Origin of the sequence: Nocardiopsis flavescens, assembly GCF_900141985.1 — a bacterium.
In the GTDB taxonomy this organism is placed as follows: Bacteria; Actinomycetota; Actinomycetes; order Streptosporangiales; family Streptosporangiaceae; genus Nocardiopsis; species Nocardiopsis flavescens.
Genome location: NZ_FQZK01000014.1, coordinates 57340 through 115010, shown reverse-complemented (window position 1 = coordinate 115010; position 57671 = coordinate 57340). Strand labels below are relative to the sequence as shown.

General features: G+C 76.1%; 44 protein-coding genes and 1 pseudogene (2 of these 45 only partly in view). 26 read left to right on the top strand and 19 right to left on the bottom strand.

The features are described 5' to 3' along the window. Positions 1–417 carry the 3' portion of an imidazolonepropionase gene (gene hutI, locus BUE45_RS21425; RefSeq protein WP_073381172.1) on the top strand. The gene continues 789 nt to the left of window position 1, outside the view, so 417 of the gene's 1206 nt are visible here — the last part of the coding sequence; the start codon falls outside the window, past its left edge; it ends in the stop codon at positions 415–417. 342 nt (positions 418–759) lie between these two features. On the opposite strand, the gene BUE45_RS21420 is transcribed toward hutI, so the two are convergent. Then, complete coding sequence (locus tag BUE45_RS21420; RefSeq protein ID WP_073381171.1) at positions 760–1023, bottom strand: hypothetical protein; 264 nt, start codon at positions 1021–1023, stop codon at positions 760–762. Positions 1024–1518: 495 nt separating this feature from the next. On the opposite strand from BUE45_RS21420, the gene BUE45_RS21415 reads away from it, so the two are divergent. Beyond that, positions 1519–1965, top strand: coding sequence for a DUF485 domain-containing protein (locus tag BUE45_RS21415; RefSeq protein ID WP_073381170.1), 447 nt, complete (start codon positions 1519–1521; stop codon positions 1963–1965). Positions 1966–2015: 50 nt separating this feature from the next. Beyond that, the gene (locus BUE45_RS21410) at positions 2016–3716 is read left to right on the top strand and encodes a solute symporter family protein (protein ID WP_073381221.1); all 1701 of its coding nucleotides are present in this window, start codon (positions 2016–2018) and stop codon (positions 3714–3716) included. Positions 3717–3869: 153 nt separating this feature from the next. On the opposite strand, the gene BUE45_RS21405 is transcribed toward BUE45_RS21410, so the two are convergent. Then, positions 3870–4880, bottom strand: coding sequence for a hypothetical protein (locus tag BUE45_RS21405; RefSeq protein ID WP_073381169.1), 1011 nt, complete (start codon positions 4878–4880; stop codon positions 3870–3872). Between the two features lie 83 nt (positions 4881–4963). Here BUE45_RS21405 and BUE45_RS21400 point away from each other — a divergent pair, with 83 nt between their 5' ends. Beyond that, entirely contained in the window at positions 4964–5494 is a 531-nt protein-coding gene (locus BUE45_RS21400) for a DUF1697 domain-containing protein (RefSeq protein ID WP_073381168.1), read from the top strand. A 75-nt stretch (positions 5495–5569) separates the two neighbouring features. Continuing rightward, positions 5570–6520 (top strand): CRISPR system precrRNA processing endoribonuclease RAMP protein Cas6, encoded by a 951-nt coding sequence (cas6, locus tag BUE45_RS21395; RefSeq protein ID WP_245833395.1) that lies wholly within the window; start codon positions 5570–5572, stop codon positions 6518–6520. A 304-nt stretch (positions 6521–6824) separates the two neighbouring features. Here cas6 and BUE45_RS32645 read toward each other — a convergent pair whose 3' ends face one another. Further along, positions 6825–6989: a hypothetical protein gene (locus BUE45_RS32645; RefSeq protein ID WP_178378606.1), complete on the bottom strand. Its 165-nt coding sequence runs from the start codon at positions 6987–6989 to the stop codon at positions 6825–6827. Between the two features lie 261 nt (positions 6990–7250). On the opposite strand from BUE45_RS32645, the gene BUE45_RS21390 reads away from it, so the two are divergent. Genes BUE45_RS21390 through BUE45_RS21365 form a run of 6 tightly spaced genes read left to right on the top strand, consistent with a single transcriptional unit; the run spans position 7251 to position 16122 of the window. Beyond that, positions 7251–9065 (top strand): hypothetical protein, encoded by a 1815-nt coding sequence (locus BUE45_RS21390; RefSeq protein WP_073381167.1) that lies wholly within the window; start codon positions 7251–7253, stop codon positions 9063–9065. Continuing rightward, positions 9062–9727 carry a hypothetical protein gene (locus BUE45_RS21385; protein WP_073381166.1) on the top strand — a complete coding sequence of 222 codons (666 nt, stop codon included), beginning with the start codon at positions 9062–9064 and terminating at the stop codon, positions 9725–9727. The genes BUE45_RS21390 and BUE45_RS21385 overlap by 4 nt, the downstream gene beginning before the upstream one ends. Beyond that, positions 9724–11529 (top strand): hypothetical protein, encoded by a 1806-nt coding sequence (locus BUE45_RS21380; protein WP_073381165.1) that lies wholly within the window; start codon positions 9724–9726, stop codon positions 11527–11529. The genes BUE45_RS21385 and BUE45_RS21380 overlap by 4 nt, the downstream gene beginning before the upstream one ends. Continuing rightward, complete coding sequence (locus tag BUE45_RS21375) at positions 11526–13142, top strand: RAMP superfamily CRISPR-associated protein (protein WP_073381164.1); 1617 nt, start codon at positions 11526–11528, stop codon at positions 13140–13142. The genes BUE45_RS21380 and BUE45_RS21375 overlap by 4 nt, the downstream gene beginning before the upstream one ends. Further along, positions 13139–13891 (top strand): hypothetical protein, encoded by a 753-nt coding sequence (locus BUE45_RS21370; RefSeq protein ID WP_073381163.1) that lies wholly within the window; start codon positions 13139–13141, stop codon positions 13889–13891. The genes BUE45_RS21375 and BUE45_RS21370 overlap by 4 nt, the downstream gene beginning before the upstream one ends. Next, complete coding sequence (locus BUE45_RS21365; protein WP_143173435.1) at positions 13888–16122, top strand: TIGR03986 family type III CRISPR-associated RAMP protein; 2235 nt, start codon at positions 13888–13890, stop codon at positions 16120–16122. The genes BUE45_RS21370 and BUE45_RS21365 overlap by 4 nt, the downstream gene beginning before the upstream one ends. On the opposite strand, the gene BUE45_RS21360 is transcribed toward BUE45_RS21365, so the two are convergent. Continuing rightward, on the bottom strand, positions 16112–17260 hold the full coding sequence (locus tag BUE45_RS21360) for a hypothetical protein (RefSeq protein ID WP_073381161.1): 1149 nt from the start codon (positions 17258–17260) through the stop codon (positions 16112–16114). The genes BUE45_RS21365 and BUE45_RS21360 overlap by 11 nt on opposite strands. 369 nt (positions 17261–17629) lie before the next feature. Between BUE45_RS21360 and BUE45_RS21355 the strand changes: the two genes are divergently transcribed. The 3 genes from BUE45_RS21355 to BUE45_RS21345 all read left to right on the top strand — a co-directional run bounded on the left by BUE45_RS21355 (position 17630) and on the right by BUE45_RS21345 (position 21986). Further along, positions 17630–18037 carry a hypothetical protein gene (locus BUE45_RS21355; RefSeq protein ID WP_073381160.1) on the top strand — a complete coding sequence of 136 codons (408 nt, stop codon included), beginning with the start codon at positions 17630–17632 and terminating at the stop codon, positions 18035–18037. A gap of 80 nt (positions 18038–18117) precedes the next feature. Beyond that, a complete protein-coding gene (locus tag BUE45_RS21350; protein WP_073381219.1) occupies positions 18118–20268 on the top strand; it encodes a CRISPR-associated protein in 2151 nt (716 codons plus the stop codon). A gap of 179 nt (positions 20269–20447) precedes the next feature. Continuing rightward, positions 20448–21986: an alpha/beta hydrolase gene (locus BUE45_RS21345; protein ID WP_084737602.1), complete on the top strand. Its 1539-nt coding sequence runs from the start codon at positions 20448–20450 to the stop codon at positions 21984–21986. 88 nt (positions 21987–22074) lie between these two features. Here the strand turns inward: BUE45_RS21345 and BUE45_RS21340 are convergent, their stop codons facing one another. Beyond that, complete coding sequence (locus tag BUE45_RS21340) at positions 22075–23094, bottom strand: AraC family transcriptional regulator (protein WP_073381159.1); 1020 nt, start codon at positions 23092–23094, stop codon at positions 22075–22077. Positions 23095–23223: 129 nt separating this feature from the next. Between BUE45_RS21340 and BUE45_RS21335 the strand changes: the two genes are divergently transcribed. Beyond that, positions 23224–23643, top strand: a complete 420-nt coding sequence (locus BUE45_RS21335; RefSeq protein WP_073381158.1) for a DUF6069 family protein — start codon at positions 23224–23226, stop codon at positions 23641–23643. 585 nt (positions 23644–24228) lie between these two features. Continuing rightward, positions 24229–25707 (top strand): UDP-N-acetylmuramoyl-L-alanyl-D-glutamate--2,6-diaminopimelate ligase, encoded by a 1479-nt coding sequence (locus BUE45_RS21330; RefSeq protein WP_073381157.1) that lies wholly within the window; start codon positions 24229–24231, stop codon positions 25705–25707. A gap of 334 nt (positions 25708–26041) precedes the next feature. On the opposite strand, the gene BUE45_RS21325 is transcribed toward BUE45_RS21330, so the two are convergent. From BUE45_RS21325 to tkt, 6 genes are all read right to left on the bottom strand, one after another. After that, positions 26042–27319 carry an MFS transporter gene (locus BUE45_RS21325; protein ID WP_084737590.1) on the bottom strand — a complete coding sequence of 426 codons (1278 nt, stop codon included), beginning with the start codon at positions 27317–27319 and terminating at the stop codon, positions 26042–26044. Between the two features lie 152 nt (positions 27320–27471). Next, on the bottom strand, positions 27472–28218 hold the full coding sequence (gene pgl, locus BUE45_RS21320) for a 6-phosphogluconolactonase (RefSeq protein ID WP_073381156.1): 747 nt from the start codon (positions 28216–28218) through the stop codon (positions 27472–27474). Further along, positions 28215–29135 carry a glucose-6-phosphate dehydrogenase assembly protein OpcA gene (locus BUE45_RS21315; protein WP_073381155.1) on the bottom strand — a complete coding sequence of 307 codons (921 nt, stop codon included), beginning with the start codon at positions 29133–29135 and terminating at the stop codon, positions 28215–28217. Before BUE45_RS21315 ends, pgl begins: the two co-directional genes overlap by 4 nt. A gap of 28 nt (positions 29136–29163) precedes the next feature. After that, a complete protein-coding gene (zwf, locus tag BUE45_RS21310) occupies positions 29164–30711 on the bottom strand; it encodes a glucose-6-phosphate dehydrogenase (RefSeq protein WP_073381154.1) in 1548 nt (515 codons plus the stop codon). A gap of 115 nt (positions 30712–30826) precedes the next feature. After that, positions 30827–31933: a transaldolase gene (gene tal / locus BUE45_RS21305; RefSeq protein ID WP_073381153.1), complete on the bottom strand. Its 1107-nt coding sequence runs from the start codon at positions 31931–31933 to the stop codon at positions 30827–30829. Positions 31934–32002: 69 nt separating this feature from the next. Next, positions 32003–34096 carry a transketolase gene (gene tkt, locus BUE45_RS21300; protein WP_073381152.1) on the bottom strand — a complete coding sequence of 698 codons (2094 nt, stop codon included), beginning with the start codon at positions 34094–34096 and terminating at the stop codon, positions 32003–32005. A gap of 633 nt (positions 34097–34729) precedes the next feature. Between tkt and BUE45_RS21295 the strand changes: the two genes are divergently transcribed. Continuing rightward, positions 34730–35692, top strand: a complete 963-nt coding sequence (locus tag BUE45_RS21295) for a heme o synthase (protein ID WP_073381151.1) — start codon at positions 34730–34732, stop codon at positions 35690–35692. Positions 35693–35803: 111 nt separating this feature from the next. On the opposite strand, the gene BUE45_RS21290 is transcribed toward BUE45_RS21295, so the two are convergent. After that, positions 35804–36340, bottom strand: a complete 537-nt coding sequence (locus BUE45_RS21290; RefSeq protein WP_084737589.1) for a DUF1203 domain-containing protein — start codon at positions 36338–36340, stop codon at positions 35804–35806. A gap of 115 nt (positions 36341–36455) precedes the next feature. Here BUE45_RS21290 and BUE45_RS21285 point away from each other — a divergent pair, with 115 nt between their 5' ends. The 5 genes from BUE45_RS21285 to BUE45_RS21265 all read left to right on the top strand — a co-directional run bounded on the left by BUE45_RS21285 (position 36456) and on the right by BUE45_RS21265 (position 49534). After that, positions 36456–37337: a DUF4132 domain-containing protein gene (locus BUE45_RS21285; RefSeq protein WP_073381150.1), complete on the top strand. Its 882-nt coding sequence runs from the start codon at positions 36456–36458 to the stop codon at positions 37335–37337. Further along, entirely contained in the window at positions 37334–42271 is a 4938-nt protein-coding gene (locus BUE45_RS21280) for a hypothetical protein (protein ID WP_073381149.1), read from the top strand. Before BUE45_RS21285 ends, BUE45_RS21280 begins: the two co-directional genes overlap by 4 nt. Positions 42272–42355: 84 nt before the next feature. After that, a complete protein-coding gene (locus BUE45_RS21275) occupies positions 42356–43498 on the top strand; it encodes an ATP-binding protein (protein WP_073381148.1) in 1143 nt (380 codons plus the stop codon). A 1-nt stretch (position 43499) separates the two neighbouring features. After that, positions 43500–47744 (top strand): DUF5682 family protein, encoded by a 4245-nt coding sequence (locus BUE45_RS21270; protein WP_245833393.1) that lies wholly within the window; start codon positions 43500–43502, stop codon positions 47742–47744. A gap of 20 nt (positions 47745–47764) precedes the next feature. Next, the gene (locus BUE45_RS21265; RefSeq protein ID WP_073381147.1) at positions 47765–49534 is read left to right on the top strand and encodes an SWIM zinc finger family protein; all 1770 of its coding nucleotides are present in this window, start codon (positions 47765–47767) and stop codon (positions 49532–49534) included. A 251-nt stretch (positions 49535–49785) separates the two neighbouring features. Here BUE45_RS21265 and BUE45_RS21260 read toward each other — a convergent pair whose 3' ends face one another. Next, positions 49786–50184: a hypothetical protein gene (locus tag BUE45_RS21260; RefSeq protein ID WP_073381146.1), complete on the bottom strand. Its 399-nt coding sequence runs from the start codon at positions 50182–50184 to the stop codon at positions 49786–49788. Between the two features lie 156 nt (positions 50185–50340). Here BUE45_RS21260 and BUE45_RS21255 point away from each other — a divergent pair, with 156 nt between their 5' ends. Continuing rightward, positions 50341–51615: a PrsW family intramembrane metalloprotease gene (locus tag BUE45_RS21255; RefSeq protein WP_073381145.1), complete on the top strand. Its 1275-nt coding sequence runs from the start codon at positions 50341–50343 to the stop codon at positions 51613–51615. Here the strand turns inward: BUE45_RS21255 and BUE45_RS21250 are convergent. From BUE45_RS21250 to BUE45_RS21240, 3 genes are all read right to left on the bottom strand, one after another. Next, positions 51563–52669, bottom strand: a complete 1107-nt coding sequence (locus BUE45_RS21250) for a COX15/CtaA family protein (RefSeq protein ID WP_073381144.1) — start codon at positions 52667–52669, stop codon at positions 51563–51565. The genes BUE45_RS21255 and BUE45_RS21250 overlap by 53 nt on opposite strands. A gap of 237 nt (positions 52670–52906) precedes the next feature. Continuing rightward, positions 52907–53257 (bottom strand): hypothetical protein, encoded by a 351-nt coding sequence (locus BUE45_RS21245; protein WP_073381143.1) that lies wholly within the window; start codon positions 53255–53257, stop codon positions 52907–52909. Beyond that, positions 53254–53505, bottom strand: a complete 252-nt coding sequence (locus BUE45_RS21240; protein WP_073381142.1) for a hypothetical protein — start codon at positions 53503–53505, stop codon at positions 53254–53256. The genes BUE45_RS21245 and BUE45_RS21240 overlap by 4 nt, the downstream gene beginning before the upstream one ends. A gap of 329 nt (positions 53506–53834) precedes the next feature. Between BUE45_RS21240 and BUE45_RS21235 the strand changes: the two genes are divergently transcribed. Beyond that, positions 53835–54452, top strand: coding sequence for a DUF4352 domain-containing protein (locus BUE45_RS21235; protein WP_245833391.1), 618 nt, complete (start codon positions 53835–53837; stop codon positions 54450–54452). 55 nt (positions 54453–54507) lie between these two features. Here BUE45_RS21235 and BUE45_RS21230 read toward each other — a convergent pair whose 3' ends face one another. Both BUE45_RS21230 and BUE45_RS21225 read right to left on the bottom strand, forming a co-directional pair. After that, on the bottom strand, positions 54508–55410 hold the full coding sequence (locus BUE45_RS21230; RefSeq protein ID WP_073381141.1) for an EamA family transporter: 903 nt from the start codon (positions 55408–55410) through the stop codon (positions 54508–54510). A gap of 6 nt (positions 55411–55416) precedes the next feature. Further along, the gene (locus BUE45_RS21225) at positions 55417–55785 is read right to left on the bottom strand and encodes a hypothetical protein (RefSeq protein ID WP_073381140.1); all 369 of its coding nucleotides are present in this window, start codon (positions 55783–55785) and stop codon (positions 55417–55419) included. A 127-nt stretch (positions 55786–55912) separates the two neighbouring features. Between BUE45_RS21225 and BUE45_RS21220 the strand changes: the two genes are divergently transcribed. Beyond that, on the top strand, positions 55913–56611 hold the full coding sequence (locus BUE45_RS21220; protein ID WP_073381139.1) for an RICIN domain-containing protein: 699 nt from the start codon (positions 55913–55915) through the stop codon (positions 56609–56611). Between the two features lie 22 nt (positions 56612–56633). Here the strand turns inward: BUE45_RS21220 and BUE45_RS21215 are convergent, their stop codons facing one another. After that, complete coding sequence (locus BUE45_RS21215) at positions 56634–57437, bottom strand: inositol monophosphatase family protein (RefSeq protein WP_342746032.1); 804 nt, start codon at positions 57435–57437, stop codon at positions 56634–56636. 165 nt (positions 57438–57602) lie between these two features. Between BUE45_RS21215 and BUE45_RS34020 the strand changes: the two are divergent. Then, a pseudogene (locus tag BUE45_RS34020) lies at positions 57603–57671 on the top strand (MFS transporter) (its annotated part continues 999 nt past the right edge of the window); the annotation flags it as partial.

Below are 57671 nucleotides of genomic sequence, written 5' to 3'. Positions count from 1 at the left end.
GACGCCCTGGCGCAGGCCGCCGGGCGCCCCGAGCCGACGGTGGCGACGCTGCTGCCGGGGGTGGACTTCTCCACCCGGCAGAGCTACCCGGACGCGCGGGCGCTCATCGACGCGGGCGCCCTGGTGGCGCTGGCCAGCGACTGCAACCCGGGGTCGTGCTTCACGTCGAGCCTGGCGTTCTGCATCGCGGTCGCGGTGCGCGACATGGGGATGACCCCGGACGAGGCGGTGTGGGCGGCCACCGCCGGCGGGGCGCTGGCGCTGCGCCGCACCGACGTGGGGCGGCTGTCCCCGGGGGCCCGCGCCGACCTGGTGCTGCTGGACGCGCCCAACCACCTCTACCTCGCCTACCGGCCGGGGGTCCCGCAGGTCGCGGCGGTGTGGAAGGACGGCGTCCTGGCGCACGGCCGCCCCTGACCCGGGCGCCGCGGGCGGAGAACTCAACCGGCGCCTAACGTGCCGGAAACGTCGGGCCCCCACCCTGGAACCACGTCGGTGCGCGTCCCGCCGCCGCGGCGACAGCGTCGTCCCGCGGCGGCCGGGGCACCGGGCCCGGCACCGGCGACGGTGCCACGTTCCGGGCGCGGCCACCGCCCCTTACACGCCGAACGGGGGCCGGCCGACACCTCGGGTGTCGGCCGGCCCCCGTCGTGCTCGACGCGTCGAGGCCGTCTCCTGGGGCACGGGAGCCCTCGTCCCTCGGGGAGGGGAGTGCTCGGTGCGCGGTGGCCGCGGGCGGTGCCGGGCCGGGCGCGGGTGCTACTCGTCGCTCTCGTCGGCGCTCTCGGGGCCGGAGGCCTCGGCGGCCTTCTTGGTGGTGGTGGCGCGACGCTTCTTGACCGGGCGCGAGTAGTCGACGAGCGGCTCGTAGCGGGCCTCGTGCTCCTTGAAGCAGTCGGCGCAGGCGTCGACCTCGCGGACGGTGCCCTCCCAGGCGAACTGGACGACTTCAGTCGCCTCGACCTTCTCCTCGCGGACGGCGTGGGGATCGCAGTACTTGCGCGTGAAGACCTCGGTGACCACGGCGGGGATTTCCCTTCGGTAGCGCGTTGAACAGTGCAGGACCCCTTAATCATACACCTGTACGAACGAAACGACCGGATGTTCACCGGGTTCGCCGTGCAAGGGTTCGGGGTCGCCCCGAAGCCTAGCGAAGACCGGGGACCGGTGCGGCCCGACGGCTCCGGCGCGACCGGGGTGAACAGGTCCTTCGCCGCCGCGCGCCGCCCCTGTGATCCGGGTCGCGCGGTACGGCGATTTCACGCCCGAACCGGCCGTCCCTTCTTCTCCGACCGTTCCCGGAACGGGGGGCGGCGATTTCCACCAGCCGATTTGTGCATTTGGTGAACACGGCTCGGGGGCCGTGGCTAAGGTGTTGCCCGTACCGCTCGGAAAGCGGGGGGAGGGGCCGCGTTGCGGGCGGGGGTCTGCACACGCCCGCGGCGGCCCACGCGCCCGGCGGTGCCGGGAACCGCGGGGGAGCGGTTCCCGGGGAAAGGCGAATTCAGGGGGAGGGCCGTGGTCGATTACATGGAGGGCGCCAACAGAAGGCGGGTGCCGGAGCCGGGGGAGGAGCTCCGTGCGCCCCAGGGCAGGTCGGCGGCCGAGCGGCGGCGCGCGCAGGCCGATATCGCGCACGCCTGCGAACGCGTGTCCGTCGATCCCGGATTCGTGAAACTACGAAGGAGATTCGCGATTCAGGCGGGACTTCTGGTCGCCGCCTTCCTCGGGAGTTACCTGTCCTATCTGCTGTTGTCGGCCTACGCGCGCGATTTCATGAGCGTGCAGATCGTCGATTCCGTCAATGTCGCCCTGGTCATGGGAATAGGGCAGTTCCTGCTCACCTTCGTGCTCGCCTGGGCGTTCGGCCGTTTCTCCGCCCGCTCGATCGACCCCCTGGCCGAGCAGGTCCGCAACCGGGCCGCCGAGGGCTCGCGCGGGACCGGCACGGCGGTGCACCGGTGACCGCCGCCGCGGCGGCGGTCGGCGCCGTCACGGGGGGCGGCGCCGGTCACATCCTCGCCGCGCCCACCGCCCTGGACGGCCGGTTCGGCGTCGCGCACGCCTGGACCGTCGGACTGTGCGCCCTCTTCGTCCTGGTCACCCTGGCCGTCACCATCCGGGCCCGGCGCACCACCCGGGGCGCGGTCGACTTCTACGCGGGCGGGCGCGGCTTCTCCAGCACCCAGAACGGGCTGGCGCTCACCGGCGACTACCTGTCCGCCGCCTCGTTCCTGGGCATCGCCGGGATGATCGCCCTCCAGGGCTACGACGGGTTCCTGTACTCCATCGGCTTCCTGGTGGCCTGGCTGCTGGTGCTGCCCATGGCCCAGCTGATGCGCAACACCGGCCGGTTCACCATGGCCGACCTGCCCGCCTTCCGCATGCGCCGGATGCGGGTGCGGCTGGCCTGCACCGTCTCCACCGTCACCGTGTGCGTGTTCTACCTGGTGGCGCAGATGGTCGGCGCGGGCGCCCTGGTGTCGGTCCTGCTCGGGCTGCACGACGGCGGCACGTTCCTGGGGGTGGACGCCGGGCAGGCCCGCACCGCGGCGATCGTGCTGGTCGGCGTGCTCATGATCGTCTACGTCATGTACGGCGGGATGAAGGCCGCCACCTGGCTGCAGATCATCAAGGCGGTGGTGCTGCTGAGCGCCACCGGCCTGCTCACCGTGCTGGTCCTGGCGATGTTCTCGTTCGACCCGCGCGCCCTGCTGGGCGCCGCCGCCGACGCCAGCGGCCACGGACAGGCGTTCCTGGAGCCCGGGCTGCGCCTGGGGGTGGAGGTTCCGGGCGAGCCGGCGACCACCCTGTTCAACAAGCTCGACCTCATCAGCCTGGGCCTGGCCCTGGTGCTGGGCACGGTCGCCCTGCCGCACATCCTCATCCGCTTCTACACCGTCCCCGACGGGCGCTCCGCGCGCTCCTCGGTCAACCGCACCATCGTCATGGTCGGCGTGTTCTACCTGATGACCCTCGCCCTGGGCTTCGGGGCCGCCGCCCTGGTGGGCTCCGAGCGCATCCTGGCGCTGGACCCCTCGGGCAACAGCGCCGTGCCGATGCTCGCCGAGGAGCTGGGCCGCCTCACCGCCGGCCCGGTCGGCGCCGCGGTGCTGCTCGCGCTGATCTCGGCGGTGGCGCTGGCCACCATCCTCGCGGTCATCGCCAGCCTCACCCTGGCCTCGTCCTCCTCCATCGCCCACGACCTGTTCGGCCACATCCTCATGTGGGGGCGCCCCCGCGAGTCGCAGGAGGTGGGGGTGGCGCGGTTCTCGGCCTGCCTGATCGGGGCGGTCGCGATCGTGCTGGCCGTGCAGGCCCAGGAGCAGAACGTCGCGTTCCTGGTGGGCCTGGCCTTCGCCATCGCGGCCGCGGCCAACCTGCCGGTCATCGTGCTCACCCTGTTCTGGCGCCGGTTCAACACCAGGGGCGTGGAGTGGGGCATCTACGGCGGGCTGTCGGCGACGCTGCTGCTCATGCTCCTCTCCCCGGTGATGTCGGGCAAGACCGACCCGGCCACCGGTGAGAACCTGTCGGTGCTGCCGTCCTGGATCGACATCGCGGTCTTTCCCATGGAGAACCCCGCGCTGGTCGCCGTGCCCGTCGGGTTCGCCTGCGCGGTGGCGGGCAGCCTGCTCTCGCCCGAGCGCAACAGCGCCCGGTTCACCGAGCTGCGGGTGCGCTCGCTCACCGGCTGGGGGGCCGACCAGGACTGACGGCGTCCGGGGCCGGACGGCCCAAAGGTGTGCGGTCCGGGTGTTCGGCACCTCGGCGCGGGTGGCGTGCCCCGGACGGCACCCGGGGCAGGTCGGCGTGCGGTCCGGGGCCTTCGGGGATCTCCGGGGCGCGCGGTTCCGGTGTTCGCTGTCTCAGCGCGGGTGGCGTGCCTCGGCCAGCACCCGGGCCAGGTCGGCGAGCAGTTCGGGGATCTCCGGGGCCGAGCGCGCCGCGGCGTCCCAGGCCCGGCCCGCCTGCTCCAGGCCGTCCGCCACGGTCGGTTCCCCGGAGCCCTCCCGGCGCAGGCGGGCGTCCCGCCTGCGGAAGGAGACGCGGGTCGCCCACAGGGCGGCGGCCACGAACGGCTTGTACAGCCCCCGGCCGCGCACGTCCAGGACGGCCTCCACCGACCAGCGCCCCGACGGGGCGGGCACGGGGGTCACCCACCCCTCCACCCGGGCGATGGCGTGCGTGGCGCTCAGGTGCACGGGCGGGACCGGGCCGTTGCGCAGCGCCGCGTACCAGGCGTCCAGGTCCAGGTGCAGGGCGCCCGAGGCCGAGCGCAGCCGGGCGCCCCGCCCGGGCAGCCGGACCTCCAGGGTGCAGTCCAGGGTCCCGGCCGCCCCGTCGTGGGACGCCGAGCCCCAGGTCACCGGGGCCTCGCCGGTCCCGGCGGTGTCGGGCAGCGCGTACTCCACGGAGGCCCGCCCCCACGGGTCCCACGAGGTGACGGTGACACCGGTGCTGCTCCACCCCCCGGACCCGTCCCGGCCGGCGCCGGCGGGGACCCCCTCGGGGGAGAGCTCGGTGACCAGGTAATGGGCGTGCTCCCGCAGGTGCCCGCCGCTCCGGAGCCGCAGCCCCAGCCGCGACGCCAGGATCTCCAGCGACTCCCGCCGCTCCGGGCCGGGGGACCCCTCGCGCAGCTCCGCGGCGGCGGACTCGCGCTGGGCCAGCCGCTCCTCCCGCGCCTTCACGTCGACCAGCCCCAGCTCCCCGGCGCGCGCGACGAGCGGTGCGAGGGCCTCCTCGTCGGGTGTCAGCAGCCGGCCCTGGTCGTCGAACCGGCACGCCGCGGCCACCTCGTACAGCCCCGCGACGATCCGGTCGACGGTCTCGCGGTCGGCGGGGGAGAGGTCGAACGTGTGGCTCAGGCGGGTCACGGCGTCTCCGGGGACTCGGTGCAACAGCGCGGCGCCCACCAGCGTACGGCGTCCCCGTCGGAGGCGGTCGGCACAATGGGCCCATGAGCGTCTACGTGGTGTTGCTGCGGGGGATCAACGTCGGACGGCACAACCGGATCGCCATGGGCGACCTGCGCGCCCTGCTCGGCGACCTGGGGTACCGGGACGCCGCCACCCACCTCCAGAGCGGCAACGCGGTGGTCACCTCGGGCGAGGAGGGGCCGGAAGCGGTCGCCGCCGCGGTCTCGGCGGGGCTGCGCGAGCGGTTCGGCCTGGAGGTGCCGGTGGTGGTGCGCACCGCCGCGGGGTTCGCCGCCGCGGTGGAGGCCAACCCGCTGGAGGTCGCCGACCCGTCCCGGTTCCTCGTCCTGTTCTGCTCCGGGACCCTGGACACCGCGGCGCTGGTCGGCCTGGACCCCGCGGCGTACCCGCGGGAGCGGCTCGCGGTGACCGCGACCGAGGCCTACACCGTCCACGAGGAGGGGCTGCGCCTCGCCCGGCTGCCCGACGTGGTGGCCCGGCACGCCGACGGAGCGGTCACCGGCCGCAACTGGCGAACGGTGCTGCGGATCGCGGAGATGACACGCCGCTGAAGCCCTTGCCGAGATGTTTGTCCGAGAGAAAACATCTGTCCGAGAGAAGTCCACGGCGCGATCTTCGAAGGGACGGTGGTGCCGGTGCCCAGACGATGGACCGTGATCCTGCGCGACCAGGCCGACACGGCGCGCCCGATCCGCCCCGAGGACTGCCACGGGCTGCTCAACCGCTGGTGGCCCCATCCCCCCGAAGAGCACGCGATGGCCAAGCGGTGGGCGATGAACGGTTGGCCCGCCCCGCTGGGCGACCGGCTGTACCACTGGACGCTGACCTGGCTGGACGACGCCGTCCCCCCGCCCTCGGACCCCGAGGAGGCGGTGGGCCGGGTGCAGAGGATCGGCGACCACCTCCTCGAACCCCTCTCGGTGACCCGCACCTTCGACCGCGACTACGGCGAGCTGCTCTCCGGGCCGCAGGCGCCGGTGCGCTCCGCCGAGCTGCACAGCCGCACCCCCGTGGTGACCGCCACCCGGGACGCGTCCGGTGAGCGGATCCCGCACGTGTGGCCGGGGCCGCGCCGGATCTTCGGGGCCGTGCACCGCTCCGGCGGCGGGATCGTCGGCGGCAGCGGGGCGGTGGGCGCGGTCGCCCGGTTCGCCCCGCCGGCGCTGTCCGGTCCGTGGCTGGAGACGGCTTTCGAGGGGCTGGACCTGGTGCGCCGGCTCCCGGTCCCGGGCGGTGAGGTGCGCCTGGCCGAGCACCACCAGGCCGAGGGGCGCACGGTCCTGGGCTGGCAGGGCGCCCTGCGCCTGGAGCTGACCGGCGGCGACCGCAGGCACGCCGACGCCTTCACCGCCCTGCTGGAACTGGTGGAGCTGACCGGGGTCGGCAAGTACACCGCCCAGGGATTCGGCTCGGTCCTGGTGGACACCGTGACGCGGGACGCGGCGACCGCCGCGTCCGTGGCCCGCAGGATCCGCCGCACCCCGCACCGGCTGCCCGTGCGCACCGGTCCCGAACCCGCCGACGCACCGGCTCCGGCCGCCGAACTGGAGGATTTCGGGGGGCTGCTCTTCGACTGACCCAGGGACCGGCGGCCCTCCCGGCCGAGGACGGCGGACGGGAGGAGTCGCCAGGGGCGGCGCGCCCCCACCCCGTGGACGGGGGTGGGGGCCGTCGTCGTCCGTGCCCGTGCGCGCGCACGGAAAGCACCGGGTGCGGGGGAGGGGAGGCCGACCGGAACGGCGGACCGCGGGCGCGCGGGGTTCGGAGGCGCGGGGCGGTCGTCGCCGTGCGGGACCCGGCGGGGTGGGGCCGGGGTCCGGGCGGAACGGCTCCGGTCGGGGCGTTCCGCGAAGGGGCTCGGCGGACGGCGGCGCCGCCGGGTCAGCAGGAGCGGCGGTCCGCGGCCTGCGCGCGCAGGGAGGCGGACAGCCCGCGCAGGTGCGGGACCAGGTCCTGCGGGGTGATCGGTGCGGGCGCCGGCGGCACCGCGGGGGGGCTCGGCGCGGGTTCGTGCGGGGCTAGTGTCTCGGATGTACGAGGTGTCACCGGGGAACCTCCGTCCCGTGGGCGGTTGGTGCATGGAACTCTCTCGGACAGTCGCGGAGGGTGACCGCGCGGCCCCGCGGCGGCCGGTGGCCGGTTCGGGCCAACCCCGCACCCGGGGATGTCCCCGCCCGCTCCGACTGGTAAGGGTTGTTGCCCGTGGCCGTCGGTGTGGCCCCACCGTCCGAGAGTGATGGACGGGTCCCGCCCCGGCGGGTCCACGCCCTGCCCCCGCCCCGGCCCGCCACGAGGAGCCCCGACACGGTGACCCCCGACCCCGCACAGCACCGCTCCGCCGTCGGCGCGCCCGCCGAGCCCCCGGCGCGCGGCGTGCTGGTCGGCGTGGACCTGCGCGGCATCCAGGCCTACGTCTACAGCGGGCGGCGGATCCTGGACGCGGTGGGCCGGGCCGCGCTGGTGGCCGAGCTCACCGACACCTCCGACCCGGTGCGGGGGATCGCCGGCCTGGTCCCCGACGACTGCACGGTGCTGCGCGACGCGGGCGGCGCGCTCACCGTCGTCCTGCCCGACGCCGCGGCGGCCCGGCGCTTCACCGCCCGCTACACCCGGGTGCTGCGCGAGCGCGCGGGCGACCTCACCCCCGTGGTGGCGCACGTCCCCTACGGCGGCCCGGAACCCGGCGGGGACCCGGGGGGCGCGCAGGGTCTGGACGAGGCCCTGGCCCTGCTGCCGGACCGGCTGCGGCGCGCCCGCGGGCACATGTCCGCCCTGCACGACCCCGCCCACGGGTACGGGATCACCGCGGTGTGCGCGGTGGGCGGCGGCCCCGCCGAGGTGCTCGACCCCAGCCGCGCCCAGGACGACCGGCCCGGGGTGCCCGAGCGCGTCAGCGCCGACGTGGCGCGGGCCCGGGGGATCGGCCGCCGCTGGCACCGGGCGCACAGCGCCGCCTGGGCGGCCGGAGCGGCCACCGCTACCGGGGCGCCGCGCCTGGCGCTGCCGATGGAGGTGGACCGGCTCGGCCGGGAGCCGGGCGGGGTCAGCCGCATCGCGGTGGTGCACATGGACGTCAACGGGCTCGGCGCGGTCCTGGGCGAGTACCGCGAGCGCGCGGGCGACCCGGCGGTCCCCGGCTCCGGGGCGCTGGCCCAGCGGCGGCTGTCGCAGCGCATCCAGGACCTCACCGGGGCGCTGGCACGGGTGCTGGTGCGGTCGGTGGCGGCCACGGTGCGCGCGGACCCGGGCCGGGACCCGGTCATCCCGGGCGGCGCGCGCTCCATCTCCCTGGACCACGAGCGGTCCGGGCCGGTCCGCCTCCCGGTGCGGCCCATCGTGGTGGCCGGTGACGACCTGACCGTCCTGTGCGACGCCCGGCTCGCCCTGCCGCTGGTCCGGTACGCGCTGGAGTGGCTGGACGCGGACCCGGAGGGGGTCGGCGACCCCGCCGACCCGCGCACCGCACTGCACCGCGCGCTGGCCGACGCGCACGGCGACCGGCCGGGCGGCGGCCGGACCGCCGCGGGCGGCGACGGCCGGCCGCACACCACGTTCGTGCCCACGGTGGGGGTGGGTGTCGCCGTGCAGCCGGTGGGCGCGCCGCTGTCCCTGGGGCACGAGCTGTGCGAGGCGATGTGCCGCACGGCCAAGCGGCACCGGGTGGCGGCGATCGAGGGCGGCGCGCCCGACGGGCACGTGGTGGCGTGGACGACGCGTGTGGACGGGGTGGACCGGGTGCTCTCGCGGTGGGAGGCGGCCCGGCGCGGCCCGGTCCCGCGCACCGGCCTGCCGCTGACCGGCACCGGTTTCACCCGCTTCCTGGACCGGTACCTGGACCCCGGGGCGCCGGGGAGCCTGACCGCCGAGGGCGACTTCCGGCGGCGGGGCTGGCTGATCTCGTCCCTGGTGCCGCTGCTGGAGTCGGGCGCCGACCCCGCCCCCGAGATCGCCCGGCGCGCACGGGTCACCGGGGCCCCGGTGGACCTGCCGCGGGAGTGGACGCCCGCGGGCCTGCTCGACGCCGTGGAGATGATGGACCTGTACCTGGACCCGGGGCTGGCGCGCGCTCTGGACCCCCGCCTCTCCGCCGCCCGCGGCGGCCCCGGGGGCGGTCCCCGGTGAGCGCGCCGGACCGCGTCGTCGTGCGGCTGGCCTCGCCCGCGCTGTTCGTGGGGGCCAGCGCCGACGGGACCGGCGCCGACACCGACGTGGTCACCGACGACCACGGGCTGCCCTACCTGCCGCGCCACCGGCTGGCGGCGCGGCTGCGGGCCGGGGCGCAGCGCTCCCTGGCGGTCTCGCCCGGCCTGGAGGGCGCGGTGGGCGAGGTGTTCGGCCGCGGGCGCTCGCACGGCCGCGACCGCATGCTGCGGGTGGGGCACGCCGTCGCCGGGGACACGGTGCGCACGGCGGTCGCCCGGGCGCTGGCGGGCCGGTCGGAGCCCGCGCGGGCGGTGCTGAGGCGCGCGGTCACCGACGCCTACACCGTGCTGGAGACGGGGATCGAGGTGGGCGCGCACGGGGCCGCCGAGCCGGGGCGGCTGCGCACCCACCGGGTGCTGCTGCCCGGCCTGGTCCTGACGTCCGCGCTGACCTGGGCGCAGGAGCCCGCCCCCGAGCACTGGAGGCTGCTGGCCCGGGCCTGCCTGGCCACCACCGGCATCGGCCTCAAGGGCACGCGGGGCCGGGGCCGGGTCGACGTGCGCCTGGCCGCGGGGCCCGGGGAGGACCCGGACGCGCTCACCCTGCGGCTGGCCGCCCCGCCCGCGCGGGTGCGGACGTGAGCGGGGTGAGCGGCTACCTGCCGCTGCGCTACGTCCTGGCGGACACCCTGGTGGTGCGCACCTCCTTCGACCCCCTGCGGATCGACTCCGAGCACGTCATCGGCGGCCGGGCCCAGCGCGGGATGCTCGCCGCGGTGCTGCGCCGGGCCGGGCTGGAGCGGGAGGAGCGCGCGTGGGTCGCCGACGGCGGCCGGGTCCGGTTCGCCGCCGCCCACCCGCGGCTGGAGCCGGGTGCCGACCCCGACCTGCCGGGCCTGGACCGCGCCCGGACGGCCTACCCGCCGCCCGCCTACCTGTACACCCTCGGCAAGAACAGCGAGACGATGGCGGACGTGTTCGCCGACCCCGACCCGTCCGTGCCCTACCGGGCGGTCCGCGACCCCGTCACCCTCGACCGCTCCCTGCGGGCGCGCGTGCGTACCACGACCGAGCGCTACCTGGGGCGGGCGCGCACCGGCGACCCCGGCCGGGGGGTGCCGTTCTTCACCACGGCCCTGGACTCCGGGCAGGTCTTCGAGGCGCGCTGGCAGCTGCTGGCCGACGACGCCGCCGGACTGGAGGAGCTGGCCGGACGGATCGCGCAGGTGCTGGACTCCGCGCGGGGGGCGCTGACCCTGGGCTCGGGCGGCACCCGGGCTCACGGCGGGGTGCGCGTGGCGCCGGTCGCGCCCGACGCCCCGGTGGCGGCGGACCGGGCCGACCCGGCGGGACGGCGCTCCTGGGCGGCCGGGGAGCCCGTCGACGTGCTGCTGCTGTCCCCGGCCCTGGTGGTGGGCGAATACGGCGCCTACGCCCCCGCGGCCCTGGTCGGCGAGGTCCTGGCGCTGGTGGGACGGCACCTGCCGGGGGCCGGCGTCCGGGTGGCCGCCTCCCACGTGGAGTCGACCGTGGTCGGCTCCTACCACCGCGGCTACCACGGGCCGATGGCCCAGCGCCGGGCGGCAGCCCCGGGCGCGGTGGTGAGGCTGGTGCTGGACCGCGACCTGTCCGCGGCCACGGCCCGCGCGATGGAGGCCGAGCCGCTGGGCGACCGCGCCGTGGACGGCCACGGACAGTTCGTGCTGCTGGACCCGCCCCCGCCCGGCCCGCTGCCGCCCGCGCCCGAGACCGCGCCCCTGGTGGGACGGCCCCCCGGGGCCGTGGTCCTGCCCGACGGCGGCACCGTTCCCGAGTACGGCCCCCTGGATTGGGAGGACCCCGGTCTGGCCGCCCTGTACGACGAACTGCTGTGGAACGCCGCGGCCGGCCCGGTCCGCGACCACGCCCGGATGCTGGCCCGCCGGTCGGCCCGCCGCCTGGAGCCCCTCACCCCCAGCCTGGTGGGGCGGCTGCGGGAGGCGATCACCCACCCGCACCAGGACGCGGACGCCGCCCTGGACGCGCTGGCCGGAGTCGTCGCCGGGGAGCGCGCCGGCGGCGGGGCGCCCAAGACCCTGCACGACCGCGCCGTGCGGGCGCTGACCCGGGCCCGGGTCGTGCCGCACGGCAGCCCCCCGGTCCCGGTGCGCGACTGGCTGTCGGGAGTCGGCGGGGGAGGGGTCGCGGCCGCGTGGTGGGAGGCCAACCGGCCCCGGCCCGCGCACAGCCCCGCCTACTCCTCGGCGATCGCCGCCGTGGACCTGTCCCTGCCCCACGGGCTGGTGCCGCGCGGGGACCCGGCCGGGCTCTCGGAGCGGGCCCGCGCCTGGGAGCGCCGCACGGCAGCCCGGCTGTGCCTGGCACTGGTGTCCTCCTGGCTGACCGAGACGGCCCGGGTGCTGCGCGCCCGCGACACGGCCCACACCCGGGGAGGCCGCCGGTGAACGCCGCCGCACCCGGGGTGCTGTGGGAGGTGGCGGGCCGCTGGTGCCTGCTCTCCGACACCCATGTCGGCGCCGCCCTGGCGGTGCCCCGCCACGCCGCCCAGAGCGATGTCGACCTGCACCTGGACCGGGACCCGCGCACCGGGGAGCCCCGGCTGCGCGCCACCACCCTGGCGGGGCTGCTCCGCCACGCCCTGGCCGGGCGGACGGGCGACCCCGGCCGGGTCGGCGAGCTGTTCGGGGCGGCGGAGGAGGACGGGGCGGTGCCGCGGGCCAGCGCGCTGGAGGCCGACGACGCGTTCGCCCGCCTCCCGGAGGGCGCCGGGGTGGCGGTGCGCACCGGGACCCGCGTGGACCCCGCGGCGGGGACGGTGCGCCCCGGCCTGCTGTGGCAGTGGGAGGTGCTCCCGGCGGGCACGGTGTTCGTCGTCCACCTGCGGCTGCGGGTGCCCGCCCCCGCCGACGAGGCCCGGCTGCTGACCCTGCTGGCGCTGGCCGCGGAGGGGATCGGCGGTGCGGGCGTACGGCTGGGCGGGCGCACCGGCCGCGGGCACGGTGCGGTGCGCGCCACCCACTGGGCCGCGCGCCGCCTGGACCTGGGGGACGAGCACGACTGGTTCGCCCACCACGGGGTGTCCTGGTCGGAGCGGTGGAGCGCCGCGGAGGAGGCCCTGTCCGACGCCCCCGCCGACCTGGCGCGGGCCCTGGGCCGGGAGCTGCGCGCCGCGGGCCGGACCGGGACCGCCGCCCACGTGGCGGCGCGGACGGCCGCGCCCGACCGCCGCCGGCGCGCCGAACTGCGCCTGACCCTGGCGGTGGCCGAGCGCGAGGACCCCCTGTCGGGCCCGCCGGGCGGGCTGCGGCCCGGACTGCTGTCCGTCGGCGACACCCCCGCCGGCGACCGGCTCGGCGAGGTGGACCGCGCCCACCGGTCGCGCCCGGTGGTCGACGACCCCGACAAGGGCGTGGTGCGCATCGCGCCCGTGCTCGGCGACGCCGCACTGTTCGCCCTGGTCAAGCGGATCGCCGCCCGGACGCTGCGCGACGCCGCCCCGGACCCGGGCGCCCCCGGGCCGCGGCTGCGCGACTGGTTCGCCCACTGGTGGGGGGCCGACACCCCGGCGCGGTCCGCCGTGCCCCGCCCGTCCCGGGTGCGGCTGCGCGAGGTCCCGGTGATCGCCGGCGGGGCCATGGTCACCGCCACCCGGATGACCGTGGACGCCCTGTTCGGGGACGCGGTGGACGGCCGCCTGTTCACCGACGACCTCCAATGCGGCGGGACCGCCGAGGCGGTGTTCGACATCGAGGACCCCGACGACGCCGTCCGCGGCCTGTGCGCGCTCGTCGTCCGCGACCTGGCGACGGTGCCCTTCGACACGCTGGGGGCCGGGTCGGGGGTGGGGCACGGGCGGGTCAGCGCCGTCCGCGCGGAGCTGGTGTCCTACGGGGAGGGGCCGCCGCACCGGGTCGACCTGGTCGCCGCGGTGTTCTCCCCCGGCGGGCCGGACGCCGCCGCCGTCCGGGGGTGGCTGCGGTCCCTGCCGCCCCTGCTCTCCGGCGGTGCCGGGGAGCCGGGGGACGGTACGCGCCCAGGTGAAGGAGGAGGAGTGTGACCGAGGTGCCCGCGCCTGTCGGGGTGGCCGTGCGACGGCTGGACGCCGCGGAGGTCGACGCGGTCTTCGAGGACGTCTTCGTGCGCGGCGTCCGCTGCCGCCTGCTCGACACCGGACCGCCGGGCCCGCCCGGCGACCCGGCCGCCCCGCAGTGGCTGCTGGCCGAACTGGGCGACGGCCGCCTCACCGGCGCCTGCCCGCGGGAGCGCTGGTACCGCTCGGACGGGCCCGGCACCGCCGACCTGTCGGCACGGCCGCCGGTCGCCCCCGCCGACCGGGCACGTGTGCTGGAGGTCCTGGTGTTCGCCGCCCACGCCCAGGTCCGGATCGGCGAGGGCGCCCGGTCGGGGTGGATCAGCGCCGACGCCCCCGGTGAGGCGCCGCCCTGGCTGCGCCCCCGCGACCGCTCCTTCCTGCTCCAGGGCTGGACCGGCCCCGGGCACGGCCGCTCCCCGGGCGAGGGGGTGCCGCTGACCGTCACCGCCGAGCCCTCCGGGGCGCGGGCCGTCCTGCCGGTGGTCTGGGCCGACTTCTCCGCGCGGGTCCGCCGCACCCGCGGGGGAGGCGCCGTCGCCGAGGGCGCGGGCAGCTGGCTCACGGTGCGGGAGTACTGGGCGCAGGACCCCGGCACCGGGACCGTGGGGGTGGCCTTCCACCGCCTGACCGGCATCGCCACCGGGCCCAAGCCCACCGGTCCGGTGTTCGACCCGGGAACCGGCGACGAGCCGGCCGGGGGGACGACGTGGTGAACCCCCGCGACGTGGCCTCCCGGCTGGGCGGCACGGCCCGCCCCCGCCCCGCCGGGCGCGGTCCGTCCGGACACGCCACCGCGCCCTACGGCGCGGTGCGTATGGCGGCCGAACCCATGCCCGCCGCCGACCTCCACGGCGGACACGACACCGGGGACCTGCTGCGCAGCCACGACCGCACCGTGCGCGGCACCCACTCGGGGTGGATCGACCTGGCGCTGACGACCCTCACCCCCGCCTTCGTCGGCCGGACCCCCGACCGGGGCCGGGTCAACCGGTCCCTGCGGCTGCCGCACGGGGAGACCCCGCTGCCGGTCCTGCCGGGGTCCGGGCTGCGCGGCCTGGCCCGCAACACCCTGCGCATGCTCACCAGCGGGGAGACCGGGCCGGTCAACACCCCCATGCTCTTCTTCCGCGCCCCGGTGCGCATCGACCCCGCCTCCGCGGAGAGCGCCCTGTCCCCGCGGGCCCGGTCGGTGATGGCGCTGAGCCACTCCCAGTACCGCAGGCGGCGCGCGGGGGCGCGCACCCGGCAGGGCTTCCTGTTCCACGAGCGGTCCCGGAACCGCTGGTACATCACCGAGGTCCCGGCCGCCCGGCCCGGCGGCGAGCGCGGCCAGGCCCTGAAGGTGCCGTTCTCGGTGCTGCGGGACAGCCTGAAGCGGTGGGACTTCGGGGTCGACGACTTCCCCGACACACCCCGCGGCACCGTGTACGTGCCCACCTCCCACGAGCAGCACGGCCGGCTCCAGTACCGCTGGGTGTACGCCGTGCGCCTGCCGGGGGAGCGCCGGGTGTCCGCGGTGGCGCCGACCGGGGAGGAGGCCCGAGCCCACCTGGCCGACCACCGGTTCGACGCCCGCGACCTGGGCCGGGGCGGGGTCGTCCCGGCCCTGGTGGTGCTCACGGGCGCCGCTGCGGGGGAGCGCCGCAACGCCTACCTGTTCCCGCGCCCGACGGACCTGCGGACCGGGCGGCTGCGCGTCCCCGACGCCCTGGTGGAGATGTTCGAGTCGGCCGAGCAGATCACCGGGTACCAGCGCGCCGCGTTCCCGGACGGACTCGGCACCGGAGAGGGCGACCCCGAGCGCGAGCGGGTCGGCGGGTCCGGGGGCGGCGGGCTGCCCAGGCGGGGCCTGGAACCCGTCTGGTTCGACGTGGACTCCCAGGGCGGGGTGGTCTCCTTCGGCCGCTCGGGCGGATACCGGATCGCGGTCAGCGACGAGGACCCGGTGCGCCGGGCCGTGCCGGAGGCCCTGCTGAGCCCCCAGCACGGGGACGCCGACCGGAGGGAGCGGGCGGGGCGCCCGGTGGACGTGTGCCGGGCCCTGTTCGGCGACGTGGACACCTTCGCGGGCGAGGCGCCCGCCTCCAAGGGGCGGGTGTTCTTCGGCAACGCCGTGTGCACCGACCCCGACCCGGACTACCCCGACGGTGCGGCGCTGCGGGTGCGGCTGCTCTCCCCCCAGCGCGGCTGCTTCGCCAACTACCTGGTCCAGGGGCCGGACGCGGCCGGGGGCGGGCGCCCGGACATCATCACCTGGGCGCACGAGGGCCAGGTGCGGCTCAACGGCTACAAGGTCTACCTGCACCGCCACCGGGACGACCTGGGGACGCCGGTGCGCTACGACGCCCGGGCCCGGGAGGACCTGGACCTGGAGGTGCTGGAGGCGGGCGGGGGCCACGGGCCGCCCCGCGACACCCGCCGCGACATCGTCCCGCTCCGCGACGGACTGGTGTTCCGGTCGCGCATCACGTTCACCAACCTCACCGACGGGGAGCTCGGCGCCTTGATGCGGGCCCTGCTGCTGGACAACCCGGTGGACGGCGGCGGCGCGGGCGACCCGGAATACGCGCACAAGATCGGCATGGGCAAGTCCCTGGGCATGGGCAGCGTGCACCTGCGACCGGAGCTGTACTTGGTGGACCGGCGGGCCCGGGCGCTGTCGCCGGATCCGGCGGCCGGGGTGGAGCGCGCTGGCCCCGACCGGGTGCTGGGGTTCCTGGAGGCGTTCGACGGCGCGCTGACGGCGCGCCGGGTCTCCGGGAGCGGCGACCCGTCCCGGTGGCGGGAGGCGGACCAGGCGGTGGACGTGCTGCTGGCCGCGCGCTGGCGCGGCCGGCTGCCCTGGGAGGACACGGCGGTGATGCCGCTGCGCGCGTTCGCCGAGTACCCGATCCTGCCCCCGCTGGTCGAGCGCTACGCGGAGGCCGCCCGGGTCACCCGGTGATGACCTCGGTCAGCGCGTCGATGAGGTCGGCCCGGCGCTCCGGGTCGTCCTGGGCGTCCGCCCAGAGGGCGGGCACGCCGTGCCCCTCCTCCAGGATCGCGCACAGCAGGGCCTCCAGGGTGCCCTGGGGGTCGGCCTCCAGGGCGGTCCGCTGCTCCTGTGCGCGGGCGGACAGCTCCAGGGCGGTCCGCTCCAGCCACATCTTCTCCTCCTCGCTGAGCACCTCCCGGCGCTCGGTGTCGTCCGCGGCCGGTTCGGCGGGGGTGTCCGGGACGGGGGCGTAGGGGGCGCTGCGGGCCCGGCCCCGGGCCTGCTGCACCAGGGCGAAGTGGGAGGGCATGTCCACCGCCATGCGTCCCAGGACCCCGGTCAGCCTGCGGGCGACGTCCTCGCCGCTCAGGGCCGGCAGCAGGCGGCGCAGCACCAGGCGGCGCCGCTGGTCGGGGGTGCGCCCGGGGTCGGCGTCGCGGCCGGAGGCGAGTTCGGCGAGCTTGCGCAGCAGGTAGTCGCCGGTGGCCGCGGAGACCATCGGGGCCTCCCTGCGCCCGCCCAGGCCGCGGCCGTGCAGGTCGGCGACGGGGACCGCGCTGCCGTCCTCGGTGAAGGAGACGGCCTCGCCCGGGGAGATGTCCTCGGGCAGGTCCGCGGCGGGGTTGCCCCAGCCCGCGGTGAGCACGAGCATGGCCAGCGCCTCCTGCTCGACCACGTCGGTGGCCACGCGGGCGACGTCGCGGCGCTGGGCCCAGCGCCGGGGGCGCTCGGAGAACGCGCAGCGCACCCGCCCGTCGGCGGTCGGCTGGGGGTACACGTGGCGCAGGTTCTTGTAGGAGCGGTCCCGGCGGACGTCGTCCAGGGCGTCGCGGAGCCGGTGCGCGGCGGTCCGGTCGACCGCCTGCCCGACGGGCGCGGCGCGGCCCATGCGCACGGCGATGACGCCGTCCGGGTCGCCGCCGTGTTCCGGGCACGGGCAGTGCTCGGCGCACAGGTCGACGTAGTCGCCGAACTGCTCGGAGTGGCCCGAGCACCCCTGTGCGGTTCCGTCCGCGGAGCAGGGCCCGCACCCCAGGACGCGCGTGAACACGCGTAGGAAGGTGGCGGAGCCGAACAGCTCCCAGGCGGAGCAGTGGTGCGTGCTCACGAACTCTTCTCCCCGGGTGTTCCGGGGCCGGGTCGCTTCCCCAGCCCTCCGGAGAAGCGTGTGCGAGTACGTGAGTCCTGCGGTGGCACTCCCGCGTCAACGGGAGACCGTATTACAAAATATGACCGACGTGCCTGAACTGTCAATTCTCGGACCTGGTCCTGAAGGCCTCTAAATGACTAGAGAAGCCAACTAATCGGACAAGAGAAACAATGACCACTGAGGTCACAGGGAAAAGCGGCGGGCGGTCGGCGGCACGTCGCTCCCGCCGCCGGGCCGCCGCTGTCCGAGAGACTGCGATGAGACCCCGGAACGGGGGCGGTCGCGGCCGCGGGGGACGCGCCGTGCGAGAGGAACGGAGGTCGCCGGATGCCGGTGGTCAACCTGACGCCGCATGTGGTGACAGTCGTGGACGACGAGGCCAAGGTCATCCGCACCTGGCCCGGCGCCGACGACCCCGCCAGGGTCGAGGCCGTGCGGGTCCACGTGGGGCACCTGGACGACTCCACCTGCCCCGGCCCGGTGCCGCTGATCGCCGAGCGGCGCACCAGGGCCAACCTTCCCGAGCCCGAGCCGGGGGTATGGCTCATCGTCTCCTCCGTGGTCGGGTTCGCCCACCCCGAGCGCGACGACCTGCTGATCCCCTCCGACCTGGTCCGGGACAACAGGGGCGTGGTCACCGCCTGCCGCTCCTTCGTGGTCAGCGGCCGGCGTCCGCGCAAACCGCCGGCGAGGAAAGGGGTCGCCCGGGTCGGCGCAACGACGAATCGGGCGTGAAAGGGGAAGTAGCACCTTTCACCACGGGATAGCGTTGTCCCTCACGAAACGAACAACGCCCCCGTGTGGAAAAGGACGCCGTGGACACTCCCCGCGTCGCCGTCGTACTGGTCGGCCGCAACCCCACCCCGGCCCTGCTGTCCTCGCTCACCCTGCCGGCCGATCGCGTCGTCCTGCTGTGCAGCGACGGCACCCGGACCCCGGCCGAACGCGTGGCCGCCGCCCTGGCCCGGCTCGCCCCCGACCGCGCGGTGAGCGTGGAGGGGGTGGGGCCCGACCCGCACGACCCGGCCGGGGTCGCCGCCGCCCTCGAACGCGTCCACCGCGCCCACGGCACCGCGCCCCGCCACCTCGACTACACCGGCGGCACCAAGGTGATGAGCGTGGCCGCCGCCCTGTACCTCGGCGCCCCCGCCCCCGGGCAGGCGGCGCCCCGGTTCCACTACCTCGACCCCGCCACCGACCTGCTGCGCTCCGCCGACCCCGCCGAACCGCCGCTGCCGCTCGCCGACGCCGGGATCGACCTGGGCGTGCTCGCCGGGATCCACGGCGCCCGCTGGCTCTCCGACCGGGAGCCCGCCACCGTGCGCGCGGCCCTGCGCGGCGGGGCGCGGGGACTGCGCGAGGCCTTCCCCGGCCTGCACCCCACCGAGGTCCGCGGGGTCGTCAACGAGGCCGACGTGCTGCGCCACCTGCGGCACATCACCCGGGGACGGGACGGCGTCGAGGTGCTGGGACCGCGCCGGGTCGCCGACCCGCGCCACCCCGCCGACTCCATCGCCGACTTCGACGCCCTGGTCCGCTTCCGCCACCGGGTCCTGTGCGTGGAGGTCAAGAGCGGCCCGGAGGAGGTGGTGGCCCGGGCCGGGTGGACCGTCGCCAAGGCCCGGCGGGTGTTCGGCAACGTCGCCAAGGTCCTGTTCGTGCACACCGGGCCCGCGGTGCCCGGGCTGCGCGAGCGCGTCGCCGCCCACAACCCCGCCCTGAACTCCTCCCAGGTGCAGGTGTGGAGCCTGGACGACCTGCGCGCCCGGCTGTCCGACGGGGAGGCCCTGCACAGGGCGTTCTTCCCCGGCGGGGCGGTCCCGGCCCGCCCCGCGTCCGCCGCGCCCCCGGCGGACCGGCCCGCCCAGGCGCCCGCCCCGGTCTGCGCCGTGACCGCGGCCCCGGCGGCACCCATCCTGGTCACCGCGCTGGGCAGCAGCCGCCTGGGCCTGCTGTCGGCCGTGCACGCCCACCGGCCCGAACGGGCGCTGCTGCTCTCCTCCCACCAGGGGATGCGCGCGGGCGTGCGCGAGGCGGCCGCCCGCGCCCTGTACGCCGCCGAGCACCCCGGCGCCCCCCTGCCCGACGCCGAAGGGCTGCGCGCCTGCGGGTACCGCGACCGCATCCGGTTCGCCGCCGACCCCGTGGACGGGTTCGGGGCCGGGGCGGTGGCCGACGCCGCGCACGACTGGATCGGGAGGATGCGCGAGGAGGACCCCGGCCGGCCGGTGGTCGTGGACGTCACCACGGGGACCAAGGCCATGAGCCTGGGCCTGGCCCTGGCCGCCCGCCGCTCGGGGGCGTGCGTGGCCTGCCAGGTGGTCCGCGACCGCAGGGTGGTGTGCCTGACCCACGGCGGGGCCGCCGTCCAGGACCGCGCCGTCGTGGCCTGGTCCCTGGTCCTGGACGGCTACGCACCGCTGGTCGGGCCGCTGGCCGACGCCGTGTGCGAACAGGGCTCCGCCCAGGTGGACGTGCCCCTGGTGGCCGCCGCCGCCGAGCACATGGTCCGCGCGGCCGGCGGACCCGTCGGGGTGTGGGTGGACGGGTCCCTGGCCGACCCGGCGACCGCGGACACGGCGCGCGAGCGCCCGGCCGTGGTGCTCACCTTCGACGACCGCGCCCTGGGCCTGGCCGCGCCCTCCTGGAGCAGGACCGTCCGGTCCGGGGCGGTCCGCAAGGTGAGCCGGGGGGCCTGGGCGCAGAGCGTCTCGGCGGCCACCGGACACCTCAACCTGCGCTGCGACGTGGCGGGCAAGGTGATGGCGCTGACCCGGCCGGGCGGGGACGTGGGGCGCGCCGCCGAGCTGGTCGCCTGGATCACCCAGGAGGAGCCGGACGGGTCCGGGGGCGGGGCGGACGGCGCCGCGGGCTGGGGCTTCGGCGACCCGCAGCGGCCGGTGCTGGTGGTCGCCGACCCCGGGGCGCCGCCCGCCGTGTGGGACACCGACGTCAGCACCCTCTGAGGCCCGGTCCGCCGTCTTCCGCGTACCGGTCCCCGCCGGGTCGACGGCGGGTGCCCGCGGATCGGGCGGGACCGGTTCCGGCCGTGTCGTCCCCGGTCACGGCGCCGTCGACCGGGGAGGATGGGAGGGGACCGCCCGAGACGCGGGCGGGGGACGGAGCCCTGGCGTTGGTGCGGTCGGTGCGCGCTCGATCGGCGGCGGTGGCGTCGCTCCTCCTGCTCACCTCCTGCGTGGCGCCCCCCGGCGCGGAGCCCGCCGCCGAACGGGTCCCCGAGCGCTACGCCGGACAGGAGATCGCCTGGTCCGACTGCCCCCACCGGGAGGAGCCCCTGGAGTGCGGGACCGTCACCGTGCCGCTCGACCACGACCGCCCCGGCGGCGCCCCCCTCGACCTCGCCGTCATCCGGCTGCCCTCCGAGGGGCCGCCGCAGGAGCTGGTCGGCACCCTGGTGGTCAACCCCGGCGGGCCCGGCGTCCCCGGGACCGGCATGTTCCACGGCACCGCGTTCTCCCCCCGTGTACGGACCGCCTTCGACCTGGTGTCCTTCGACCCGCGCGGCGTCGGCCCCGGCGGCGCGCTGTCCTGCGGCGACCGCTACGCCCTGGAGGACGCCCGCCAGGACATCGCCGACACCCACCCCCGCCACCTGGACGCGGTCGACCTGCAACCCCTGGACGACGCCGCCCGCAGGTACGCGCGCTCGTGCACCGAGACCGCCGGAGAGGACGTCCTGGCCGAGATCGGGACCGTCAACGTCGTGCGCGACCTGGACATCATCCGCGACGCGCTGGGGGAGGAGGCCCTGAACTACGTGGGCTACTCCTACGGCGCGCACATCGGCGCCCTGTACGCGGACCGCTACCCCGCACGCACCCGCGCCATGGTCCTGGACGCCGCGGTGGACACCGACTCCTCCACCGTCGAGACGGCGCTGGACCAGACCGCCGCGTTCCAGGGGGCCTGGGAGCGGTTCGCCGCCCACTGCGCCGCGACCGTCGAGGACTGCCCCTTCACCCCCGGGGCCGACCCCGACACGGTGGCCGACGGGCTCTTCGAGAAGCTGGACCGCGACCCGGCCTCCGCGGACGGCATCCCCGTCGACGGGCGGCTGCTGCTGCTCATGGCCACCACCGCCCTGTACCGGGAGGAGGCCTGGGACCCGCTGGCCGACGCGTTCGCCGCGCTGACCCGGGAGAAGCCCGACGAGCCGGGCGGGGAGCTGCTGGCGCTGTACGAGGAGCTGTTCGGCGGCCTGGGCGGGCAGGAGGCGGAGCCCGGACCCGGCGGCGACCACGGCGACCCCAGGGCCGCCTACACCGCCGTCACCTGCGCCGACCACGCCTCGCCGACCGGCGTCACCGAGTACCGGGACGCCGCCGCCGAGGCGGCGGACCTGTCCCCGCTGTTCGGAGCGGACACCGTCTGGGAGCACCTGCCCTGCGCCCACTGGCAGCGCGCCGAGCGCCCGCCCACCGGGTTCACCGCCCCCCACGCCCCACCGCTGGTCGTGGTCGGCGCGGTGGGGGACCCGGCCACCCCCTACGCCTGGTCGCGGGAGCTGGCCGACCGGCTGGAGAGCGCCGTCCTGGTCACCTACGAGGGCGGCGGGCACACCCTGTACGGGTCGGGGCGGGTGCCGTGCGTGGAGGAGGCGGTGGACGCCTACCTCATCGGCGGCCGGCCGCCGCAGGACGGGCTGAGCTGCCCCGAGTCGTGAGCGCCCGGGACGGCGGGGCCCCGGCTCACGGAGGCGGCGGCGTCACCCCGGACGGCCCGGCGCGGGTGCCCCGGGCGAACGGCGGGGGTCACCCCGCCGACGGGGCGCCCGCGGGCACCTCCCGGACCGGGACGCCCGCCCGGTAGCGGCCGGGGGAGAGGCCGAACTCGCGCTTGAAGGCGTTGGCGAACGCGAACTGCGACGAGTAGCCGACCCGGGCGGCGACGGCGGAGATGGGGGCGTCGTCCTCCTGGAGCATCCGCCCCGCCGCGGTCAGCCGCCACCAGGTCACGTACGCCAACGGCGACAGCCCCACCAGCGCGGTGAACCGCTTGGCGAACGCCGCCCGCGAGAGGCCGGCCCGCTCGCCCAGCCCGGCCACCGTCCAGGGGTGCGCCGGGTCCCGGTGCACGGCCTGCACGGCCGCGTACACGGCGGGATCGCGCATCACGCCCAACCAGCCCCGGGAGGCCGCGTGCCGGTTCTCCTCGATGAACGCGCGCAGGATGTACACCAGCAGCATCTCCAGCAGCGACGGCACGACCGCGTCCCCGCCGGGGCGGGGCCGGGCCAGCTCCGAGCCCAGCAGCTCCACCGCCGCGCCCAGCTCCGTGCGGGCGCCCACCCGGGCCGGCAGGTGGACCAGCCGGGGAAGCTCCGCCAGCATCGGGTGCGGCCGGGCCGAACACGTGTGGTACGAACCGCCCAGGGTGACGCACGCGGGCTCCCCGTGCTCCGCCCCGCCCGCCGTGCCCGACCCGAAACGCGGCCCGGCGCCCCCGGGCCCGCACACCAGCTCGGTCACCGGGCCCGCCGGTTCCCCGGTCCGGCCGTGGGGGAGGAGGGCGCACAGGTCCTCGACGGGGGACCCCGTCGACTCCGAGACCACGTGCCCCTGGCCGTTGGGCAGGAACGCGATGTCGCCGACCCCCAGGTGCAGCGGCGGCTCGCCCTCCACGGTCAGCACGCAGGAGCCCTGGAGGACCACCTGGAAGCCCACCCCGGAGACCTCGGGGAAGCGCATGCCCCAGGGCGAGTGCCAGGCGACCCGGGCCGCGTTGGGGCGTCCGGTCCGTACGGTGCCGATCACGTCGCTGAGCACGTCCATGTCGCCATCGTATCCCCGGTGCCCTGATTCGTGGACGATGGAGTATCGGAACGAGCTTTTCAGGTATGGGAAGTCTCGCCGCCGGTTCCTAGTGTTGGGCTCGAACCCCGAACACGAAGGAGTCCCGCCATGACAGCCGCACCCGCCGTCGCCCCGACCCGTACCTCCTGGATCCCCCGCCTGGCGGCCGTCGCCGCCGTGGCCGCGGCCAACGCCCTGGTGGCCCTGGTCGCGCCCCTGCTGGGCGCGGACCTGGTGGTCGCCCCGCCGGGCCAGGACCCGGCGACGGTCTCCGTCGGCGCCTTCGCGGTGTTCAGCGCGGGCTTCGCGCTCCTGGGGTGGGGCGTGCTGGCCCTGGGCGAGCGCCTGCTGGGGCGCCGGGGGCTGGTGATCTGGACGGTGGCGGCGGTCCTGATCACGCTGCTGATGGTCGTGCCGCCGCTGTCCGCGGGAGGCACGGTCGCCACCACCGTCGTGCTGGAGCTGACCCACCTGGTGGTCGCGGCCGTGGTGATCCCGGTCTTCTGGAAGTCCTCCAAGGCCGCCTGACCCGTCGGCCTTCTCCGGCTCACCGCCACCGCACGGGGGCACCCCGGCGCGACCGGTACCGGTCACCACCGCCCGGTCCCCCGGGCACCCGCGCCGACGAACGCGCCGGGCCTCCCCCGAGAGAGGCCCGGCTTTCGCGCATGCCCCCGCACACCGGCCGCCGCGGCCCGCGACCGGGCGCGTACACTCAGGGCATGGCCGGTACTCACGCGCGTGGACGGGGTTCTCTCCGAGCCTTCCCGCGCCCGGCCACCCGGGCCCCCTCGACCGCCACGGCGACCTCCGCCGTGCCCGAGGCGCCCCGCACCGGCCTCAGGGCACTCCACGGCCACGGCTAGCGACCTTCCTCCCGCGACGGGTCCCAGCTCCTGACGGCCCCCGCCTCCGTGCCACCCGCGCCCAGCGCGGCCCGGTACACCACCGCGCACACGACGCGCCGTCCCGGTCCGGGACCGGCGCCCGGCCCCGCTCGGGTCCCGCCACCGCAGTACCGCTCCACTTCTCCGCCGGCCCTCGGCACCCCGACGGCCGCGCCACCGGTGCCCCCGTTCGCACGGGCGGCACCACGCTCGAAGGGAACCCCTCGTGAAGCTGAGCGAGCTGCTCGAAGGCCACGACCACCAGGTCCTGCGCGGTGACACCGGCGTCCTGGTCACCGCCGGGCCGCGCCTGGACTCCGACCAGGCCGCCCCGGGCTCGCTGTTCGTCTCCGTGCCCGGCCACGAGGGGGGCGGGTCCGACGGCGTCGCCCCCGCCCTCGCCCGGGGCGCAGTGGCCGTCGTGGTCGAGGCGGGACCGACCGGCCTCCCGCCCGCCTCCGAGCACCCCGGCGTCTGCGTGGTCCGAGTGGCCGACGCCCGCACCGCGGCGGCGGTCGTCTCCGCGCGCTACTACGGGAACCCGGGCCGCGGGATGGACGTGGTCGCGGTCACCGGCACCAACGGCAAGACCTCGGTGTCGTCCATGTACGAATCACTGCTGCGCATAGCCAAGGGCGCCAGGGTGGGGGTGATCGGCACCTCCGGGAGCCGCACCGGCGGCGATCCCATCCCGATGCCCCGGTCGGTGCTGAGCACCCCGGAGTCCCCCGACCTCCAGTACCTCCTGGGACGGATGAGGGACCGCGGCACCGTCAGCGTCGTGATGGAGGCCACCTCGATGGGGCTGCTGCATCACCGTGTGGACGGCTCCTTCGTGGACGTCGGGATCTTCACCAACCTCACTCAGGACCACCTGGACGACCACGGCACCATGGAGAACTACCGCGACGCCAAACTCCGGCTGTTCCAGGGCATGTGCCGCCACGCCGTGGTCAACGCCGACGACCCGGTCGGTGCGTCGATCCCCGCCATGATGCCCGGCGCGGTGACCACCTACGGCATCGACGCGGAGGCCGACTACCGGGCGACCGACCTCACCGTCGACGCCTCGGGGACGCGTTTCGTCCTGCACCACTGGGGCCGCAAGTACCCGGCCGCGATCCCCGTCCCGGGCCGGTTCTCGGTGTCCAACGCCCTCGCCGCCGTGGCCGCCTGCCACAGCTTCGGCCACGAACTGGGCGCGCTCGTGGACGCCCTGGAGCGGATTCCGCAGATCCCGGGCCGGTTCGAGCACTTCGACGCCCCGCGCGGCGTCTCCGTGATCGTCGACTACGCCCATTCGCCGGACTCGCTGGACAAGGTCCTCGACACGATCCGCGGCTTCGCGCCCGAGCGGGTGCTCACCGTCTTCGGCTGCGGCGGGGACCGCGACACCACCAAGCGCGCGTGGATGGGGAGGATCGCGGGCACCTACTCCGACCTGTGCTTCCTGACCTCCGACAACCCGCGCGGCGAGGACCCCGAGGCGATCATGGACCAGGTCGCCCCCGGCATCGCGGGGACCGGCACCCCCTTCGAGCGGATCGGAGACCGCCGCGAGGCCATCGCGGCGGCGCTCGCCGCGGCATGCCCGGGCGACGTCCTGTTGCTCGCGGGCAAGGGCAGCGAGGCGTACCAGATCATCGGCGACGCGCTGCTCCCCTTCGACGACATGGCGACCGTCCGGGAGCTCTCCCGGGCCTGAGACCGGCCGGTTCGGGCGCCCCGACCGGACCGGGCCGCCCGATCGGCTGATGTTCCGCCGGACGTGTCGACGCACCCTTCCCCGTCACCCGCGACCCGTCCGGCGACGCCCCACCTCCCCCTCCGGCGCCGAGGGCGAGTCCGGCTCCGGCCCCACGGCCTTCTCACGGTCGTCGTTCGGACCCGGCGACCGGAACGCGAGGCGGCCTCGCCGGGTGACCCGCCGGGAACGCGGGCGGGGGCGCCCGCGTCCTCCCGCCCCAGGCCGCCCACTCCCGGCCCGGGCGCCACCGGGGCCGCCCGGACGAAGCGCCGGGCCCCGGACGCGTCGCCGCTCAGTCGGCGCCGTCGGTCGGCTGCTCCCCGCGGACCCGGCGCTCCGCGGCGTCGGCGCGGGCCGAGGCCGCGCGCAGGTGGCGGAGCACGACCAGGGTGCCGACCGCGAACACCGCCGCGCTCACCAGCAGCGGCAGGCGCAGGTCCACCCGGGCCGCCAGCCCGCCGAGCAGCGCCCCCAGCGGGACCACACCGAACCCCAGCATCCGGCGCACGCTCATCACCCGTCCCAACAGCCCCGATGGAACGATCTGCTGGACCACGCCGCCCGACAGCACCGCCGACACCGTCGCCGCCCCCGCCAGCGCCGCCCAGGCCAGGGCACCGACCACGGGCGCCCCGGCCGCCGCCGCGACGACCAGAGCGAACACCGCCTGGGAGAGGTAGCCCGCGGTGATCGCGGCGAACCGGCCCGCGCGCGCCGCCAGGCCCGCCGCCAGCAGCGCCCCGGTCAGCGCCCCCACCGCGCCGACCGCCAAGAACACCCCGAACAGCACCTCGGGCATCCCCAGGTGGTCGCGGACCACCAGTACCAGCACCGCCGCCTGCGCCCCCGCGGCCAGGTTCACCACCGCGGAGAACACCACGAGCCCGCGCAGCGCCCGGTCGGTGTACACGAACCGCAGGCCCTCGCCGATGTCGGCGGCCAGCGAGGGCCGGACGGAGGGGGCCGGCACCGCCGGGACGGCCCGCCGGGCCGCGGAGGGCAGCCCCATGAGGATCAGCGCCCCCAGCAGGTAGGCGCCCGAGTTCACGGCCAGCGGCAGCGCCGCCGCCACCACGAACAGCAGCCCCGCCAGAGGCGCCCCCACGAAGTCCTGCGCCGTCTCCTGGGACGCGGTCAGCCGCCCGTTGGCCCGGTCCACCGCGCCCGGCGCCAGCGACGGCAGCATCGCCCGCCCCGCCAGGTCGTACACGATCTCGCAGCACATCACCGTGAACATCACGGCGTAGAGCCACACCACGCCCGCCGAGTCCACCGCCACCAGCACCGCCAGCAGGGCCACCGCCGCCGCGCGCACGACGTTGGCCGCGACCATGGCCCGGGCCCGGTCGAGCCGGTCCACCAGGGCCCCGCCGAGCAGCCCGAACAGCAGCCAGGGCAGGTAGCGGGCGGCCGTCAGCCCCGCCACGGCCAGGGGGTCGTCGGTCAGGGCCACGGCCAGCAGGGGCAGGGCGGTCAGCATCACGCCGTCGGCCAGGTTGCTGGCCAGGGAACCCGCCCAGAAGCGGTGGAAGGCGGGGCTCAGCGGCGGTGTGGAGGAAGCGGAGGGCACGGGTGCGGCTCCTTGCCGGGGGCGGAAGGGCCCTTACCGTACAGCGGACGCGCCCCGCCCGGGAGCGGCTCCCCGCACCCCCGGCGCGGGCCGGCCCCGCCCCCGGACACGCCGGAGGGGGCCGACCGGGGCCGGCCCCCTCCGGGTACTCCCTACAGCTCGGCGGCGGCCGCCTCGTCGAGCCAGAACACCGTTTTGTCGGTGCCGCGCACCGCGGCCACCGGGGCCTCGTGCGGATCGGCTCCGGACAGGCCCAGGCGCACGGCCCCGGCCTTCGACTCGCCCGAGGCCAGCACCCACACCTGGCGGGACGCGTTGAGGGAGGGCAGGGTCAGGGTGACCCGCGTCGGCGGCGGCTTGGGGGAGCCGTGCACCGGGGCCACCGCGGCCTCGTCCTCGTCGATCTGCGGCAGACCCGGGAACAGGGAGGCGACGTGGGCGTCCGGGCCCATGCCCAGCAGGCACACGTCGAAGGCGGGGACCGGGCCCGCCCCCCGCGCCGCCACGGCCAGCTCCCGCGAGTAGCGGGTCGCCGCGTGGGCCGCGTCGTCGCCGTCCATGCCGTCGGAGGCGGGGATCGGGTGCACCTGCGTGGCCGGGATGTCGATCGCGTCGATCAGCGCCGCGCAGGCCTGCGTCTCGTTGCGGTCCGGGTCCTTGTCCGGCAGGAACCGCTCGTCCCCCCACCAGAGGTGGACGTGCGACCAGTTCAGCCCCGACTCCGCGGAGTGGGCCCGCACCGCCTCCAGGACCGCGATACCGACCCCCCCGCCCGTCAGGACCAGGTGGAACGCGCGCTTGTCGGCCTCGGCGCGCACGATCTCGTCGACCAGCCGCAGCGCGACGTCCTCGGCGAGGGCCGCCGCGTCGGCGTGCCGGACGATCTGCGGTGTGCTCATACTGCGCTCCCCGTGGGCAGCGACCCCAGGTGGCGGGTCGCGCCCTCGTAGATCTCGTCGGCGTCCAGGCGGCGCAGCTCCTCGGCCAGGGCCTGTGCGGCGCCGCGCCGGGCCAGGGCCACCGTCTGGTCCGGCTGGCCGAACCGCGACAGGGTGGCGGTGCGGCCGTCGGCGCGGGAGATCGCGATGTCCCCCTCGTCGGTGATCAGCCGCACCTCGGTCAGCCCGGGCCCGTGGGAGACCTCGCGCTCCACGGGCACCTCCAGCCGGTCCGAGAGCCACGCCGCCAGCAGTTCAGCGCTCGGGTAGTGGGACTCGGCCGTCACCCTGGCCGAGGTGACCCACCCGCACGGCTGGTCCATGGCGCTGGCCAGCAGCGAGCGCCACGGGGTCAGCCGCGTCCAGGTCAGGTCCGTGTCACCCGGACTGTAGTGGGACACCCGCTCGACCAGGTCCCGCAGCGGGTCCGGGGCGCGCAAAGCGTCGGTGATCCTTCTTTGGGCCAGCCGCCCGACCGGGTCCTGCGCCGGGTCCATCGGGCCCGCACCCGGCCACCACACGACCACCGGCGCGTCCGGCACCAGCAGCGGGGTGACCACCGAGTCCGGGTGCTCGCCCAGCGGCCCGTACAGCCGCAGCAGCACGGCCTCCCCGGGACCGGAGGTGCCCGGGCGGCGGATCTCGGCGTCGATGGCGGGCTCGGCGTCCGGGTCGCGGCGGATCAGCGCGATCACCCGCGACGGGTGCTCCAGCCCGGCCTCGGTGGCGGCCCGCACCGCGTCGTAGTGGTCGGCCTCGTCGGTGACGATGACCAGGGTGAGCACCATGTTCATCGCGCCGCCGCCGACGCTGAGGCGCTCGGACATGAGCGCCTCGGTGATCTTGGCGGTGGTGGTACGCGGCAGGTAGAGCGTCATCGGTTCCTCCCGACGTGGTCGTTGCCGGTCACGGGCGCCGCCACTGGCGGCCGTCGCGGGCCAGGAGCCGCTCGGCCGACTCCGGGCCCCAGGTCCCCGACCCGTACTGCTCCGGGCGGCCCGCCTTGGCCCAGTACTCCTCGACCGGGTCCAGGATCCGCCACGACAGCTCCACCTCCTCCTGGCGCGGGAACAGCGGCGGGTCGCCGATGAGCACGTCCAGGATGAGCCGCTCGTACGCCTCCGGGCTGGCCTCGGTGAACGACTGGCCGTACGCGAAGTCCATGCTGACGTCGCGCACCTCCATGCTGGCGCCGGGCACCTTGGAGCCGAAGCGCAGCGTCACGCCCTCGTCCGGCTGGATGCGCAGCACCAGGGCGTTCTGGCCCAGCTCGCTGACGTCGGTGCGCGGGAACAGCTGCTGGGGTGCGGCCTGGAACACCAGCGCCACCTCGGTGACCCGGCGCCCCAGCCGCTTGCCGGTGCGCAGGTAGAACGGCACCCCCGCCCAGCGGCGGGTACCGACCGACAGCTTCAGGGCCGCGTAGGTCTCGGTCACGGAGTCGGTCGGGATGCCCTCCTCCTCCAGGTAGCCGCGCACCGCGGCGCCGCCCTGCCAGCCGGTGGCGTACTGGCCGCGCGCGGTCCCGGTCTCCAGGTCGTGCGGCAGCGACACCGCCGCCAGCACCTTCTCCTTCTCCGCGCGGATGGCGTCGGCGTCGTAGGAGATGGGCTCCTCCATCGCCACCAGCGCCAGCAGCTGGAGCAGGTGGTTCTGGATGACGTCGCGGGCCGCGCCGATGCCGTCGTAGTAGCCCGCGCGCCCGCCCACGCCGATGTCCTCGGCCATGGTGATCTGCACGTGGTCGACGTATCCGCGGTTCCACAGCGGCTCGAACAGGGTGTTGGCGAACCGCAGCGCCAGGATGTTCTGGACGGTCTCCTTGCCCAGGTAGTGGTCGATGCGGAACACCGACGACGGCGGGAAGACGTCGTCCACCACCGCGTTGAGGTCCTGGGCGCTGCGCAGGTCGTGGCCGAAGGGCTTCTCGATGACGACGCGGCGCCAGGGGCGCACGCCCTCGGGGCCCGCCTCGGGCGGCTCGGCCAGGCCGGACCGCTTGAGCTGCTTGACCACGCTCGGGAACAGCTTGGGCGGCAGCGACAGGTAGAACGCGTAGTTGCCGCCGGTGCCGCGGGCCGTGTCCAGCTCGCGCACGGTCTCGGCGAGCCGGTCGAAGGCGTCGTCGTCGTCCAGCTCGCCCGACACGAACCGCACGCCCTCGCTCAGCTGGCGCCACACGTCCTCGCGGAACGGGGTGCGCGCGTGCTCGCGCACCGCCTCGTGCGCCTGCGCGGCGAAGTCCTGGTCCTCCCAGTCGCGGCGGGCGAACCCGACCAGTCCGAAGCCCGGCGGCAGCATCCCGCGGTTGGCGAGGTCGTAGATGGCCGGAAGGAGCTTCTTCCGGGCCAGGTCGCCCGTGACGCCGAACAGCACCAGGACGCTGGGCCCGGCGATGCGCGGCAGTCTTCGGTCGAGGGCGCTGCGGAGCGGGTTGGGCACCGCTCCCGGCATCACCGGTTCTTTCACGGTTCTCGCTCTTCCTGTCGAGAGTGGCCGGCGGATCGTGGGGTGCCCCGCCCGCGCCCCCGGCTCGGGGCGCGGGCGGGCGTGCCGGTGGCCGCGGGGGTCAGGCGGCCGACCCCAGCTTGGCGGAGAGGCCCGCCAGGAGGCTCTCCCACGAGTCGATGAACTTGGTCACGCCCTCCTCCTCCAGGAGGCCGAACACCTCGGTGAGGTTGACCCCGGCGTCCTCCAGGGCGGCGAAGTCGGCGTGGGCGCGCTCGTAGGTGCCCAGGACCGTGTTGCCGGTGACCTCGGCGTGGTCGTCGGTCGCGTCCAGGGTCGCCTGCGGCATCGTGTTGACGGTGCCGCGCGCCACCAGCTCGGTGACGTAGGCGGTGTCCGGGTAGGCCGGGTCCTTGACGCCGGTGGACGCCCACAGCGGGCGCTGCGGGGTGGCCCCCTGCGCCTCCAGGGCCTTCCACTCGGCGCCCGAGAACACCTCCTCGTAGGCCTGGTAGGCGAGCCGCGCGTTGGCGATGGCCGCCCGTCCGCGCAGCGCGCGGGCCTCGTCGGTGCCCAGGGCGTCCAGGCGCTTGTCCACCTCGCTGTCGACCCGGCTCACGAAGAAGGACGCCACCGACTGGATGCGGGACAGGTCGTGGCCGTTGGACCGGGCCAGCTCCAGGCCCTCCAGGAAGGCGTCCATCACCTGGCGGTAGCGGGCCAGGGAGAAGATCAGCGTCACGTTGACGCTGATGCCCTGCCCGAGCACGCGGGTGATGGCGGCCAGTCCCTCGGCGGTCGCCGGGATCTTGATCATCAGGTTGGGCCGGTCCACCAGCCACCACAGCGCCTTGGCCTCGGCTACCGTGCGCTCGGTGTCGCGGGCCAGGCGCGGGTCGACCTCCAGCGAGACCCGGCCGTCGACGCGGTCGGTGGCGTCGTAGACGGGGCGCAGGGTGTCGGCGGCCCAGCGGATGTCGTAGGCGGTCAGGAGGCGGACGGCCTCGTCCACGGACACGCCGCGGCGGGCCAGGTCGGCGACCTGCTCGTCGTAGGCGTCGCCCTCGGCGAGGGCCTTGTCGAAGATGGTCGGGTTGGAGGTGACCCCGGTCACGCCGTGCGTGGACATCAGGGCGGCCAGGTTCCCGGTGCGCAGGCGTTCGCGGCTGATGTCGTCCAGCCAGACGGAAACGCCCGCGTCCGCCAGGGCCTCAAGCGGCTTGCTCATGGTGTGCGCCTTTCCTCTCACGGGGAGTGCGGGCCCCGCCGACAGGCGTGTGCGGCGGGGCCCGCGACGTCAGCGGCCGGTCTTGGCGGCGCTGGTGCGGACCGCGGCGACGACGGCCTCGGCGGTGATGCCGAACTTCTCGTACAGGGTCTCGTAAGGCGCGGAGGCCCCGAAGTGTTCCAGGGACACCGACTCGCCCGCGTCGCCGACGTAGGAGCGCCAGCCCAGGGAGATCCCGGCCTCGACGGACACGCGGGTGCGCACCGACGACGGCAGGACCTCCTCGCGGTACTCCTCGTCCTGGTCCTCGAACCACTCCACGCACGGCATGGACACCACGCGGGTGGGCGTCCCGTCCGCCTCCAGCTCGGTGCGGGCGGCCAGGGCCAGCTGCACCTCGCTGCCGGTGGCGATGATGATCGCCGCCGGGGTGCCGCCGGTGGCCTCGGCGAGGACGTAGCCGCCCTTGGCGGCGCCCTCGGCCGGGGCGTACTCGGTGCGGTCCAGCACCGGCACGTTCTGGCGGGTCAGCGCCAGGCCCGCCGGGCGGTCGGAGGTCTCCAGGATGCGGCGCCAGACCACGGCGGTCTCGTTGGCGTCGGCCGGGCGGACCACGTCCAGGCCCGGGATGGCGCGCAGCGACCACAGGTGCTCGACCGGCTGGTGCGTGGGGCCGTCCTCGCCCAGGCCGATGGAGTCGTGCGTCCACACGTAGGTGACCGGCAGCTTCATGAGCGCGGCCAGCCGTACCGCAGGGCGCATGTAGTCGCTGAACACCAGGAAGGTGCCGCCGTAGGGGCGGGTCGGGCCGTGCAGGGCGATGCCGTTGAGGATCGACCCCATGCCGTGCTCGCGGATGCCGAAGTGCAGCACCCGGCCGTACGGGTCGCCCGGGAACATCGAGCTGGCCCGGTCGAAGGGCAGAAACGACGGCTCGCCCTTGGGCGTGGTGTTGTTGGACCCGGCCAGGTCGGCGGAACCGCCCCACAGCTCGGGCAGCACCGGGGCGACGGCGGTCAGGACCGAGCCGCTGGCGCTGCGCGTGGCCACGCCCTTCCCGCCGGGCTCGAAGACCGGCAGCGCCTTCTCCCAGCCCTCGGGCAGCCGGCCCTCCTGGAGCCGGTCGAACAGCTCGCCCTGCTCGCCGGCGCCGCGGCGCCAGGCATCGAAGAGGGTCTCCCACTCGGCGCGGGCCGCACGGCCGCGCTCCAGTGCCCCGCGGGTGTGCCCGATGACGTCCTCGTCGACGTGGAAGGGCTCGTCGACCAGGCCGAGCAGCTCCTTGGTGGCGCTGATCTCGTCGGCACCGATGGCCGCGCCGTGGATGGCGCCGGTGTTCTGCTTGTTGGGCGCCGGCCAGCCGATGACGGTGCGCAGGCGGATGAAGGTCGGGCGCTCGGTCTCGGCGTGGCCGCGCCGGATCGCCTCGAACAGCGCCGGGACGTCCTCGGCGTACTCGCCGGTGGCGCTCCAGTCGACCTCCTCGACGTGCCAGCCGTAGGCGCGGTAGCGCTCGGCCACGTCCTCGGAGTGCGCGACGCGGGTGTCGTCCTCGATGGAGATCCGGTTGTCGTCCCAGATGAGGGTGAGGTTGCCCAGGTTCTGGGTCCCGGCCAGCGCGCTGGCCTCGTGGCTCACGCCCTCCTGCACGTCGCCGTCGGAGCAGATGGCGTAGACGCGGTGGTCGAAGGGGCTGGTGCCGGGACCGGCCTCGGGGTTGAACAGGCCGCGCTCGCGGCGGGCCGCCATCGCCATGCCGACGGCATTGCCGACGCCCTGGCCGAGCGGCCCGGTGGTGGTCTCCACACCGGGGGTGTGGCTGAACTCGGGGTGGCCGGGGGTGCGGCTGTCCCACTGGCGCAGGGACTTGAGGTCGTCCAGCTCCAGGCCGTACCCGGCCAGGTAGAGCTGGATGTACAGGGTCAGGCTGGAGTGCCCGGCGGAGAGCACGAAGCGGTCGCGGCCCACCCACTCGGGGGCGGCCGGGTCGTGCCGCATCACCTTCTGGAACAGGAGGTAGGCGGCCGGGGCCAGGCTCATCGCGGTGCCGGGGTGTCCGTTACCCGACTTCTCTACGGCGTCCATCGCCAGGGCGCGGACCGTGTCGACGGCGCGGCGGTCGAGGTCCGACCACTCCAGGGCCTGCGGGGTGTGGGCGTTCACGGACTCTCGTTTCTCCTTCTCGGGCACGCCCCTCGGGCACGGGCGTGCGGTCGGTGTCGCATCGGTCGCCGGTACCGCGGCCGGGCACCTCCGACGGCCGCCGCCGGAGCGGGAGCGTCAGGGGGGAGCGCGGCGGTGACCCGCGATCGTACGCGGCCGCCGGACCTCGGCCCGGGGCTCCGGCGGAAGTGCGCCGGGGCGTGCGGTGCCGCTGACCGGTTCGGCCGACTTCGAGCCTATCGCCCGTGCCCGGGGATGTCGTTGCCCGACACCGCGCATCGGCGCCTGCGGGGCCGCGGCGGGGCCGCCGGGGAGGGAGCGTGGCGAGTGGCGGGGGGAGGGGGCGTGTGCGACCCTGCTGTCACCCGACGCCGCCCCGATCGCCGAAAGGTGCCCGAGGACCTGGGACTTTCGCATCACAGGGGGCTGGTCATCGGTCCCCGCGAACAAGTACTACAGTATGTCGTTGACGGGGTTTCCGCCGATCCTGACGCTTTCGTCGGTCCGCCCACCCCGCGTGGCGAGCAGTGTCGAAGACCCTAGAGTTGTCGAGGTATCCGCGTGTCTGAAACCGAGCCGGTGCCCCCCGTGGCAACGCGAGTGAGCCGTCCGGCCGTGAGGACGCGGTGAACCATGGCCCTCGCTGACCCCGCGCCCCGCACCACGCCCGACGCCGCACCCGAGGCCCCCCGCAAGGCCTCCTTCGGCGCGTACGTCCGTGCCTACGTCGCGCTCTCCAAACCCCGCGTCATCGAGCTCCTGCTCATCACGACGATCCCGGTGATGTTCGTCGCCGCGGGCGGCGTCCCCCCGCTGTGGACCGCCGTGTACACGCTGCTGTTCGGCACCATGTCGGCGGCCAGCGCCAACGCGATGAACTGCTACATCGACCGCGACATCGACCGTGAGATGCGCCGCACCCGCCAGCGCCCCGGGGCGATGGCCCTGGCGACGCCGCGCGGCGCCCTCATCTACGGCCTGGTCCTGGCGGTCGGCTCCACCGCGGGCTTCGCCCTGCTGGTCAACCTGCTGTCGGCGGCCCTGTCGGTCTTCGCGATCGCGTTCTACATCTTCGTGTACACCCTGCTGCTCAAGCGCCGCACCGCCCAGAACGTGGTGTGGGGCGGCATCGCCGGGTGCATGCCGGTCCTCATCGGCTGGGCCGCCGTCACCAACAGCCTGCACTGGGCGCCGTTCGTGCTGTTCCTGGTGGTGTTCTTCTGGACGCCGCCGCACACCTGGACGCTGGCCATGCGCTACCGGGAGGACTACGCGCAGGCCAAGGTCCCGATGCTGCCCGTGGTCGCCAGCGACCGCCGGGTCCTGCTGGAGTGCGTGCTGTACACCTGGGCCACCGTGGCCGTGTCCCTGGTCTTCTGGCCGGTCGCCGGGACCACCTGGTTCTACGGCGCCGTGGCGCTCGCGCTCGGCCTGCTGCTGATCGTCCAGGCCCACCGCCTGCTCCGGCGCTCCCGCGCCGGGGTGAGCGGGGCCAAGCTCAAGACGATGGGCTTCTTCCACCTCTCCAACGCCTACCTGGCGCTGCTGTTCGCGGCCGTGACGGTCGACCCGCTGATCGCGAACATGCTGGCCTGACCGGCCGGTCGAGCCCGTGCCGCGGCGGCGCCCCTGTCGGGGCGCCGCCGTCGTTCTCCGGTGCCCCCGCGGCTGCTCCGCCGTTCTCCCGGGATCGGCGGGTCCGGGGCCTCAGCGCAGCGGGCGGACCTCGGCGAGGAAGCAGCCGAACACCACGGCCCGGACGTGGACCAGCGCCACGCCGGGGTCGGCGAACAGCTCCGCCAGCAGGCCGTCGACCTCCCCGGCCCGCTCGGCGGGCAGCTCCACCGTGCGGCCTCCCCGGATGCGCCCCCGGGCGTCGTAGGCGCGCAGCACCCGCGGCGACCCGTGCAGGGCGACCGGGAACGCGGTGCCCTCCGGTCCGCCGCAGGGTTCCCCGTGGACGAAGACCGGCCCGACCTCGTCGTAGGGTCCGGGGTCCGCGCCCCGTTCCCCCGCCCAGCCCCGCAGCGGCGCGTAGGACACGAGCATGACGCGCTCCCCGGCCCGACTGCGCCGCAGGCAGCAGCGCAGCGGCGCGCCGCCCTCGTGATCGGTGAAGGACTCCCGGACGCGTCCGGCGTCATCGACCGCGCGCAGCCGCTCCAGGACGTGCGGGGCGATCGCCCGGGTCTCGTGCGCCACCGCCGCCGCGGGGCCCGTCGTCTTCGTGGTCGTGGTGCTCATGGGTGCAGCATCTCCCGTCCGGGGCCGCGGCACCGGCGGTCATCGGACGTCTCTTTCCGGAGGTGTTCCTCCCCGGTCCGCGCTCCTGTCACAGGAGCCCGCTATAACCTCAGACATGTCCACGACCTCCCCACATGTCACGGAACCGATCTGGACCGAGGGTCCCGACGGCTACTCCCTCGCGATCGAGGGCACCGCCCTCGCCTGCCGCAACGCCAAGGGCAAGCGGCTCAAGACGGTCCCGAAGAAGGTGCGCGAGTCCGAGCAGGCCCGCCGCCTGGCCGACGTGCTGCTGTGGCTGGAGCGCCACGAGCGCGACTGCGCCGCCCGCGTCGAGTCCTGGCTGCTGGGATCGCTCCCCGTCCCGGCCTCCGTCCTGTCCCGGGTGTGGCCCGACCCCGCCTGGAGGACGCTGCTCACCGACCTGTTCGTCGCCCCCGAGGGCGGCGGCGAGGGCGGGTTCCTGCGCGGCGTCGACGACCGGGGCCGGATCGGCGTCCTGGACCTGGACGCCGAGACCTCCTGGCTGGAAGCCGACCGGGTCGTCCCCCTGCACCCCGTCCTCGTGGAGGACCTGGACGACGTGCGCGAGTTCGCCCTCGAACTCGGCATCACCCAGCGCCTGCCCCAGCTCACCCGCCAGATCCACCGCCTCCCCGCCTCCTTCGACGCGGACGCCACCCGGATCGACGGCTACGCGGGCGGGCGCTTTGAGCAGCTGCGCCACGCCGCTGGCCTGGCCCAGCGCCACGGCTTCCCGGTCCGCGGCGGCTACGCCACCTGCCGCGTCGTCGAGGGCGGCCGGACGGTGCAGGCCCGCTACTGGATCGGCTCGGACGCCCCCGACTGGGAGACCGAGACCGGCCCCCTGGTCTGGGTCGACGACGACGAGCGCGTCCTGAAGCTCACCGGCGTCGGCCCCGTCGCCTGGTCCGAGGGCGTCCGCATGGCCGAGCTGGTCCACGCGGGCCGCAAGAACACCGAGGAGAAGAAGTGACCACCCCCACCGAGGCACTCCTCGACGCCGGACTGGCCCCCCTGGACGCCGCCGTCGACGGGCACACCGACACCGTCTCCGCCCGGGGCTACACCCACCCCGCCCTGGGCGACCGCACGGTCGTGCGCCTGGTCCCCGACGCTCTGGCCCCCGCCGAGGACTCCGCCATGGACTTCCTCGGGTTCGCCGACGGCGACCGCTCCGAGCCCCTGGCCCTGACCCGCCCCCGCGGACTGGGCTACCCCGAGTGGGCGCTCATCCACGACCCCGGCCGGCGCGCGCAGGCGCTGGCCCTGGTCCGCCCCATGGAGAAGGCCGCGCGGCTGGCCGCCACCCGCCCCGGACCCGCCGGCGACGAGTTCGCGCGCATCGCCGCCGAGGTGCCCATCCCGCACCTGCCCGCCTACTGGGAGCAGGCCGGCCGGGCCTTCCTGGCCGCCGGGAACGCGCGCACCGCCGCCGTCATGTTCGGCCGCGCCCGCGAGGCCGAGCAGGTGTACAGCCTGCCCGTGGACGAGGCCACCCGGCGCGAGTCGTTCCTGGAGTTCGCGTTCGCCGGGGCCCTCACCGTCAAGGCCCTGAGCGCCCACGCCGCGGAGCTGTCCGGCCGCTACGCCGCCGGGCGCGCCTACACCGAGTTCCGCGAGCTGGCCCTGCGCCGCACCCTGGGCGGGCTGCCCCCGTGGACCGGCCTGCTCAAGCAGATGCGCTCCCTGGCCAAGGCCGCCGGGACCGACCAGCTCGAACAGGAGCGGGAGCTGCTGCGCGAGCTGCTGTCGGTGCCCGCCACCTCCTCCGCCCCGGAGGGCTTCTGGAAGTCCGCCCGCCCGACCCTGGTCGCCCTGGGCCGGGAGGACGCCGAGGTGGCCCGCGCCCTGCTGGGCATGTTCGTCGACTCCCGGGGCTACGACGACACCGGATTCCACGCCTGGTGGCTGGAGCTGCTGTCGGACGCCGGCGCCGTGGACCTGCTGGCCGACCCCGCCCAGGCCGTCCCCGGCGGCGCCGCCGGGTGGCTGGGCCGGATGATCGGGCACACCCGCTCCTGGCGGCGCGGCCTGCCCGCCGGGTTCCTGGACCTGACCGCCCGGATCGCCGGCCGGCTGCGCGCCGACGGGGAGCCGGTCGGACTCGACGGCCGCGGGGGGTACTACTCCGGGACCATCGCCGCGGACCTGCTCGACCTGTGCCTGGAGCTGGAGGTCCCGGTCACCGCCCGCGAGACCGGCCGCCGCCACCTGGACCTGGCCGCCTGGGTGGACCACCCGCACGGCGGGCCCCGCCGCGACCTGCGGTTCCTGCGCGCGGACCCCGTCTGGGAGCCCCTGCTGGGCGAGGCCGTCGCGAACTACCCGGGCGGGTACGGCAGAGGGCACCGCGTCCTGGAGGACCTGCTGCCCTACGAGTACCTGCACCCCTACGTCGGGCGGCGCCTGGACTTCCTCACCGGAGCCCTCGGCGGCGGCCTGCTCCAGGTCCGAGAAGGGCTGGAGGCCCTGCGCGGCCAGTGCGAGGGCGGGGTGTTCCGCGCCTTCCCCGAACACCTGGAGCGGCTCGCCGCGCTGGACGTCTCCGACCTGCTCGCCGCCACCCTCAACGCCGGGATCGTCGACGAGTACGCCTGGCCCGCGCTGGAGGAGGCCGCCCGCGAGCTGGGCGCCCACGGCAGCGGGGGGACCGCGCTGGCGGGCACCGCCGGCTGGCCCTACTTCACGCTCACCTCCCGCGAGCGGGCCATCGCGGTCGGCCCGCGGGAACGGGCCGCCGAGCACCTGCTCGACCTGCCCAAGGGCGCGAGCGACCCCGTCGCGTTCTACGTCCAGGGCCGGTTCCTGGTGTCCTACCGCCACGAGAACGAGCAGCGCGGCTACTGGTCCGACGCCCCGGGCGAACGCCTCTCCTTCGACTACTCGTCGGTGGTCCACAGCGGCCGGTGGCGCAACGACCTGCCCGGCGTCGCCCAGCTGACCGCCGACGGCGCCCGCATGAACGGCGACCGCGCCCTGCGCGCCGGGGACCCCGACGGCCCCCGCGACCGGCACCTGCTCTCCGACGGGACCACCTACTGGGCCGAGGCCGAGCGGGGGGACGGACTGGTGGAGGTCGACCCGGCCACGGGCGAGCGCGGCCGCACCAGCCTGCCCGCCTTCCTGGAGGAGCTGCCGCTGCGCGCCGGCGAGCGGCTCCAGCCGACGCTCTCCAGCCTGGCGCCGCTGCCCGAGCCCGTCTCCGGCGGCCCGCTGGGCGACGCCGAGGGCACGACCGGCTTCGCCGTGGTCCGCGGCGGTGACACCTACCGGGTGGTCTCCGCGTCCGGCCGCGCGCTGGAGGTGGAGTTCACCGGCGGCCGGCGCGGCCACCACCTGGTGATCGGCCAGTTCACCCCGCCCGGCGGCGACACCCGGGCGCTCACCTCCGACAGCGGGGTGGCCCTGCTGGACACCGGGGGCCGCCGGATGTGGAGCTGCCACCTCGGCGGCGCCTGCGACTGCACCGCCAAGTGGGGCACGCCGTACCTGCCCCCGATGCAGTTCTGGAACTTCATGGTCCCGCGCGACGTCCGGGGCTCCGAGCGGCTGCGCACCGTGCGCGGCGCCGACCTCAAGGAGCTGGTCGAGGCCGCCGCACGCGAACACGACTCCGCCCAGGGAGCCCCCTCCCGCCCCCTGCGGGCCAACCGGACCGCGCGTACCTCCGCCGGCCGTGGGCCCGCGTTCACCGTGGAGGGGAGCATGCCCCGCAGCCGGGAGGCCGCGCAGGCCCTGCTCGCCGCGGGCGACCGGACCCCCGACCCCGGTCTGGCCGACGGCGTCGTGGGCCTGGCCGACTCCGCCGTCCGGCTCCGCGGCGATCTCGACCGGTACCTGGAGAACACCCGCAAGGTGCGGGAGACCGCCGACGCCGAGCCCGAGCCGGACGGCCTCGTCACCGCGCTCTTCCGCTTCCTGCCGCACCTGACGAGCAGGGGAGGGGACGTGCGCGGCCACATCGAGGCGGTCTCGCGCCGCCTGCGCGGCGCGGACGGCCCCCGGGAGCAGGACACGCCGCCCCGCGCCTCCTTCGACTGGTCCGGGCTGCCCGGAGCGATCGGGCCGCTGGCCTGGTCGGCGGCCTCCCCCCTGACCGGTGAGGAGGAGCGCGCCGCCATGGTCGACTTCCTCACCCGGTGGGCGGGCACCGTGTTCGCCGACCCCGACGTCGAACTGGACCTCGGAGCGGTGGTATCGCCGGAGAAGTCCGACCCCTCCGCGACCGCGGCCGACGGCCGCCGCCGGGTCGGCCTGGGCCTGGTGCCCGCCCGCTCCGGACCGCCCGGGAGCGAGGACCGGAAGTTCTCCCAGTGGTTCGCCGAGGTCCGCTCCGGCGACCCGCTGCCCCTGGCCGCGGGCCAGGAGGAGGCGGGCCGCGCCCGGGTCGGCCCCGGCTGGGGCACCGCCGCGGCGATCACCGCGTTCCTCGCGGCCCTCGCCGAGAACGGCCCGGTGGCCTGGGACGAGGAGGCGGTCGGCGTGCTGTCCGAGCGCACCGGGCTGGCCAGGTCCGCCGCGGTCCTGCTGCTCCACCAGCGCTTCAACACCAACGCCCTCTCGGCCGACGACCGCCGGGCGCTGGGACTGAGCGAGGCCCAGGTGGCGATCGGCGTCGAGGAGCTGGGAGTGGACCGCGTGGAGCGCGTGCGCCGCGACCTGTGGCCGGCGCTGTACGACGGCGTCCTGCCCGCCGCCGGCGAGGCCGCCGGCCTGTGGACCCCGGCCGGTGCGCGCGCCGCCGCCGAGCGGCTCGCCGAGGCCTGGAACCGCCGCGGCGGAGCGCGCACACCGCTGCCGGAGTCGGTGCTGGAGGCGCTCAACGCCCCCTGGCGGCCGGCCGGCCCCGCGACGGTGCGCCTGATGGTGGACGGCTCCGGGCACCCGGCCCTGGCCCGGGACGCCGTCAGCCGCGTCGAGGTCGCGGAGCAGCGCAACCACACCTACCTCACGCTGCGGCACGACCCCGAGGAGGCCTCGGAGCTGCACCGGCTGCTGGAGGCGTTCGCCCTGCTGATCCCCTGGGCGTACGCCGAACTGCCCGCCGGGGACGCCGTTCGCGCGTCCGTCCCCGGGCTGCTGCGGACGCTGCGCGCCCGCCTGCGGGCCCCCGGGCTGCTGCTGAACGCGTCCTCGTTCTGGCACGCGGACCACGACAAGGTCGCCGAGCGGGTGGGCGGCGAGCCCTACCGGGTGGGCCCGGGCGCGGGAGCCGCGCGCAACATCGAGGGGCGCGACAACGGCACCGTCGTCCTGGCCCGGGACGGCGGCCAGATGCACCTGTGGTTCCGTCCCGCCCGGCTCGACGACGGGGTGGACGCCGCCGCGCTGCGGGCCCTGCTCCAGGAGGGCGAGTACCCCTCCTACGGCCGCTCCCCGGTCAAGTACGTGGACCTGCTGCGCAGCCCGGGGTTCACGGCGATCGCCGAGCGCATCGAGTCCGGGGCCCTGCCCGAGGGGGCCCGCGAGTACGACCCGGCGGCCTCCGTCCCGGAGCTGTCGGCCGAGGTCGCGGCGGAGCTGGGGCTGTCCGACGACGCCGCCCGGCTGTACCTCCAGCTGCTCGCGGTCCTGGAGCCCACGGACAAGAGGGTCCGCGCCCTCAACGGGTGGACCCCCGCCCGGCACAAGAAGGCCCAGGCGGAACTGCTCGACGGCGGCCTGGTCATGACCGCCAAGCGCTCGCGGGCCGGCCGCTCGGTCTTCCTGCCCGGGGCGTGGACCGACGTCAAGCAGGGGCCCGACCTGCCCTACGAGACCTGGAAGGCGCCGCTGTACGACCTCGGCGCGGGCGGCGGCGGACCCGCCCGTCCCGTCCCCGGACGGCACCTGCCCACCCGCCCGGTCCCGGAGATCTTCGCCGAGGCCTGGCGCCGCACCCGCGAGGGCGACGCCCCCGGGCTGTGAGCCCCGCCCCGGCCCCGGCGCGACCCGCCGGGGCCGGGGCCCCACCCCCGACCGACCCGAACCGAGACCTCCGAGGAGCCCGCGGTGCCCGAATCCGCGACCGACGTGCAGATCGAACCCGCCGAACGGCACCACGCCGGGGAGCTGGCCTTCCTGGCCGCCCAGGACACCGGCCCCCGTCCTCCCGGGTGGGCGCTCACGCCCCGCGCCGCCGTGACGTTCATCGCGGGCAGCGGCGGGGAGAGGCTGCGGCTGCCCGCCCCCGTCGACGGACTGCCCGACACCCTGGAGATCCCCGCCAAGTTCGTCGGCGACCGCTCCCTGGTGGAGCGCTGCGTCGTCACCCTGGCCGGGGAGCGCGGGCTGCTCCTGGTCGGCGAGCCCGGCACCGCCAAGTCCATGCTGTCGGAGCTGCTGGCCGCCGCGGTCGGCGGTACCGGCGCACTCACCGTGCAGGGCACCGCGGGCACCAGCGAGGAGCACCTGCGCTACGGCTGGAACTACGCGCTGCTGCTCGCCCAGGGCCCGGTCCCCGAGGCGCTCGCCCCCTCGCCGGTGCTGACCGCCATGCGCACCGGCCGCATCGCCCGCGTCGAGGAGGTCACCCGCTGCCTGCCGGAGGTGCAGGACGCCCTGGTGTCGATTCTGTCCGACCGGCGCATGTCCGTCCCGGAGCTGGGCGACGAGGGCACCTTCCACGCCCGGCCGGGGTTCAACGTCATCGCCACCGCCAACCTGCGCGACCGCGGGGTTTCGGAGATGAGCGCCGCCCTCAAGCGCCGGTTCAACTTCGAGGTGGTACCGCCCATCGCCGACCCGGCGGCCGAGGTGGCGCTGGTGCGCGACCGGGCCGGGGACGCGCTGGCCCGCCACGGCCACGCGCTGCCCGTGGACGACGCCGTCCTGGAGGCCCTGGTCACCGCGTTCCGCGACCTGCGCTCGGGCACCTCCGCCGAGGGCTGGCCGGTGGAGCGGCCCACCACCGTGCTGAGCACCGCCGAGGCCGTCGGCGTCACCACCTCCCTCGGGTTGCAGAGCGCCTACCTGGGCGTGACCGACCCGCTGTCGCTGCTGCCCGGCTACCTGCTGGGCGCGGTCCGCAAGGACGACCCCGAGGACCAGGGGCGGCTGCTGGCCTACTGGGACTCCACCATCCGCCACCGCGCCGAGAACGGGGCGCGCATGTGGCGCCGCCTGTACGAGCTGCGCCACGTGCTGGGGGAGTGAGGTGACCACCGTGCCCGACGCCCCCGAGGCCGTCCTGGAGGCGCTGGCCGGGTGCACCTCGCCCTACCTGGTGGGGGTGCGCCACCACTCGCCGGTGCTGGCCGCGGCGGTGCCCGCGCTGCTGGACGCCGCCGACCCGGACGCCCTGTTCGTCGAACTCCCGTGGGAGGCCGGGCCGTGGCTGGACTGGCTCGCCCACCCGGCCACCGAGGCCCCCGTCGCCCTGGTGTTCGGCTTCCCCGGGGGAGCCGGCCACGCCTTCTACCCGTTCGCGGACTTCTCGCCGGAGCTGGCGGCGCTGCGCTGGGCCCGGGACCGCGGCGTCCCGGTGCACGCCGTGGACCTGCCGGTCGCGGTGCCGGTACCGGGGGAGCGGGCGCAGGGGTCGCCCGCCGACCCGGAGCTGTCGCGGGCGCTGCTGCGCGCCGCGGGGGTCGAGGACGACGAGGAGCTGTGGGACCGCCTGGTGGAGGCCCGCTCCTACGGGGCCGAGCCGGAGCGGGTCCGCCGCGCCGCCCTGGCCCTGGGCTGGGCCCACCGCGCCGCGGACCCCGGCGGTCCGGGCCCGCGTGACCGCGCCCGCGAGGCGTGGATGCGCCGCCGCATCGCCGAGGTGGGCGCCGCCCGCCCGGCGGCGGTCGTCGGCGCCTACCACGCCGCCGCCCTGCTGCCCGACCCCGACCGGGCCGCCCTGCACCGCCTCCTCAACGCCGCGACCGGCCGCCCGCCGTCCGGGGACACCCCGGCGGCCTCCGGCGCGGACTCCGCGCCCGGCGCCGCCGGCGCCCCGGCCGCCGGTCCCCCCGCGGTCCCCGGCCCGGCACGGGCCGCCGGCCCCCGGCAGGCGGACGGCACCCCGACACACTCCGGGACCCCGGGCACGCCCTCCGCCCCTGCGGGGGGCGCGGGCACCCCGACGCACTCCGGGACCCCGAGTACGGCCTCCACCCCCGGGGGGAGCACCGGCGGCCCGATGCACGCCGGGACCCCGGATACGGTCCCCGCCCTCGCGGAAAACGCGGGTGCCCTCGCCTCGCTCGCGGTACCGGAGAGCCCGGTGGACCTGCCCGCCACCGGGGAGGTTCCGGTCCCGGAACCGGGGGAGCACGCCGACGGCGTGGTCAGCGCCCTCATCCCCTACACCTTCGCCCTCCTCGACTCCCGCTCGGGCTACCCCGCGGGAATCCGCGACCCCGAGTGGCAGCAGGACGTCCACGCGGCGGGCGGCGCGCCCCAGGCGGTGGAGGAGGCCGCGATCCGCCGCATGGCCGGGATCGGCGCCCGGCTGCGCGCCGACGGCCACGTCTGCGGCGTCCCCGACACCGCGGCCGCCTACCGCCTGGCCCGCGACCTGGCCGCGCTGCGCGGGCTGCCCGCACCGGGGCGCCGCGAGCTCATCGAGGCGCTCACCACCGCCCTGGCCCAGGGCGAACCGCTGGGGCGCGCCCGCGCCCTGGCCCGCGCCGCCCGGCGCGAGCTCATCGGCACCCGCCGCGGACGCGCCGCCGCGGACGCCCCCGCCTCCGGCCTGGGGGTGCACTTCGCCTCCCTGACCGCCCGGCTGCGCCTGCCCGGCCCCGACGACGAGCGGCGCGAGCTGCGCCTGGACCCCGAGCGCTCCCCGCTGGACCGCGAGCGGCACATCGCCCTCCAGCGCGCGTCCGCCGCGGGCATCGCCTACGGCGACCCGGTGCGGGGCGCCGGTCCGACCACCGACGGCGAGACGCTGGGCCGCACCTGGGAGGTGCGCTGGACCCCCTCCACCGGGGCCACCCTGGAACTGGCCGCCTGCTACGGCACCACCCTGGAGCAGGCCGCCCGCGGTCGTCTCGCGGCCCGGCTGCGCGACCACGAGGGCGACCTCGCCCCCGGCGCCGCCGGCGAACTCCTCACCCGGGCCGCGGAGTGCGGCCTGCCGGACCTGGCCGCCGAGCTGGGCGCGCGGATCCTCGACGAGGTGCTGCCCCGGGCCGGTCTGACCGACGCCGTCACCCTGCACGACTCCCTCCAGCGGATCGTCGCCGGACGGGTACCCGGCATGCCCGAGGCCCCCGAGTCCCTGGTGCTGCTGCGCTCCAGGCTCGCGGAGGCCGCCATCGCCTCCGTGCCCGGCATGGCCGGCGCCGCCGACCGCGCCGACGCCGTCTCGCTGCTGCGGGTGGTGCGCATGGTCCAGGACCAGGCGTCGCTGCCCGGTGCGGTCGGCCCCCAGCGGCTGCTGTGGCAGCTGCGCTCCCTGCTCGCGCGGGGCGGGCCGCTCGCCCAGGGCGCCGCCCTGGCCGCCCTGCTGCTCCTGGAGGCCACCGGTCCCGGGGAGGTCGCCGCCCGCCTGGCGGGGTGGGCCGACGACGCCTCCGACGGCGCCGCCACGGCCCGCCGCCTCACCGGTGCGCTGGTGGTGGCGGCCCCGGTCCTGGAGGCCGACCCGGCACTGCTGGACACCCTCACCGAGCGGGTGGAGGGCTGGGACGATCCGGGGTTCCTCACCCGCCTGCCCGCGCTGCGGGAGGGGTTCGACGCCCTGTCCGCCGCGGCCCGCGGCCGTTTCCTGGACGCGGTCACCGAGCGCCTCGGCGAGGTGGGCACGGACCTCGGAGTGCCCGCGGACCTGGCCGCCGCCCTCACCGACGCCGACACCACCGCGCGCAGCGCGGTGAGCGCCCTCCTGCCCGCCCTCCTCAACGGACCCGCCACCGACGCGCGTCTCGACACCGGTGCGCCCCGTCGGTCGGGGGGCGCCGACCCCGGCACCCGTGCCGACACCGGTGCGCCCCGTCCGCCGGGGGGCGCCGGCCCCGGCCTCCGTTCCGACGCGGGTGCGCCCCGCTCGCCGGAGGGCGCGGTCGCCGGTGCGGGTTCCGACGCGGGCACGACCCGCTCGCCGGGTGGCGCTGACCTCGATTCCCGTTCCGACGCGGGCTCGCCCCGTCCGCCGGGCGGGGCCGCTCCCGGCCTCCGTTCCGATGCAGGAGCGCCCCGCTCGCCGGATGGCGCCGTCCAGGGCGCGGGGGAGCCGGAACGGGGGGACACCACGGACACGTCCACGGTCGGGGACACGGAGACCTCCTCAACAGGGGGTGGAGCACTTTCAGTGTCCCCCCGGCGGGGGCGCCCGGAGGGGTTGTCCACAGGCCCGGTTTCCGAGGCCGCCCCCCGGGCCATCGGCGCCGCCGACCGCTGGCGGCTCGTGCTCGGCCGCGACCCCGAGGGACCCGCCGCCCCCGCGCGGCGCGCGGCCCGCGCCCTGGACGAGCTCTACGGCCGCGGCCACGGCGAGGGCTCGCAGGACCCCACCGGCGGGCGCGGCCGTCCCGAACCGGCCCCCCGGGAGTGGTCCGACGAACTGGAGGCGCTCTTCGGCGTCACCGTGCGCGAGGAGGTCCTGGGACGGGCCGCCGAACGGGGCCGTGCCGACGTCCTGGACCACCTGGACCCCGACTCCGTCACCCCCTCGGTCGACCTCCTCGAACAGGTCCTGTCCCTGGCCGGAGCCCTGCCCGAGGCCCGGCTGGCCCGGCTGCGGCCCCTGGTCGAACGCCTCACCGCGCGCCTCACCGCCGAACTCGCCCGCCGCCTGCGCCCCGCGCTCACCGGCCTGTCCGTCCCCCGCCCCACCCGCCGCCGGGGCGGCCGCCTGGACCTGGGCCGCACCGTCCGCGCCAACCTGCACACCGTGCGCCCCGGACCGGACGGACCCCTGCTGCTCCCCGAGCGGCCGGTGTTCCACACCCGCGCGCGGCGCAGCGCCGACTGGCACGTGCACGTCGTCGTGGACGTCTCCGGCTCCATGGAGCGGTCCACGATCCACGCCGCCCTGGTCGCCGCCGTCCTGCACGGCCTGCCCGCGCTGAGCGTCTCCCTGACCGCCTTCTCCACCGAGGTCATCGACTTCACCGACCGCGTGCACGACCCCCTGTCCCTGCTGCTGGAGGTCTCGGTGGGCGGCGGCACCGACATCGGCGCCGCCCTGGCGCACACCCGCTCCGCGGTCCGCGTGCCGAGCCGCACCATCGTGGCCCTCATCACCGACTTCGAGGAGGGCGGCAGCCTCGCCCGCACCCTCGCCGAGGTGAGGGCCCTGGCCTCCAGCGGGGTCCACCTGCTCGGCCTGGCCTCCCTCGACCACGGCGGCGCACCCGTGTACAACCGCGCGATCGCCTCCTCCTTCGCCGACGCCGGGATGCCGGTGGCGGCGCTGGGACCGGAGGAGCTGGCGGCGTGGATCGGTGAGAAGGTGCGCGGTTGACCCCCCTGGAAGGACCCCCGATGACCGACCGGCCCCGCATCGCCCCCGAGCTGATCGCCTCGCTCGTGGAGGCGGCCCCCTCCCGGGTGCGCCGCAAGCTGGACGCCGCACCCCGCGCCGCCCAGGAGTGGACCTGGACCCGCGGCGACGGGGAGTGGACCGTCGCCGCGGGCGGCGAGACCGTCACCCTCACCGGAGACGACCTCACCGGACCGGGCCAGGCCGCGTGCACCTGTCTGCTCTCCCCGCGCTGCCTCCACCTGCTGTCGGTGGTATCCCTGCTCGACACCACGGCCGACGACGGCCCCGCCGACGCCCCGCCGGAGGCGCCCGGTCCGGCGGGGGAGGGCGCCGCGCCGTCCCCCGCCGAACCCGTCCCCGACCCCCTGTCCGCGCCCGCCGCGCTGGACGGCAACGCCCGCGCCGCGGCCCGCGCCGCCTGGAACGCGGCCGCCCGCACCCTGGCCTTCGGGGTGCGCGCGGCCGGGTCCTCCGGCCGCGCCGAGCTGCTGCGCGCCTCGGCCCTGGCCCGCGCGGCCCGCCTGCCCCGCCTGGCCGCAGCCTGTGTCTCGGTGGCCGCCGGACCGCGTGACCACCCCACCGCCGACTTCGACCTGTCCGCCTACACCGCCGACCTCACCGCCCTGCTCGACCTGGCCTGGCGGCTGGGCGGCGGCCCCGAGGGCGGGCGGCCCGACCCCACCGGGGCCGACGTCGGCGTGGGGCGGCGCGCCTACACCGAAATCGGGTCGCTTCGCCTGTACGGGCTGGGCTGCGAACGCGTCGTCACCGCCTCCGGCTACGCCGGCGTGGTCACCCACCTGGTATCGGTCGCGGACGGGGCCGTCCGGCGCTGGAGCGTCTCCGACGTCGCGCCCGGCGGCCCCGAGCGCGCGGCGGCCGCGCACGGCGCCCGGGTCTCCTTCGGCGGGACCGCGCTGAGCCATCGCGACCTGGGGCGGGCGGCCCTGGTCGCGCAGCGGGTCGGGGCCAGCGCCGACGGCCGGCTCAGCGGCACGGCGGCCACCACGGCCGCCACCTCCGAGGCTCCCGCCTGGGACACGGGCCCGCTGGCGGCGCTGTGGGAGCGCCCTCCCGCGGAGCAGATCGCCGACGCCCTGGCGGCCCTGACCTCGCCCACCCGCCGCAGCGGCGCCGACCTGGTGTTCGCCGAGTTCACCGTGACGGGACCGCACCCGGAGGGCGTCCAGGCCACCGCCGCCGGCCGCCCGTACGTGCTCGTCGGCGACGGGGCGCGGGACACGCTGCGCGCCCGCAACCTGGCACGGATCGCCGAAGAACCGGGAACGGTGCTGCGGGTCATGGCCAGACCGGTCCTGGAGCGCCCCGGCCGTCTGGTGCCCATCACGGCCGACGGCCTGGCGGACCTGCCGCCGGCCCGCCGGGGCCGCGCCGACCTGTCGCTGGACACCCTGCGCTGGGCGCAGCCCGCCGCCGGAGCGCCCGCACGGGGCCCGGCGGGACGGCCGCCCGCCTCCGACCCCGGCACGGCGGCGCTGGCCCGTGTGCTGGCCCGCCTGGCCGAGGCGGGCCGGGAGGCCGTCCCGGCGGACCCGGCCGCGGTCGGGGCGCTGATGCTCGACCGCCACCTGCGGACCGGGGCCGAGCTGCTCGCGGTCCTGGCCGCCGCCGCCCGCGAACGCGTGCGCACGGCGACGGGGGAGTCGGCGGCCCCGCCCCCCGACCGGCTCGCGCTGGCCTGGCTGGCGGCCTCGACCTATCTCACCGCGGTCCGCCACCGGCTGCACACCCTCGCCTGGCGGCTCTGACCCGCCGGTCGGCCCGCGCCCGCGTCGGCCGGATGCCGCCGTGTCTCCTCTGGGCGGCGACGGGTCTGCGGACGGCGGGTCTGTTCCGCCGTCCCGTGCCGCCGTGTCCGGTGCCACGGCAGCCCGGCGGTGCGTCGGCGGCCGGTGGACTCGTATCCAGGTGGCTTCCCGGGAGCGGGGCCCGCGTCCGGTCCGACCGGACCCCGCCGTGGACCCCGGGCGCCGCGACGGCCGCCGCACCCCGGCGGGTGTCAGGGGCGGCGCCAGGCCAGGACCGCCGCCCACACCGCGGCCCCTGTCAGGACCAGCGCCAGCGGCACGTGCGCCTGGAGCGGGCCGAAGGTGCCCAGCGCCGCCTGCGGGAAGCCCAGCACGAACGCCAGTCCGCTGACCAGCAGCAGCGTCCGGGCCGGGCCGCCTCCGCGGCCCGCCGAGTTCCAGTACCAGAGCGCCGCGAGCAGCTGTAGCGCCGCCGCCGCGTGCACGCCGAACGCCCCGAAGTAGTGCAGCGGGAGCGCGCCGGTGTTGAACGTCACCAGCTGCCCCGCGGTCGCCCCCTCCCACAGGATCGCGGCCAGGTGGGCGAGTACGGCGACGCGCACCGCCCACAGCGCTGCCGGTATCGCGGGGGTCGGAACGGTCCTGTCCATGGCGGGCCTCTTCTTCGTCTACGCGGATACAGCCGACGCGGCCATTGTCCCCCCGCGGGGCGTCGGCGCTCCGTCCAGAAGTCGACACCGGGGCCGTCCGGCGCGGAGCCCGCCGGGACCCTTCCACGGCCGCGAATCCCGCTACGATCGTTGCCCATGTCCCGTCTCGACAGCAAGGCCGTGCTCCAGGGCCGCCGCTCCCGCCATTCGATGACCCTCGTCCTGGGCATCACCGTCAGCCTCGTCTGCATGGCGGGCATGCTCGCCTACCTGTGGCTCCTGGCCCTGGCCGGGGGAGCGGCCGCCGGGATCGACGGGGCCACCGGGTTCGTCGTCGCGCTCGTGGCCGCGGTCATCCCGGCGGGCATCCTGGTCCCGCTCATCCTCATGCTCGACCGCCTGGAGCCCGAGCCCGGCTGGGTGCTCTTCTTCGCGTTCGTGTGGGGCGCGGGCGTGGCCGTCGTCGCGGCCCTGCTGCTCAACAGCTGGGGCCTGGCGGCGATCACCGTCCCGCTGTTCGGGCAGGAGACGGGCGAGTTCCTGGGCACCTCGGCGGTGGCGCCCCTGGTGGAGGAGAGCGCCAAGGGCCTGGTGCTGCTGATCCTGCTGTGGCGGCGGCGCAACGAGATCGACACGTTCACCGACGGCGTCGTCTACGCGGGCATGGTGGCGACCGGGTTCGCCTTCACCGAGAACATCCTGTACTTCCTCAGTGCCTTCTTCGACGGGACCCTGGTCGCCACGTTCGCGATCCGCGGCATCGTCGCCCCGTTCGGCCACCCGCTCTACACGGCGATGATCGGGATCGGCGTCGCCTACGCCGCCATGCGCCCCGGGTTCGCGCGCCTGCTCGCACCGGTGGCGGGGTGGGTCCTCGCGGTCCTGCTGCACGGCATGTGGAACGGTTCGACCTACTTCGGCTGGACCGGGCTGGGCCTGGCCTACCTCGTGCTGTTCGCGGTGCTGATGGGCATCCTGGCCCTGGCCGCCAACGACCGCCGCGGCCAGGTGCAGGCGATCGCCCACTACCTGCCGCCCTACATCTCCACCGGTCTGGTCACCCCGGCCGACATCGCCATGCTCAGCACCCTCAAGGGCCGCCGCTCGGCCCGCGACTGGGCGGCGCGCAACGCCGGGGCCAGGGGCCGCGAGGCGATGCGCGAGTACCAGCTCGCCGCCACCGAGCTGGCGCTGCTGCACCAGAAGCTGGACGCCGGGGTGCGCCGCGAGGACTGGAAGGTGCGCCGGGACGCGTTCCTGGCCCTGATGCACGTGTCCAGGGACGCGTTCCTGGGCCGCGTCCCCCAGCCGGCGGCGCCGGGCTGGGCGGAGCGGCCCACGGACTCGGGGTTCCTACGCCGGGCGGACTTCGCCCACGTCATCGCCCAGGCGAGGGCGCAGCAGGAGTACTCTCCGCGGCACGGCCGGTGAGCGCCGGGTCCCCGTCGCCGGGGAACAGCCGGGTGGTGGCGAAGTACAGCCGGGCGATCGCGATCCAGGTCAGCGCCGAACCCAGCACGTGCAGGACGACCAGGCCCTCGGGCAGCTCCAGCGCGTACTGGACGTAGCCCACGACGCCCTGGCCGACCACCACGGCCACGAGCAGCACCGCGCTCGTCCGGGCGGGCCGGCCGGCGCCGGTGCGGAACGCCAGCACGGCCGCCAGGACCGCGCAGGCCAGGGTGAGCCAGGCCAGGGCCGAGTGGACCTTGGTGACGGTCTCCAGCGGGAAGCCCCAGCGCGGCGCGGCGGCGTCGCCGCCGTGCGGGCCGGACCCGGTGACCACCGTCCCGGCGATCAGCAGCAGGAAGCCGGTGACCACCAGGGCGATGCTCAGGGTGTGCAGCATCGGGTTGACGACGACCCGCGGGGTGCCCTCGGGCTCGCGTGCGCGCACGTACAGCGCCACGGTGAGGAAGACCATCACCATGGACAGCAGGAAGTGCGCGCCCACGGAGGCGGGGTGCAGGTCGCTCCACACGGTGATGCCGCCGACCACGCCCTGGCCCAGCACGCCGAAGGGGATGATCGCGGCCAGGCGGACCAGGTCGCGGCGGCGCGGCTCGGCCCGCAGGAACGCCACGAAGGTGATGACCGCCACCGCCAGCACGACGAAGGTCAGCGTGCGGTTGCCGAACTCGATGGCGGCGTTGAGCGCCGCGTGCCCGGTGTCGATGGGCACGAAGCTGTCGGGCGTGCACCGGGGCCACTCCGAGCAGCCCAGGCCCGACGAGGTCACGCGCACGGTCGCGCCGGTGACGGCGATGCCCGCGTTGACGACGATGTTGCCCAGGGTCCACAGCCGCAGCGACGTCGGGGTGGGGTTCCAGATGGTCCGGGCCAGCAGGACCAGGGCCAGCACACCGGCTGCCGCGACGGCGATCTGCCATGCCCACAGGGGGACGCCGAGCAGGGCGATGTCCTCCGCCGCGAGCGGGGGAGGGGTGGTCGCGGCCATGGCCGCGGGAGCCGGGGAATCAGACATACGACAGAGCGTAGTACACGCCGCCGGGGGTCGTGACGCGGCCCCGGGAACCGTCGCGACCTGCGCCGACGGGGACCATGGCAGGGGCTCGTCCGACTGTCGTGCAACCGATAGTGCACTGTTCTTCGACCCCTGGAACAACGCACTATCCGAGCCGGCCGGGGGAGGGACGACGCGTTACGCCGGACGTCCCACCCCGTGCGGGTACAACAGCGCCGCCATCGAGGCGACTCGGACTCAGGCGGACATGAGGTTCGCGAGAGGACCCGTCTGGTTCTCAGTGCGAACCACGGTCGGCCATCCCGGTGTCCTGGCCCCGGCCGCGTGCAAGGCTGTGCGGAGTACCGCAGAGGCCTTCTCTGAAGCCCTGAACTGGTCAGCGGTCTTGACGATCATCTCCACGGTGAACAGGGAGGCGTCGGAATCACTGCTGACCGTCGAGTCGGTGATGGAGCCGTCGCACTCTTCTTGCGCCAGCAGCTCATCCATCAACTGGGAGGCGTAAGCGTGGAACTCGGTCTGGCTGACCTGCTGGGAAAAGCTGACGTGGAGGTTGATTCCCACCATCACCGCGAGTTCGCTTGTCACTGGCCCTCCTCCTCGTTCATGCACGTTTGACGCTTAGCCCACCGAACGCTCTCCTGGAAGTACCCGGGGTTGCTCGGGGTGAGGTGGACCGACCTCGCGTGGCTGCCACAGGGACACTTGACCGTGTAGTACTTGGGAGGGTTTTCGATCTTCCATCCCATGGCGTCGAGTTCCTCCAGGGCCTTCTGCCCATCTGGCTTCTGATGCTTCTTCCAGTAGCCCAACCACGCCGCCTCAGGTTCCCTCATTGTGTACCCGCTGTCGAGAGTGAAACCCTGACCATTACCTAACTCACGTGTCGGTTGAACTGCGAAACCGTCTGCAAACGGCCATAGGGAGGGGGCCGAGTCCGCAGGCGTTCCGCCCTCACGGGGAAGGCGGGAGTGACGGGGGCCACTCCGGGGGGTGGCGGTGCATCTCCTCCGCGGCCCGCAACGCTTGCTCTTCGCGGCTTTCGTCCACATGTACCGCGTCCGGTGGGCTACCGTCGGAGGACGGCCGCGCACCCCGCTCACGCCCGGCGCCACACCGACCCCCCGCGGCCCCGCTCGCCGCTCCGTATGCACAGGAGCACCCCATGTCCTACGGTCCCCCCACCGGCGGCTACCACCCTCCCCCCGGCGGCGGCCAGTACCCGCCGCCCGGCGGACAGCCCCCGAAGCAGGGCATGTCCACCGGCGCCAAGGTCGGCCTCTTCGGCTGCGGCGGCTGCCTCGTCCTCGTCGCCCTGGGCTTCGTCCTTCTGCTGGTCCTGGGCGCCTTCGCCGCCTCCGGCGACTCCGGGACCCCGGAACCGGCGGCCCCGGCGCCGTCCGAGGAGGCCTCCGCCGCCCAGGAGGACGCCCCCGCCGAGGAGGCCGGCGGGATCACGATGACCGCGACCCACGCGGGCACGGCCGGCGACATCGTCGACGACACCGTCTACACGGTCATCGACATCGAGATCGTCAACGACGGCGACGCCGACCTCGACGTCAACCCGATGTACTTCACGGTGACCCTGGAGGACGGCACGGCCGCCTCCGAGTGGGGCGACACCCTCTTCGCCGACATCGACGCGCTCGACGCCGTCACCCTGCGGCCCGGCGAGCGGGTCAGCGGCCAGATCGCCGTCGTCGGCGAGGTCGACGTGGCGAGCGTGCGCATGGAGGAGCTCATGGGACTGGGTGAGGACCTCACCGCGGACGTGCAGTAGCGCAGAAGCGCCGCGGGCCCCGGAGCACGGACCGGCCGTGCTCCGGGGCCCGCCGTCAGGGCGTCCGCTCCGAGGTGCCGGAGGCGGCCGAGGTACGGGTCGAACCGGCGCTGGCGAGGATGACGCAGCCCACCGCCAGCCACTGCCAGAGGGTGAGCATCTCGCCCAGCAGCAGCAGGCCGACCAGCGCCGCGGCGGCCGGCTGGAGGCTCATCAGCACGCCGAACACCCGCGGCGGCATCCGGCGCAGGGCGTTCAGCTCCAGGGTGTAGGGCACCACCGACGACAGCACGCCCACGGCCAGGCCGAACAGCAGCACCCGCCAGTCCAGCAGCGCGGCACCGCCCTGGGCGATGCCCGCGGGGGCCATCAGCAGGGCGCCCACGACCCCGGCGATCGCCAGGCCCGAGGCGCCGTCGAAGCGCCGGCCGGTGGCGGCGCTCAGCAGGATGTACCCGGCCCAGGCGACCGCGGCCAGCACCGCGAACAGGATGCCGAGCGGGTCGAGCGACCCCGATTCCAGGCCCAGGGCGGCCACGCCCAGCCCGGCCAGGCCCGCCCACAGCAGGTCGACCCGGCGGCGCGACCCCAGCACGGCGATGGCCAGCGGCCCCAGGTACTCGATGGTCACGGCGATGCCCAGGGGGATCCGCGCGAACGCCTGGTAGATGAAGAAGTTCATCATCGCCAGCGCCACGCCGTAGCCGACCACCACCAGCCAGTCGCCGCGCGTGTAGGCCTTCCACGCCGGGCGCACCAGCACCCCGAGCACCAGGGCCGCCGTCAGCAGCCGCAGCCAGACCACGGCGGCGGGTGGCAGCACGTCGAAGAGGTTCTTGGCCACCCCGGCGCCGGTCTGCACCGACACGATGCCGATGAGCACCATCCACACGGGCGGCACCGCGTCCGCGGCGGTGCGCAGGGAGAACGGTGCCTTCGGTGCGGTCGGGGTGTCCATGTCGAGTCATCCTACGTTTTGCGGCTCGCGCTCGGCGCGGTCGCCCTGCCCGTCCGCCCCGGCGCCGCGCGCTGCCCCGGCGGGGAAGACCGCGGCCCACAGCAGCAGGCCCCAGGCCGCCAGGGCCACCGAGGGCTGGAGCAGCGTCATCACCAGCCCGTACACCGTGCGCTCGGCCTGGTCGGTGAGCACCTGCGCCCCGAGCCACAGGAAGGGGAGCGCGGCGGCCAGCAGGTTCACCGCCAGCGCCGCCCAGATCGGCCCCGGGCGCGCGGGCCGCCGCCACAGCAGCAGCGCCCCGCCCGCCGCGAACAGGAACAGGGGAGGGCCGAGCAGACGCACGGCCACGAACCAGGGCACTCCGAGGGCTTCCATGCGGGGACCCTATCGAGCGGGCGCCGGGTGCCGGATTTCCAGGGGGAACCCGAGTAAAGGGTGCGAAACGGTATGGCATGCTTCCTGGGTGGACCGTACCCCGTGAGCCCACTGGAGCCCTGTTCCCATGTCCCGATCCCGCCGCCGCGCCGCCCCCCGAGCAGCAACGGAACGGTACGTCCCCCAGTGGCCGGTCCTCGCCGGTGCGACCGCCCTCGTCCTCGTCGCCGCCATGCTCGGCTACGTGGGCGGGCTGTTCACCACCAGCGGCGCGCAGGCCGACGAGGGGGTCGTCGCGGTCTCGGGGGTGCTGGTCCAGCCGGGCGCGCCGGAACCTGAGGAGACCCCCGAGCCCTCCCCGGAGCCCTCGGAGGAGCCGACCCACCCCGCCGGCATCGACCCCGAGGCCGTCTACCTCCTCCAGAACGTGCACGGCGACCGCTTCCTCGACGTCGCCCAGGCCGCCACCCACAACGGCGCCCCCGTCCACCTGTGGGACCGCAACGACCAGGACAACCAGCGGTGGCGGTTCGTCCCGGTCGAGGAGGGGTTCTACGCCGTCGAGGGCGTGGCCAGCGGCAAGGTCCTCGAAGTCCCCACCGACGGCGCCGCGCCGCCCGTGGCCACCCTGCTCACCAGCACCGGGGCGAGCAACCAGCACTGGACCGTCGTCGACGCGGGCGGCGGCACCGTCCGCCTGGTCAACCGGGCCACCGGCCAGGCCCTGGAGGGGCAGGGAGGGTCCCCCGACAACGGCACGCCCGTGATCCAGGCGCCCGACGGCGGGCACGCCTTCCAGCAGTGGCGGCTGGTCCCCGGGGGCTGAGCGCGGCCCCGGCCGGCCGGGCTCAGAGCAGCAGCAGGTCGCGCACGGTCTTCCAGCACGCCTCGTCGGCGGCGTTGAGCAGCCCCACCGCGTCCTGCCCCCGGCCGGGCCGGTAGGGCTCCCCGTCGGGCCGCCGCGCCACCGCGCCCGCCTCGGTCAGCAGCAGCGTGCCCGGAGCGTGGTCCCAGGGCAGGGTCCGGTGGTACAGCAGGAAGTCCTGAGCGCCCTCGCACACCAGGGGGTAGTCGACGGCGGAGCAGTGCGAGCCCGCCCCCACCTCGGCGAACCGCGGCACCGCGGCCTCCGCGTGCCGCCTCGCCCGCGGGTCCAGGAAGCGGGAGAGCACCGAGCCGCGCATCTTCCCGGGGTCGGTCGGCGCCGGGTCGCGGCGCAGCCGCACCCCGTCGCGCCAGGCGCCCGACCCGCGCTCGGCGGCGTACGCGCGGTCCCACTCGGGCTGGAGGATCCACCCCGCGACGGTCTCCCCGTCGCGCACCAGCGCCGCCATCACCCCGTATTCGCGGCGGCCCTCGACGAAGTTGCGGGTCCCGTCCAGCGGGTCCACCACCCAGGCCACCGGCTCGGTGCGCAGCACCTTCACCAGGGAGGGGTCCGCGGCGACGGCCTCCTCGCCCACCACCGGTGCGTCCACCAGCTCCCGCAGCCGCGCGGTGAGGATCCGCTCGGCCTCCTGGTCGACGACGGTGACCAGGTCGCCCGGGGCCTTCTCCATGACCTCGCCCTCGGAGAGCGAACGCGCCCGGGGCAGGACCACCTCGCGGGCCACGTCGCGCAGGATTGCGGTCACCGCGTCCATGTCGATCATGCCCGTCATCCTAGGACCGGGCCCGGACACGCCTGATACCCTGGGCCCGTGTTCGACCTCCGTGCGTAGACCGACACCGAGCCGCCGCGCCCTCCGCGCCCGCGGCTCCTCCGGTGTCCGTGCACGTCCGCGGCGCCCGCGCGCCGCCGCCCGAGGGAACACCCCATGCCACCGCCCCGCGGGGCCGACTCCTACCGTGCCGTCCTGCGCACGCCCGGAGCGGTCCGCTTCTTT

What these genes read in the sequence shown, in the direction of transcription:
- BUE45_RS21400 (WP_073381168.1), top strand. Translation starts at nt 4,964, where the DNA reads ATGAGCGTCTACGTGGTGTTGCTGCGGGGGATCAACGTCGGACGGCAC.
- BUE45_RS21355 (WP_073381160.1), top strand. Translation starts at nt 17,630, where the DNA reads ATGCCGGTGGTCAACCTGACGCCGCATGTGGTGACAGTCGTGGACGAC.
- BUE45_RS21340 (WP_073381159.1), bottom strand. Translation starts at nt 23,094, where the DNA reads ATGGACGTGCTCAGCGACGTGATCGGCACCGTACGGACCGGACGCCCC.
- BUE45_RS21335 (WP_073381158.1), top strand. Translation starts at nt 23,224, where the DNA reads ATGACAGCCGCACCCGCCGTCGCCCCGACCCGTACCTCCTGGATCCCC.
- pgl (WP_073381156.1), bottom strand. Translation starts at nt 28,218, where the DNA reads ATGAGCACACCGCAGATCGTCCGGCACGCCGACGCGGCGGCCCTCGCC.
- BUE45_RS21315 (WP_073381155.1), bottom strand. Translation starts at nt 29,135, where the DNA reads ATGACGCTCTACCTGCCGCGTACCACCACCGCCAAGATCACCGAGGCG.
- zwf (WP_073381154.1), bottom strand. Translation starts at nt 30,711, where the DNA reads ATGCCGGGAGCGGTGCCCAACCCGCTCCGCAGCGCCCTCGACCGAAGA.
- tal (WP_073381153.1), bottom strand. Translation starts at nt 31,933, where the DNA reads ATGAGCAAGCCGCTTGAGGCCCTGGCGGACGCGGGCGTTTCCGTCTGG.
- BUE45_RS21295 (WP_073381151.1), top strand. Translation starts at nt 34,730, where the DNA reads ATGGCCCTCGCTGACCCCGCGCCCCGCACCACGCCCGACGCCGCACCC.
- BUE45_RS21290 (WP_084737589.1), bottom strand. Translation starts at nt 36,340, where the DNA reads ATGAGCACCACGACCACGAAGACGACGGGCCCCGCGGCGGCGGTGGCG.
- BUE45_RS21285 (WP_073381150.1), top strand. Translation starts at nt 36,456, where the DNA reads ATGTCCACGACCTCCCCACATGTCACGGAACCGATCTGGACCGAGGGT.
- BUE45_RS21265 (WP_073381147.1), top strand. Translation starts at nt 47,765, where the DNA reads ATGACCGACCGGCCCCGCATCGCCCCCGAGCTGATCGCCTCGCTCGTG.
- BUE45_RS21260 (WP_073381146.1), bottom strand. Translation starts at nt 50,184, where the DNA reads ATGGACAGGACCGTTCCGACCCCCGCGATACCGGCAGCGCTGTGGGCG.
- BUE45_RS21255 (WP_073381145.1), top strand. Translation starts at nt 50,341, where the DNA reads ATGTCCCGTCTCGACAGCAAGGCCGTGCTCCAGGGCCGCCGCTCCCGC.
- BUE45_RS21250 (WP_073381144.1), bottom strand. Translation starts at nt 52,669, where the DNA reads ATGTCTGATTCCCCGGCTCCCGCGGCCATGGCCGCGACCACCCCTCCC.
- BUE45_RS21240 (WP_073381142.1), bottom strand. Translation starts at nt 53,505, where the DNA reads ATGAGGGAACCTGAGGCGGCGTGGTTGGGCTACTGGAAGAAGCATCAG.
- BUE45_RS21235 (WP_245833391.1), top strand. Translation starts at nt 53,835, where the DNA reads ATGTCCTACGGTCCCCCCACCGGCGGCTACCACCCTCCCCCCGGCGGC.
- BUE45_RS21230 (WP_073381141.1), bottom strand. Translation starts at nt 55,410, where the DNA reads ATGGACACCCCGACCGCACCGAAGGCACCGTTCTCCCTGCGCACCGCC.
- BUE45_RS21225 (WP_073381140.1), bottom strand. Translation starts at nt 55,785, where the DNA reads ATGGAAGCCCTCGGAGTGCCCTGGTTCGTGGCCGTGCGTCTGCTCGGC.
- BUE45_RS21220 (WP_073381139.1), top strand. Translation starts at nt 55,913, where the DNA reads ATGTCCCGATCCCGCCGCCGCGCCGCCCCCCGAGCAGCAACGGAACGG.
- BUE45_RS21215 (WP_342746032.1), bottom strand. Translation starts at nt 57,437, where the DNA reads ATGATCGACATGGACGCGGTGACCGCAATCCTGCGCGACGTGGCCCGC.